Source organism: Pseudarthrobacter raffinosi (assembly GCF_023913735.1).
Lineage (GTDB): Bacteria > Actinomycetota > Actinomycetes > Actinomycetales > Micrococcaceae > Arthrobacter > Arthrobacter raffinosi.
Window position 1 is genome coordinate 1 of the sequence record NZ_JAMXBH010000004.1, and the last position, 54,505, is coordinate 54,505.

The following is a 54,505-nucleotide window of genomic DNA, read 5'->3' on the forward strand; positions in this document are numbered from 1 at the left end:
AGCCCTACAAAACCATCACGGTCGCTGAGGCCAAGGAACTCCTGGCCTCCGGTGCCGCCCTGATCGACGTTCGTACCGTCCAGGAATGGCGCTCCGGACGGGCCCCGCAGGCCAAGCACGTTCCTTTAGACCGCCTCCAGGCCAGCACGGCCGGCATCCAGAAGACCCGGCCCGTGATCGCCATGTGCCAGTCCGGGATCCGATCCGCTTCCGCCGCCCGCCTGCTTGCGGAAAAGGGCTATGAGGCATATTCCCTGCGCGGTGGCATGGGCGCCTGGCGTCAGGCCGGGGAACCCGTCCGCTAAGGACAACAGTCCAACTATCCGAAGGAGAAACTGATGACTGAAATCACCGTCAACGAAGCCGACCAGCGCCGATCCACTGGCCGGATCCTCGATGTCCGCGAGGACTTTGAAGTCGCCGACGGCATGATCGCGGGAGCGCTGCATATCCCCATGGGGCAGCTGCAGGCACGACTGTCCGAGCTGGACCCCACAGTCCCCGTCATCGCCGTCTGCCGCAGCGGCAACCGGTCCGCCGCCGTCGCGGACGCACTCAACGGTGCCGGCTTCACCGCCGACACCATGGCCGGCGGCATGATCGCCTGGACCCGCGCAGGCCTCCCCACCACCTGACCCTCCTGCTTGAAGATCAGCATCCAACCCTCCACGACACCATCCGGAAGGACACGAACCTCCTCATGGCAACCATCGATATCACCGAACAGAACTTCGCCGAAGCCCTGGCGAACAACGAGATCGTCTTCGTTGATTTCTGGGCAGCCTGGTGCGGCCCCTGCCGCATGTTCGCCCCTACCTACGGTGCCGCCGCCGAACGGCACCCGGACATCACCTTCGCCAAGGTAGACACCGAAGCCGAACAGGCCCTCGCCGCCGCGGCCAGCATCACCTCCATCCCCACCCTGATGGCTTTCAAGGACAAAACCCTGGTCTTCTCCCAGCCCGGAGCGCTCAATGCCACCGGCCTGGAAGAAGTCATCCAGGACGTCAAGAACCTGGACATGGACAAGCTCAGGGCCGGCTCAGCGCAGCAACACCCCTAACATCCCAACGAAAGACAGCCGGCACACCCAGCATTGCAACATACCCCCAGGGGTATTAGAATTGATGCAGGAACAGACACCAAACTTCCCCTCATGAAGGAGAGCACCAATGCTTATCGAGCGCATATACGATGAAGACCTCGCCCAGGCCAGCTACCTGATCGGCTGCCAGGCGAACGGGACCGCAGTGGTCGTTGACGGCCGCCGGGACATCGCGGTGTACCAGGATCTGGCCGAGAAGAACGGCATGAAGATCGTGGCGGTCACCGAAACCCACATCCACGCCGATTACCTCTCCGGCACCCGCGAACTCGCGGCCGCCACGGGCGCGAAAATCTATGTCTCCGGCGAAGGCGGCCCGGACTGGCAGTACGGATTCGACGGCGAACGCCTCTATGACGGCGACACCGTCACCATTGGCAACATCAGCATCCAGGCCGTACACACCCCGGGCCACACCCCCGAGCACCTGTCGTTCCTGGTGACAGACGGCGCGTTCAGCGACCAGCCCGGCTACCTGCTCTCCGGCGACTTCGTCTTCTCCGGTGACCTGGGCCGTCCGGACCTGCTCGACGAGGCAGCCGGCGGCGTCGACACCCGCTTCGAGGGCGCCAAACAGCTCTTCGCCAGCCTGCGGGACAAATTCCTGACCCTGCCGGACTACGTCCAGGTCCACCCTGCCCACGGCGCCGGCAGCGCCTGCGGCAAGGCCCTCGGCGCCATCCCCTCCTCCACCGTCGGCTACGAGCGCCTCTACGCCTGGTGGGGCCCGTACCTCGCCGCGAACGACGAGCAGGGCTTCATCGACGAACTCCTCGACGGCCAGCCCGACGCGCACGCCTACTTCGGACGGATGAAGCGCGAAAACCGTGAAGGCCCGGCGGTCATGGGCGAACGCACCCCGCTTCAGGAACTGGACCCGGCCGACGTCGCCAAGGACCTCGCCCAGGACACCGTCACCTTCATCGACACCCGCCCCAACACCGAAGTCCACGAAGGCACCGTCACCCGCTCCTTGAACGTTCCCGCCGGCAAGTCCGTGGCCAGCTACGGCGCCTGGGTCGTGAACCCGGAAACCGACAAGAACCCGCTCGTGCTGCTGGCCGACGGCCAGGAAGCCGCGCAGGAGATGTGGGACCACCTGGTCCGGGTCGGCATCGACAACGTCGCCGGCTACGTCACCACCATCGAGGGACTCCCCGTCAGCACCCCGCCCCTGATCCGGCCCGAAGAACTGGGCAGCTTCGATGCGGCCATGGTGCTGGACGTCCGCAACCGCACCGAGCACACCGCCGGGCACATCCCCGGATCCCACCAGCTCAGCGGCGGCCGCGCCATGTGGCACCTGGACCAGCTTCCGGCCGAAGGAACCATCGTGAGTTACTGCCAGTCCGGGGTCCGGAACTCCGTCGCGGCCAGCGCCCTGCGCCGCGCCGGGTACGACGTCGTCGAACTCGACGGCAGCTACGCCGCCTGGGACGCCTGGCAGAACTCCCGTCAGTCAGCCAGGGCCTAGAACCACCGGCATCAGCGCGTCCCGGATAACCTGCGGTCAGGAACGGCCTGGCCGTGTACGAAAGAGACAAGGAACCCTTCATGATGAACGGCTTTGATATGGGCGGGATGGGGCTTGCTTGGATCTTCTGGCTTCTGCTGATCGCAGGCGGGGTCACGCTCGCCGTGGTGCTGGTCAAAGCCTTCACCCGCAACGCCGGCGGTAACGCGCCCACCGATGGGCAGGGACCACCGCGCACGGGTGCGGGCCCTGCCCGGGCCAAGGAGATCCTTGAGGAGCGTTACGCCCGCGGGGAGATCAGCACCGAGGAATACCAGGAACGGCGACGGATACTGGAGGAGGACGGCCGGTGAGGCCGCTGACACGCCGCCAGCTGCTGGCACTGGGTGCGGTCGGGGCCGGCGCTACGGCTGCCGGCGGCGCAGGGCTGTGGCTGACCACCGGCAACGGACCCGGATACACCGGGGGTGAGGGCCTGACCGAACCCCAGGTGCTGGCCAGCCGCGACCGGGTGCTGGAGCTGGACCTGACCGCCGCGCCGGCACGGGTCCGGGTCGGCGGGCGGGATGCCTCCGTCCAGGCGTTCAACGGCTCACTGCCCGGTCCGACCCTGCGGGTCCGCGCGGGCGACACGATCCGGGTCACACTGCGCAACGGGCTGCGGGCTCCCACGAACCTGCACGTGCACGGACTGCACGTCTCCCCACAGGGCAACAGTGACAACCCGTTCGTAAGCATTGACCCGGGCGGGTCCTTCGACTACGAGTTCACCCTGCCCGAGGACCACCCGCCTGGTACCTACTGGTACCACCCGCACCGCCACGGGCACGCCGCCGACCAGGTCGCTGCCGGCCTCTACGGGGCCATCGTGGTGGAGGACCCCGACCCGGTTCCGGTCACCCGGGAGCGGGTGCTGGTGGTCTCCGACCTGTCCCTCGACGCTGCCGGCAATCTCGCCGAGGTGGACCAGTTGCAGCAGATGATGGGACGTGAGGGAGAGATCGTCCTGGTCAACGGGCAACTCCGCCCGCAACTGCGCGCCGCGCCCGGAGAACGGGAGCGGTGGCGGATCATCAACGCCTGCCCCTCCCGGTACCTGCGCCTGGCACTTGACGGACAGCAGGTCCGGCTGCTCAGCAGGGACCTCGGGCGCCTGCCGATCCCAGAGGACGTCACCGAAGTGGTTCTCGCCCCCGGCAACCGCGTAGAGCTGCTCGTGGAAACCCGCGACGGGTCCGCCGCCCTCACGGCTGGCGCCCTGGACCGCGGCAGCATGAACGCCATGATGGGCGGGGCCATGAGGGGCGACAACAAATCCGGTGGCGGCCCGGTCGAACTGCTCACCCTGGCCGTCTCGGGAAGCGCGGGCACTGACCCCGGGCCCGTGCCCGAGGGCCGGCCCCTGCGCGATCTACGGAACGAACCGGTCACCGCCGCCCGCACCCTGAACTTCGCCATGGGCATGAATGGAAACATGGGCGCGGGAATGGGCAGCGGACAGGGCACCATGATGGCCTTCACCATCAACGGACGGGAGTTCGACCCCGAACGGCTCGACGAGACGGCCGCAGCCGGGACCGTGGAGGAGTGGACCCTGACCAACTCCAGCCCCATGGACCACCCCATCCACCTGCATGTGTGGCCCATGCAGATCGTCCAGGACGGCAACCGCGACGTGACCAGGCCAAAATGGCAGGACGTGGTCAACGTCCCCGCCCGCAGCCAAGTGAAAGTCCGGGTGGCCTTCGACGACTTCGCCGGCCGCACCGTGATCCACTGCCACATTCTGGACCACGAAGACCAAGGCATGATGGCCACCGTCCAAGCCCGCTGACCGGCACCCCTAACACTGACAGGATCCGCCAATGGCCTTAGGCAACACCGCCTCCCGCCAGCAGCCTCGGACAACCGAGGTCATCACGCTGGGACTGCGGCAGAACCTGGCGCAGTTCATGCTCCTCGTCGCGGTCAACGCCCTGGTTGGCGGCACCCTCGGCCAGGAACGCACCGTGCTGCCGCTGCTCGCCGGACAGGTCTTCCACCTCGATGAGTACACCTCCGCCCTGACCTATATCCTGGCGTTCGGTCTGGCCAAAGCCGCGACCAACTACTTCGCCGGGACCCTTTCGGACCGTTACGGCCGCAAGCCGGTCCTGGTCGCCGGCTGGCTCATCGCCCTCCCGGTGCCCCTCCTGCTGATCTTCGGGCCTTCCTGGGGCTGGATCGTGGCAGCCAACGTGGTTCTGGGCATCAGCCAGGGCCTGACCTGGTCCACCACCGTGATGATGAAAATGGACCTCGTGGGTCCCGAACGCCGCGGCCTGGCAATGGGGCTGAATGAAGCGGCCGGCTACCTCGGCGTCGCAGGCACCGCACTGGCCACCGGTTACATCGCTTCCTCCTACGGACTGCGCCCCGGGCCCTTCCTGCTCGGCGCTGCCTTCATCGCCGTCGGCCTTGGCCTGTCCGTGCTGACCATCGGCGAAACACACCACCACGCCAAAGCCGAAGCCGCCGGGCACGTTCCGGTCCACGCCGGCAGCCATGCCGGGCTGAGCAACCGTGAGGTGTTCACTCTGACCAGTTTCCGGGACAAGTCCCTGTCCTCCGTCAGCCAGGCCGGGATGGTGAACAACCTCAACGACGGCCTGGCCTGGGGCCTGTTCCCTGTCCTGTTCGCCGCCGCAGGGCTCAGCATCGAACGCATCGGCATCCTCGCCGCCGTCTACCCGGCAGTCTGGGGCGCCGGTCAACTGATCACCGGCGCCCTCTCGGACCGGATCGGGCGCAAACCGCTGATCGCCGGAGGCATGCTCGTCCAAGCCCTGGCGCTCGGTATGGTCGCCCTCGGAAATGACTTCGGAACCTGGCTTGCCGCCGTCGTCCTGCTCGGTGCCGGCACCGCCATGGTCTACCCCACATTGCTTGCAGCGATCGGCGATGTCGCCCACCCCGAATGGCGGGCCAGATCAGTGGGCATCTACCGGCTGTGGCGCGACGGCGGGTTCGCCGTCGGCGCCCTGCTCTCCGGCATCATCGCCGACGCCTACGGCATCCCGGCAGCCGTCGCCGTCGTCGCCGGCCTGACTGCGCTCTCCGGCATCATCGTGGCCGCACGGATGCGAAGCAGCGACCACCGCGGCCAGGGATGAACGAGTGGAACCACTTCAAGGACGGATGACCGGGATGCCCAGGTCGGTCAGGCTGACCCGGCATGAAGCGGTCCAGCGAATCCGGATCGTGGATGAGGCCGTCTCGCACTGGCGCGAAGACGCACTTGCATGCGGTGTCAGCCCCGACGCGCTGGACTTTATGGCGAAAGCCTTCGAGGGAGAGCGCCGGGCTCGCGCCACGGACCTGTACGACAGCAGCCCAACCACCATCGACCTTGCGGCAGGCGGCCCGGCAGGGCTGCCCGGTGAAGTCTGGGTACATCCGCACACCAGAAGAGGGCGGTTCGTCGAAGAGCATTTCAGGCGCCGGGCGCAGTAGGGAGGCGACGCGGACAAACTTAGTGCAGGTGAACGGGACGCGGAGAACCGCCGTCCCCCCGCCGTCGAACGAGAGGGCAAAGTGACGCCGGAACGCCTCGTCGCATCGGTAGTTGAGAGATCGAGGCGCACACGCCCGATGCCTTTCTTGCGGATGATGGGCCGGAGCCGAACGGTCGTAGCGCGGTCAGTGGGTGACGAGCTGTTGCGCTCGCTGGTGTGAGACGCCAAGTACCGCGCCGATGTCGCGGACGGTGACACCTTGCCGCTTCAGGACCATGGCCGCCTCGTGGCGTTCCTTGGCTGATGCCGCCTTCAGCTCATCGGACCTGGCAGCTAGCTCACGCGCTTGGCGGAGGTGGGCTGCGACTTCAGGCGTGTCGAAGGTGACCTCGACGTCGAAGTCGGATTCGGGGCGTCCCGTGATCATGGCCGCCAAATCGCGGACCATTTCGGGGATCTCGGCGACGGTGCGGGCCTGAGTGGTAAGCCCGTCGATTTGGGTGGATTCCACGTACCAGAACCGGCCGTCCCGGCTGGCCGTTACTTCGAGTTTCATTTGGTGTCCTCTCCCTTGGCCTGCTTCATGATTTGCTTGGCGAGCTTCTCGCCGATTTCATTGTGGCGCGGCACAAACGTCGTATTATCGCCGACGTTCACGCGTGTGTGCCTGCCGCCTTCCTCGGTGGGGTACTCGACGTCGAGGTCCTTTGCGGTCTGCTTGAGCTGGTTCAGGAGTTCCCGGCGCTTCATCACGAGAAAAGTCTATAGCGGACTAGGCGAGGCCGTCTAGTCCGCTATGGACTGTGCCTAGGCGAGCTGTGCACCTCAGCGTCAGACGGCTTCCTCTGCATGCTCAGCGCACTGCACCGTCGCGATCAGCTGGCCACCGCCTTCGGCCTTTACATAGTGGGTCACGTGGTTCGTGATCCTGCCGCAGTGATCACAGAAGCACGCGTGTTGTTTTGTCTGCATAGCGAGATGTTACGCAGTTCGATGGATTTATGGCGAAATCCCGGCTAGGAATGTGGATCTCCACATGCGGCCCGGACCGCGTCCCGCATCCCGGAAACTCCAAGGCCCCGCGGGTAGAATCGGGGCCAAGAACGCAGTCGCTTTCCGGAGGTACGGAGAAACAATGTCAGAATGGCTCGACGTCGGCGCGGACAACTACGTGCTGGTCACCGAAGGATCACTGCTGAACACCGGCCTGATTGTGGGCTCCGAGCGTGCCATGGTGGTCGATACCGGCTGCGGGCCGCGGCAGGGGCGCGAGATCCTGGACGCGGTGCGGGAGAAGACCTCTTTGCCCCTGGTGGTGGTCAATACCCACGCGCACTACGACCACTTCTTCGGCAACGCCGTGTTCGCATCCGACGGCGCCACCGAGTTCTGGGCACACGAAAACTGCGCCCAGGAGATCGACGACCACGGGGACCTGCAGCGCCGGTTCGTGGGAACGCTGGAGCCGGAGATGTCCACGGGCGAGGGCGAGAATGTGGAACTCGTGGTGCCCAACGCCATCGTCAAGGACCAGCCCGTGCTGGTGGACCTGGGCGGAATCACCGTGACCCTCTTCTACCTGGGCCGCGGCCACACCGACGGCGACCTCCTGGTGGGCACGCCCACCACCCTCTTTGTGGGCGACCTCGTGGAGCAGGGCGCGCACCCGTCCTTCGAGGACTCCTACCCGGAGGAATGGGCCGACAGCCTGCGCCACATCTCCGCCCTGCGCCACCGCTACGAGTTCCTGATCCCCGGCCACGGCCAGCCCTGCAGTGACCAGTTCGTCAAGACCATGGCCAACACCATGACCACCGCCGTCCGCCAGGCCCAGCAGTCCATCCGCGAAACCCCCACCGACGCCACCAAGGCCATCCCCGTGCTGCCCTACGGCCCGGAGCAGTCACGCTGGTTCATCAAGCGCCTGCAGGAGACGCGGCCGCTGCACTAGCCCCGAGGCCCTTCATTATTCAGAACACGTTCCGAATAATGAAGGTATGTCCAGCCCCACCATTTCACGCACCGCCCAGTCCTCCGAGCTATCCCGCAATTCGGCGAACGTCTTCAAGGCGGCGAGGAAGGGCCCGTTAGGATCACCCGCCGCGATGGGGAACCCCTCGTTCTTCTGACATCCCCCGAGTTCGACCGGATACACGAAGGGGCAGAGCTGGCGGCTCACCTCGTGACCGCGTCTTTGGGAGATCCGCAGGTTCCGTTTGTGGAGCGGCTCCGCGGTCCCTTCCCCTGGATTGCATTCCTCAGCGAGGCAGACGAGGCCGCCTTCGCACGCGAAATTGTCGCCATCACCCGCGCATGTGCCTCCGTCGGCAGGTTCGACAAGGCATTGGTTGCACTTCGGGCCTGGCGATCCACCGCGGAGGCCATTAGCGCCGGTTACACCCCCGATGACCAGTTGGACTGGATCGAGCCCACGGCAGTTGCCGACCCGCGCACTACATGAGCGCTATGAGATCCGGCGTACCACGGCCCCTCAAGAAGGCAGAGTTCGAAATTCAGTTCGGCACTTCGGCCGCTGGCAGCACGAACTTCCCGGCGGTGCACGGCTTTGGTTCTACGTCGACGGGCAAACCGTCTGCTCAGTTGATGTGCACACGCATCACCCCAACGCCACCAAGTAGCAACCGGCCTACGCGGGCCGGACAGCGAACACGCTGGTTCATCAAGCGCCTGCAGGAGACACGGCCGCTGCAGTAGGGCGCGCCGTCGTTGTTCGCTTATTCAGGCACGTCCATATGGAAGCCGCAGGAACAACGCAGAACCTGAGCCGTCAGGGACACACCCGACGCGTCCTCCGGCGGCCCGTCCGAAAAGCCCCGGGCGCTAAGGCTCCGCACCTTCGAGCCGATCTTGTGCATCGGCTGCTCGCAGTGGACGTAGTGCCCGCCGAAGACCAGGACGCCCTTGGGGCTGTGGAGCCGGCTAAAAACTGCAGCCACAGCAGCCACATCCGCCCGCCCGACATAGTGGAGGTTGCAGGCGTCGCAGGAATACCCCACCTCCACCAGGACGTCCGACGGCGGGCTGACGGCGGTGATGGAGTGCAGCGTCAGCCCGCCGTCGGCGCCGCAGCGGACGCAGGCAACCGGACCGCCGCCAGCTGGCCCTTCGGGCCGGCTATTTCCGGGCCCATGGGGATGGATGGGCGCCGTCATGCGGCTGCGGGGCGGCTGGACAGACTGGTGGCTTGATCAAGGAACTGGCTGAAATGCGAGGCGGCCATGGCTGGCTCTCTTTCGCTCCGTGCATTCCGGCCGCCGCGTGGCTACAGCGGCAACTCCAGACGTCCCTGCACCGGGCGAACGGGGATTCATCAACTGAAGTGATGTATGCCACTTCGAACTTAGCATTGCTTCCCGCGCTGTCCGGCATGATTGTTGGGTGATCACAGAACATGCACTGCTCTCCGTCCGGCCCGGCATGGAGGCAGAATTCGAGAATGCTTTCAGCAAAGCGAAGTCGATCATTGGCTCCATGCCCGGATTCCAGGGCCTCACGCTTTCACGCTGCATCGAGAATTCATCCACGTACCTGCTGCTGGTGGAATGGGCGCGGCTGGAGGACCATACCGAGGGTTTCCGGGGATCGGCTGAATATCAGGAATGGCGCGCGCTCCTGCATCATTTCTATTCGCCGTTTCCCACCGTGGAGCACTACGAGCCTGTTGTTGTTCTGTAGGCCTGACGGCCTTCACAGGGCTACGCCTTGGACGGCTCCGACATACGAATGGCCATAACGATCAGGCCAGCGATCGGGATGAGCAGCCAGAAGAGCTCCTCCCACCGGCGGCCGGCATCACGGAGGCGGCGGACGCCGACGGCGAGCGTGGGGATCATCGTGCCGATCACCCAGAGCGAGGCAAGGCTGGAACCGACACCGATCACCCCGTTGGGGGTGGCCACGTTCAGGGCGCCAAGGCCGCTGGTTACCAGTGTCACGAAGAGGATGAACCACCAGAACTCGGCCACGCCGGCGCGGCCCCCAAACTCGGCATACTGCCGGAAGCCCGCGAGGATCGCGTCGCCGAACGACATGGTGGGGTGCCCTGCAGCCTGGGCCATGACCGGATTCTACCGCCGCGCGTGGTCTGTGGCGATGGCGTTCCGGGCGCCGCGGCACACATCAGAAGGCCCAGCCCGCCCGTGAATGTGGTGGTGTGGAACCGTGGCCCGCGGGCCATCTCGGTGAAGTTCCAGCGGCGGTGCAGCTCGATGGACACGAGGTTGTCCGCATTGACCACGTACCAGGCCTCCGACGCCCGGGCCCAGACCCACCGCAACCGAGCCTCCGTCAGCGCCGCGCCCACCCCGCGCCTGCGCCACGCCGGCAGGACCGTCACCCCGGCGAGGTAATGCCCGGAAGGTGCAGGCCCGTCGTCGTCGTCCCAGTACCGGCGGGACGCACAGCGGCGACCGTCCCGGCGTCGGGCGTTACGTCCTTTTTGGTGAGATCGGCAAACCCGTGGGAGTCCATCTGGACAGTCAACCGCATCGCGCCTCCGGCGGCCATGGAGGTCACATTTGGAGCGACTTGAGCAAACCTTGAGCCTGTGTTCATAGCCTTGCGGCATGGGTAAGTATGGGGGTCCACAGTACGCGCGCGACACACGGAGCGAGCTCCGCCGTCGCCGACTTCAGGCGGTTTCCTACGTTGCGCTGGCCGCCCTGGCAGTGGCCACGGCAGCGGTGGTGGTGTTCGCGCTCAACCGGTGAGCGGCTGCTGCCCTAGGGCGCCTTCTCCATTCCTTGGTTCTGTCGGGACGCCGAGAGAAGCAAGGAAGTGAAATGGCCGAATTCTAGGCGCCGCGTTGTGTATGAGGAGCGCGCGGGCAGGGGCGCGAGGGAACAGGCAACCTGAATTCGCACTGAGGGTCGCTCTCAGGCTGTTTGCGGTGGGATCTGTTCGTGGCGGTGGTGGGATCTGAGTTGGATGATCCGCCCGGCGCCTGCCACGGCGACCAGGACCCCGCCGCTGACGGCGGCGATAAACAGGGCCATGCCCAGGGAAATTGTCCCGTCCAGGCCAAAGAACCTGACCCTGACGTTGTCCTGGTTCTGCACGATGAAGGCGATGAGCAGGATCAGCAGCATCAGGGTGGCCACGGTGGCCACCCAGATCATGCCTGAGCGGGTTACTGCCGGCCGATTCGCAACGGCCGGAGCGGGCCCGGGGCCGTGCACCGGCTCCGACGGCGGAAGCGGTTCAGCATTCATGAGGTGGTCCCTTCTTTGGTTCCCCCGGACGTGCCGGGCGGGGCCCGGGGCCAGGCCGGGAAGGCTCCGGGCCCCGGGTTTCGGGTCAGTGTTTCTTGAAGGCGTCTTTGATTTTTTCCCCGGCCTGCTTCAGGCCGGCCTTCGTCTGGTCGGTCTTGCCTTCGGCTTTGAGGCTTTCGTTGCCGGTGGCCTTTCCTGCGGCTTCCTTGCCCTTGCCGCCGGCTTTCTCGGCGGCGTGCCTGATCTTGTCACCTAAACCCATGATGGCTCTCCTATCCATGGCCGGTCCGCCGGCCCATGCCGGCGGGACACTTTCATCCTATCGCCGGGCGAACAAGGCGAACCGGCGAGGGCGATAACATTCACTCGGCACCGTGGTCAGGGCCGCCACCGCCGCCTTGCTCAGCGATGACTACTGCATCATCCTGGCCGGGTCATGAGGGCTGAGCTTTTCATGCACTGCCCCGTCGTTCCTGTCGGGGATTCGTTTCGATGGGAGTTCTATGTCTGCTGTTCAGGTCCATCCGGATGTCGCCATGGTGATGAGGGTTCTCGGCGGCCTCGCCCTCGTCTGTTCGCCCGCCATAGTCGAGGCCGACAACGCTGAGTACGGTGCCGCGATCTCGGAAATCGGTCGGTCTCCGGTTCGGTTCCGGGTCGGCAAGCTGACCCCGACGAAGGTGGGATTGTTCGTGACGGTGTGGCGGCGCTCTCTCCGTGGGTCGACCGAACCTCTGGCTGCTGAGGAGGACCCCGACATGCTAGTGGTCTGCGTGCGGGAGGATTCCCGAGTCGGAGCATTCGCGTTTCCGAAGGCGGCGCTCGTCAAGCATGGCGTCGTGTCCGTGGGCGGCGCCGGAGGCAAGCGAGGATTCCGCGTCTATCCGCCATGGTCAGCAACGACGAATCGGCAGGCGAAAAAATCCCAGCAATGGCAGTGTAATTACTTCTTCGAGATGGCTGACGGATCCGCCATCGATGCGCAGCGAGCCATTCGACTCTTCGTTGCGGCCTAGCTAGGAGGAGCGCTGGGGAATAGCTCCAGACGCATCCCGTGCAGAAAGCCGGAGATCAGCTCGCGATGATGATCTCCGGCTTTCTGATGCCCGGAACCATATAGCCCTTACAACGCCAGCACTTCGTCGGAATTTTCTGGCTGCTGATCTTCATTCTGGTGGCCGTCTCGTCCGCGCGCCGGCCGTTAGGAACAGCTGCGAGACGGAAATCAATCTTGTCCGGAGGGATCCATCTGGTGACCGGAAGCATGCCCAGCGCGCCGCGTCAATGACGCGATTTGTCAATCCCGTGACGGACCGATAGCGTGACCTCTGATCGCATGGGGGATCACTCTAACGTTCGGAGACGGTTGTGGCTCTCATTGACTATGTCCTGGCGCTGTGCGCACTGTTGGGCACACTGCTGATTCCCTTCTCTGCGATGTACCACGTGCTGCGCCGGAAGCGACGCGCAGTGCGGGTGACCGCCACGAGAAGTATCCGCAGCTAGCCATGCCCTATATCGATATCAACCCGCATAAGGGCCGCCCCAAATGGCAGGCCTACGCCATCCTGGCCGTGCTTCTGGTCCTCACCGGCGCCGTGGTGATTGCCGCGCTCACCCGCGGCTAACCTCGCAATTCCGCCCCAGCGCCTAGACTTACTGATTGAATCAGTCCGTAAAGTGCCGCAGAACCTTGTGCCGAAAGTCCTGGGGAGACAGACATGCCCGATCCGGCGGATCAGAACGCACGCCCCATCGCAGAAGATGCAGGGCTACCGCAACCGCCCCGGCGACGCCGTGACCTCCGTCGCGCCGACGGTGCGCTTTCGGATGCCCAGACAGGAACCATGCCAGCCGTAACGCCAGACCTTTCGAGCACCCCCGACGCCGGCACCCCAGTTCCGCGCCGCAGTTCCTGGGCGGAGGCGGCGGCCGCCGCCGACCAAGCCAGTCCCGCACCCTCTGCCCCCATCACCTCTGCCCCCATCACCTCTGCCCCCATCAGCTCTGTCCCGGCGCCCACCCGCCGGCCCGCCAGGCCGCCGGTGACCCCGCTGCCGCAGTCGACGCCGCAGGACGGGCAGCCGGCCGAGCCGGACTATGGCACCCCCGCATTGGCGTACGACGGCGACGAAGCCGCGCCGCCGTCGTCGTACCTTCCTGAGGAAGCACCGGAGCCGGCACCGGCGTTCCGGCGCATCCGCCCCACCACCGCGGACATCATCGCCGACAGCCCCATGCCCGACTTCATCAGCTCCCCGGGCCTGTTCGTCAAGGAGCAGAAGCCCCGGCCGGTGGGCGGCGTCCGCGGCGCCCTCTACTCGCTCACGGGCGGGGCCTGGAACATGGGCCCCAGCGCCAAGCAGCGCGAGGAGGACGAACTGGGCCGCCGCATCTCCCGCCAGCTGCAGGGCAGCTACAACACGGCGGTGCTGAGCCTCAAGGGCGGCATCGGCAAAACCTCCACCACGGTGGGCGTGGGCCTCACGCTGGCCGAATTCCGCGGCGACCCGCCCTGCGCCATCGACGCCAACCCGGACTCCGGCGACCTCGTGGAGCGCGCCCTCGGCGAGGGCATCTACCAGCAGGCCAGCCCGCGCACCATCACGGACCTGCTGGCGAACATCGAGGGCGTTGACTCGCTCACCGCCCTGGCCCGGTACATGCACCACGCCGGCCGGCTGCACCTGATCGCGGGGGAGCAGGACCCGGAGGTCTCCGACTCGCTGACGGCCGCCGAATACCTGCGGATCCGCAAGCTCATCTCCAACTACTACTCCGTGGCCCTGACCGACTGCGGCACCGGCGTGACGCACAACGCCATGAGCGGGATCCTGCAGTCGGCGGACAACATCATCATCGCCGCGGGGTATGCGGTGAGCGGGGCCAAGCGTGCCCGCAGCACCCTGCACTGGCTGGCGAGCCACGGGTACGAGGACCTGGCCCGGAACGCCGTCGTTGTCATCACGGACAAGGATGAGGTCTCCTCCCGCGTGGACAAGGACGCCATCGAGGAACACCTCGCCGGGATCTGCCGCCAGCTGATCGCCGTCCCGCATGACCGCGGTGTGGCCGACGGCGACCTGGTCACCCTGGACGTGCTGAAGCCCGAGACACGGCGGGCGTACAAGGAAATCGCGGCGTCGATCGTGGACGGGTACCGGTAGCTTTCCCCTTCCCCCGCCTCCTTCCCAACTAGGTAGCGCTAAGTGTCGTTTTGAGCCCTCAAAACGACACTTAGCGCTACCTACTTTTGGGTGAGCAGATCCGGGCTGAGTTCGGTGTGCCCAGGCACCGGGGCTGAGCCCCGGTGGCATATGAGGTCATTTTCTCGCCCACCGCACGCCGGGACCTGCAGTCCGTGCCTCCCCGGATACTGCCGGCCATCATCGCATTCGCCTACGGCGACCTCTCCAGAAACCCTCAGCGGGTAGGCAGGGCCTTGGAGCGGGACCTGGCCGGCTTCCACTCGGCCAGGCGTGGCCCCTACCGCGTCCTGCACTCCATTGATGAGGAACACAACAGCATCAGCATCCTGCGGGTCGACCACCGAGCCGACGTGTACCGGCCCAGGTAGTCCCGAGTGCGCGCTTGGGGTGCGCGACATATCTGAGCTCAAATGTTGCGCAGATCACATTCGTTGCCTACGCTGAATGAGGCTGCAGAGGCGCGGCCATTGGCCGCAGCGTAGCGGCCTCCCCGGCTGCAGCGTCGCAGCCACGCAAGGAAGGCATGATTATCTTGTCCGAAAAGCTCAGCATTCTTGTCCGTGTAGATCTCGACCACGCGAAGGCCCAGGTTCTCGCCAAGGGCCACGTCACCATCCACAGCATCCAGGCCCTCTACGTTGTGGTGAAACGCGCCAACGCCTTGAAGCACAACCTGGACCTGGAATTGGACGTGCGGAACGCCCGCGTCGATCCCGAAGCCCTGCGGCAGCTGCAGGCCTGCTCCGAGACCCATCACCTGCCCGCCAGGATCGACCCGCAGCAAACTCACTGCACGCTGAGCATCCTCGCGCCCCGCCGTGTCACCGCCAAGGCCACCGAGTTCAGCCACGCCGCAGCCTGACCCACGCCCTTAGCGCGAACTCCCTTTAGCACGCCCTCTTCTTAGCGCGAACGGGCGCCACAACGCGCTTGAAGGAGGGCCGCCGTCGGGGGTTATCCGACGGCGGGAATCCCGCCGGCCAATTCCGCCGCCGCGGCGAGGGCCCAGCGGTCGTTCTCCGGATCGAAGAAGACCACCATGGATGAATCGGCTTCGCGGGCCTCGTCGAGGGCGAACAGCAGGGCATCCTCCAGATGCTGCGCGTGTTCCAGCCGTTCGGGAAGCGTGCCCGGAAGACCGCCGTCGTCAATGACGACGTGGGCCTTGCCGTCCACGATGACCTTCAGCGCAAAACCCTGGTCCTCATGAAGGGACCCCCGGGTGGATGCGATTTCCGTGACTTTGTCGGCCCGGACCAAACCGTTGTTGATGGTGCGGATCCACACTTCACCCATGAGACCTCCTTGGCTGAGAGGGGCAGGCGGAAGCGCCCCACAAGGCAAACGTTAGTCCTCGCGGGGCCGCTTGTGACCCCCTAAAAGCTGGCGAATTTCCCGCGGCATAAGATAAATCTGATGACTTCGCCAGGAACCCCACAGCCGTTCAACTTCCGAAGCATCGCCATACCCGCGTTCGGGCCGGCGCTGCTGTTCTGCATCGGCGAAGGCGCGGTCCTCCCGGTGGTGGTCCTCTCCGCCCGTGACCTCGGCGCCTCGGTGGCGGTCTCCGCGCTGATCGTCACCCTGATCGGGCTCGGCTCGTGGTTTTTCAACCTGCCGGCCTCCCTCATCACGCTCAAGTTCGGCGAACGCTGGTCCATCGTCGGCGCCGCGGCTGTGGGTGCCTTGGCGCTCGCGGCCGCCGCCATGTCATCCATGATTCCCAATGGACTGTGGCTGCTCGCGGTGGCGATGGCCGTCGTCGGGATGGCCGCCAGTGTCTTCAGCCTGGCGCGGCAGAAGTACCTCACCGAGGCGGTGCCCGTCCAGTTCCGGGCGCGGGCGCTGTCGACGCTGGGCGGGGTCAGCCGGATCGGCGTCTTCATCGGGCCGTTCATTGGTGCCGGGGTGATGCAGTTCGCCGGGATCGCCGGAGCGTACTGGGTGGGGGTGGTGGGCATGGCGGCCGCCGCCGTTCTGGCGGTAACCATCCCGGACCTGGTGGTCCCGCCAGCGCCCGACGGCGGCCACAAGGGTCCGGAGCCGACGCTGCGGAATGTGGCGGTTTCGCATGCCCGCGTGTTCCTGACGCTGGGTGTGGGGGTCCTGCTGCTCAGCGCGCTGCGCGCGTCCCGCCAGGTGGTCATCCCGCTGTGGGCGGACCATCTGGGCATGGATCCGGCCCAGGCTTCCGTGATTTACGGAGTGTCCGGGGCGATCGACATGCTGGTGTTTTACCCGGCCGGCAAGGTGATGGACCGCCGCGGCAGGCTGTTCGTGGCCATCCCGTCCACCATCATCATGGGCATCGCGATGCTGCTCATCCCTTTGTCTGCGTCCTTTGGCGGGCTGCTGCTGGCGTCGCTGCTTATCGGCTTCGGGAACGGCATCAGCTCCGGCCTGATCATGACCCTCGGTGCCGACTTCTCGCCCGACCGCGGCCGCGGCCAGTTCCTGGGGCTGTGGCGGTTCATCGCCGACGCAGGATCAACCGGCGGGCCCGTTTTGCTCTCCGGGGTGACGGCGCTGACCACCCTCGGTGCGGGAGTCTCGGCCACCGGTCTGCTGGGGTTTGCTGCAGCTGGTGTGTTTGCCGTTGTGCTTCCGCGGTTGCGGCACCGGCGGAACTACTGAACCGACATCCCGTCCACGGGGTGACCTTGCTGCAGCGCATCAGGGGCGAATCCGGGACGGTCCGGATGATCGCAGAGCAACTCGGCTGCTAATTGCAGATCAATGTCCGGGCGAGTGGCTGGCCGCTCCAGACATTGGTGGTTGAGGGGACTTTATACTTGGCGCGGATCTCGTAGATCCAGTTGCCCTTGCCGGCGCCGACGCTGACCTGGGTGGTGTAGGTTCGCTCCAGCGAGTTGCTCAGGTTGCCCGTGAACTGGACGGCACCGGCCGGGTTGCGGACCACCATCTCGTAGTAGTTCGCGTACTGCACGTTGCCCGTGCCCGTAATCGAGATGCTGACATGGTACATGCCACTGACCTTTGAGCAGCTGGCGGATGCCGGAAAGGACGCGGCGCTTGGCATCGGTATGGATGCCGTTGAGTAGCTCGTGGCCGCACCACCATTGCCGGTGAAGGCCGCGTCGGCGGCGGGGGCCAGGGTCAGGCCCAGAAGCAGGCACAGCGTCAGACCGGTGGCCGCCGCCGAACCTGCGCCAGGCCTACTCACTGGCGGCGGGTTCCGGATCCCTGCGCCAGATGGAGGCCAGCAGCCCGATCACCAGGACGGCCGGCGCCCCGTACATCATGGTGTTCAGGACAACCGGCTGGCGCAGGGTGCGGATGGCTTGGCCCACAGAGGGGACGGTCAGGACGTGCCGGTCAACAGTGGCGGCGTTGAAGGTGGCGGTCCAGGGATCCACGCCGGTGTTGGCGTCCCCCTTGGTGCGGACCGCAATCGTACCGGCCGCGTTGGCGAAGAGCTCCGTGACCCGGTGGGTCTCCACCCGGTGGTCTTCCACAGGGATGCTGTAGGTAATGACGTCGCCCACCCTGATCCCGTTGACCGGTGTGGGGACGGTGACGACCACATCGCCCGGGTTGATCAGCGGGGCCATGGACCCCGTGAGCATGGTGGACGTCTGGTAGCCAAAGACCCGCGGACCGACGGCCAGGAGCAGGAACGCTGCCACTGTCGCGACGAAAATCGCGGAGGTGAGGACGCTGACCGTCCTTCGCAGTGCTGCCTTAAGGCGCGGTCGCTTGCCCGTCCGGACCCCAGCCCGGGGGCGCGCGGCGATGGTGGTCCCGGCGCCGCGCGGCGCCGCCGTCGGAATTTCAGTTACTGCGCTCATCACTACCAGCCCTAAGGGGAGTCCGGACGGGGGTCAGGAGGTACTGCTTGGCGGCGCTGGCTTTCATGACACCGCCAAGTCTTGGGTTACCTGACCGCGGCGGTGCGCTGCGTGGCGTCGAAAGTGAAGCCGATGGTGCTGGTCAGGCCCTGAAAGGTGTTATCCGCGCTGGTGGGCAGCGAGGTGGTGATCTTCAGTCGGTCGGACGAGCCCGCAGTCACTGATGCGAGGTTGGCCAGTGCCTTGCCGGTGCCGATGATGGAGCCGTTGGCGAGGACGGCGGTCTGCGTGCCGGAGCAGGTGTCCGGAGCGGCCGCAACCACGGTCCAGGCAACGTTGCACGCGTCGATGGTCACCTGCAGGCCGTTGGTTGCATCCGTTGTCAGCAGCGAGGAGACAGCGGCGTTGGTGGTCAGGGTTACCGTGTTCAGGGTCGAGTTGCCCGTGTTTTTCAGCGTGGCAAACTTTTCCACGGAATCGCCCGGCAGCAGGCCGGCTACGGCAACGTTAAGAGTGCCCGGATCCGTCAGGTCGATGTCGACGGTTCCTGCGGTCACCTGCTGGTCTACGGTGGTGGTGGTCCCCGTGAAGGCACCGTAGGTGCCCATGCCTGCAACGGCCGCGGCGGTGCCGACCAGAGCGACGGAAGCCAGAATCTTGCCTGAAGTGGTTTTCATGCTGATGCCCATGAGAATAAGTCCCTTTGTGACGGTTGCCCACCCCCAGGCGGGCCAGCCGCCCCCCAGCGGGCCGGCTGCCAATGCCAGGCTCACGTGGGCTGGCAAGAACTACTTTCCCCGATCCGACGCAACTTATGCCCGGGTATTTCCTCAAGAAATTGTCAAGGTTTCTTAACGTTTTCGCAGGTCAAGGGCAGAAAGTAATCCATTTGATGGACTAAAGCGTGGTCCGCCCGGCGTCAACGCACACCATGCTGCTCGCACTAAGGGTTGGCGGAACATCGAGCTCCACGGCCAGGGCAAGGAGCGTGCGGCTGAGGAAGTTTCGCGCGGTGGCCCCCAGGGTGATGTCCATGATCTCGCGGTCCGCGAAGCCGTGGTTGCGCACTTCCAGTGTGTCGGCGTCGGTCATTGCAGGATTGATCGCCATGGCCTTCGTATGGGAGGTGACGTAACCGAGTGAGCGAGTGTCGTCGTCGTAAATTTCCACAGTCAGCCCCTTTGCCTCGGATTCCGACGTGGTTTTCAGGATCATGGCTACCCCTGTCAGGCTCGCAAGGCGGTTATCTGCCCATTCTGGCCCCGTGCCAAAACCCCCGAAACAGGTATGCCGATGACCCGGGCCCGGCCCGTTGCCAAAGGAACGCGAAAGGATCACAGTGAAGTCACATCGATGTATTGAGTGTGGAGGTCAGGCGATGAGCACCACTTCAGATGATCTGTTTCCGGCAACTCCGGAGGCGGAGCCACACGAGCTGAAGCGGGTCCTGGGCCCCAAGCTCCTCCTGCTGTTCATCGTCGGCGACATCCTCGGCGCCGGCGTGTACGCGGTCACCGGAACCATGGCCGGGACAGTGGGTGGCATCGTGTGGCTGCCGTTCCTGCTCGCGTTCGTCGTCGCGACGCTGACCGCGTTTTCCTACCTTGAGCTCGTTACGCAGTACCCGCAGGCGGCAGGGGCGGCTCTCTATACGCACAAGGCGTTCGGCATCCACTTCGTCACGTTCCTGGTGGCATTCGCCGTGGTCTGCTCCGGCATCACCAGCGCCTCCACGTCCGCGAACGTCCTCGCCCAGAATTTCTTCGGCGGCCTGAGGATCAACGGCTGGATGGAGATGCCGGCGCAGGGCGTGATCACCGCCGTGGCCATGGGCTTCATGGTCTTGCTGGCCGCGATCAACCTGCGGGGGGTGGGGGAGAGCGTGAAGTTTAACGTGGTCCTCACACTGGTGGAGGTAATCGCGCTGTCCATCGTGATCGGCGTCGGCTTCTACGTGATGACGCAGGGCACCGGGAACGTGGGCGAAATCTTCGTCTTCAACGATTACCAGGACAAGGGCCTGTTCCTGGCAGTCACAGCAGCGACCTCCATCGCCTTCTTTGCCATGGTGGGCTTTGAAGACTCGGTGAACATGGTGGAGGAGACCAAGCACCCCGAGAAGATTTTCCCGCGGTCCATGCTGACCGGCCTGGGCATCGCAGTGCTCCTCTACATGCTGGTGGCCGTCTCCGTGGTCAGCGTGCTGTCGCCCACCGAGCTGGAGAACATCCGCGAGGCTGAAGGCGCCGCGCTGCTCGAAGTGGTGCACAAGGGCTCGCCGGACTTCCCCATCGACAGGGTCTTCCCGTTCCTCGCGGTGTTCGCCGTTGCCAACACGGCGCTGATCAACATGCTGATGGCGAGCCGGCTGATCTACGGCATGGCACGCCAGAACGTCCTGCCGCCTGCCCTGGGGAAGGTCCTGCCTGGCCGCCGCACCCCGTGGGCCGGCATCCTGTTCTCCACCGTCCTCGCGCTCGGGCTGATCTGGTACGTCACCAGCGACCCCAAGAGCAACATCGTGGCAAACCTTTCCGGCACCACGGCGTTCCTGCTGCTGTGCGTCTTCACCGTAGTGAACGTGGCCTGCCTGGTGCTCCGCCACAAGCGCGACCTCACCCGCAAGGTGTTCTTCACCTCGCCCGGGCAACTGCCGCTGCTCGCGGCTCTGCTGTGTGCCTTCCTCGCCGGGCCGTGGGTGGGCCGCAACGTCATCCAGTACCAGATCGCCGGGGGACTGATGGCGATCGGGGTGGTGCTCTGGTTTATCACCTGGCTGATCAATAGGCGGACGAACAGGGCGGAAAGCGAGCCGGTAGGGACCCAGAACATCGGCAAGGATGACGCTTAGGCGCCTATAACGGTGCCCGACGGCGGCTGGGCGCGGTCAGCGCCTTGGCGAGTCCCGCCGTCGTACTTTCCAGAGCGTCCGACGACGGCGGTGCTAGCCGATGATGGGGCGTTCCTCCGGCAGGCTGTAAAGGCGGGGCCGGGAGGACAAAGCCAGAGCGGACGCGACCGTCACTGTGCCGATTCTGCCGAGGAACATGAGGGCCATAAGCACCCATTCTGCCGACAGCGGGAGGTTATAGGTGATGCCGGTGCTCATCCCGACGGTGGCGAACGCGGAGATGGATTCGAACAGTACCTTCTCCAGGCTGTAGTCGGTCACCATCAGCAGCGCCAGCGTGCCGGCCACCACCGCGGCCACCCCGAGCAGCGCCACGGACAGGGCCTGGCGCTGGGACGAGGCGCTGATGGAACGGTGGGCAATGGTCACCTCGTCCCGGCCGCGGACCTCGTTCCAGATGGAGAAGCCGAGGACCAGGAACGTGGTGATCTTGATGCCGCCAGCGGTGCCGGCGCTGCCGCCGCCGATGAACATCAGGATGTTGGTGACCATGAGCGTTTCCGGTGACGCTAGGCCGTAGTCGATGCTGTTGAATCCGGCAGTGCGGGGGAAGACTCCGCCGGCCAGGGAACCCAGCAGCTTCCCGGTCAGGGACAGGCCGCCGAGTGTTTCGTCCCTGTTCCATTCGAACGCGGCGAAAAGCGTGACGCCAAGCACCAGGAGCAGCAGCGTGCCGTAGATGGTCAGTCGGAGGTGGACGCTCCAGTTCCGGGCCTTGACGTTTCCCCGGAGCAGCTGGATGATCACCGGGAAACCGAGGCCGCCTGCGATGATCGACAGGCAGATGGGGACGATGATCCAGGGATCCTCCGCGAAGCCGATGAGGTTGTCGCTGTAGAGCGCGAACCCGGCGTTGTTGAACGACGAGACGGCGTGGAACACACCGTGCCACAGCGCCGTGCCGGGGTTCTGGTCGTAGGCCAGCCAGAAGCGTCCGGTCAGCACCACGGCGGTGGCTGCTTCGATGCCCACCATGAGCCGGGCCACGCGGAGCAGCACGGCGCTGACGTCGCCCAGGTTGAGCGTGTGCGTTTCGGACTGCGCCACGAGCTGGCCGCGGAGGCCGATGCTTTTCCGGACCAGCAGGGCCAGGAGCGTCGCCAGTGTCATGATGCCGAACCCGCCCACCTGGATCAGTCCCAGAATCACGGTCTGCCCGAAAGGGGTCCAGTACGTGGCCGTGTCCACGGTGATCAGCCCGGTAACGCAGACAGCCGACACGGACGTGAACAGGGCGGCCATCAGGGGGTCGGCTCCGGGGTCGCTGCCGGTCCGGGCAACGGGCAGCATCAGCAGGGCTGCTCCCAGGATGATGACGGCCAGGAATGCCAGGGGCACCGACCGGACCGGGTGTGAGAGGGCCCGCCGGATGGCGCTCTCCTTGCGGGCCCTGGCCGATTTGGCTGTTTTGGCTGCCTTGCCTTTCCACCGCCCCGGGACGGGTCCCTTCACCCCGGCGGTGTCGCCACGTGCGGTCATCGGACTGCCCGTCAGCCTACGTGGATGCCGGGGCGGCGGGCGGGATCTGGCTCGTTTTCCCTGATGATCTCGCGGACCACGGGGGCGGTGTCTCCGCGTCCCAGCAACAGGTAGCGCATGAGGTGCGCCAGGGGATTGCCTTCTGCCCACTCGAAGTACGCGTGCGGCCGGACACCGGTGGCGTCGCGGAGGGCCAGCAGGATGGCGGCGATGGCGTTGGGTGCGGCCGGGCTTTCGGCGCGGAGAACGCGGTGTCCGTCCACTTCGATTCCGCGTACCTCAAGGACGTCGCTGAATCCCGAGGGGTCGGTGACGTCGATTTCCAGGAAGATCACGTCGGCGGTGCCGGGCACGGGGTTGTTCTCCCGCTGCTCGGCTTCCTTCTCACGGTATTCTGCGGCGTCGCGGGCCTGCGGGCGGTTCGCGATCAAGTTTATCCGCCCGTCAAAGTCCAGGGTGTCGGTGATGAAGCGGCGGGCTTCGTCGTCGAATTCGATGTTGTGGACCCGGAGTTCGGTGGTGCGGCTGACCCGGGAAACGAGTGAGACCACAATGATGCCCAGGATGAAGAAGCCGGATATTGCGAGGCCGTCCGGCTTGGCGATGACGTTGGCCCCCAGCGCATAGAGCAGGATCAGGGTCAGGATGGTGAAGCCGACGGCGGCGCGCCGCCTCTTGCTGCGGGCGGCGGAGATGCTGACCGCAACGGCGCCGGAAACCATCATGGCCAGGATGCCGGTGGCGTACGCGCCGGCCTGGGCGTTGACGTCGGCATTGAAACCGATGGTGATCAGGATGCTGATGGCGGTGTACACCAGCACCACCGGGCGCACGGCCCGGGACCAGTCCGGGGCCATGCCGTAGGACGGCAGGTAGCGGGGAACGATGTTGATCAGTCCGGCCATGGCCGAAGCGCCGGCGAACCACAGGATCAGGATGCTGCTGACGTCGTAGACGGAGCCGAAGCCGTTGCCCAGCAGTTCGTGGGCCAGGTAGGCCAGGGCGCGGCCGTTGGCCTCGCCGCCTGCCTGGAACGCTTCGGCGGGGATCAGCACGGTCGTCACGAAACTGCTGCCCAGGAGGTACACGCTCATGATCAGGGCGGCCGAGGTGAGGAGCTTGCGGGTGTTCCGGACGCGGGCGGCCAGGCGTTCCTCGGCGGTGGCGCCCTTCGCCGCGACCAGTGGCATCATGCTGACGCCGGTCTCGAAGCCGGACAACCCCAGGACCAGCAGGGGGAAGGCGAGCAGGGCGGGTCCTGCGATGTCGCCAAAACCGGTTCCTGAGGAGGTGAGCGCAGCGGTCCAGTCAGCCATGGCACCCGGCTGGGTGACGGCGTCGTAAATTCCGGCTCCGATGATCACCGTGTTGAGCACCAGGAAGATGGCCACCAGGGGGATGGCGACGGCCACCGCTTCGGAGAAGCCGAGCAGGAACACCCCGCCCAGAATGAGCAGGAGCACCACGGTGATGACAACCGCCTGGCCTTCGAGGAAGTGCGGCAGGTAGGGGTTCTCCAGCATGTGGACGGTGGCGTCGGCGGCGGAGAGGGTGATGGTGATGATCCAGGACGTGGCGACGAAGCCGAGCAGGATCAGCACAAAGATCTTGCCGCGCCAGAACGGCAGGAGCTTTTCCAGCATGGCCACCGATCCCTGTCCGTGCGGGCTTTCGTGCGCCACCCGTCGGTACATCGGCAGCATACCCAGCAGGGTCAGGCCGACGATCAGCAGGGTGGCCAGCGGGGAGAGCGCCCCGGCGGCGAGGGCGGCGATGCCGGGCAGGTAGGAGAGGGTGGAAAAGTAGTCCACCCCGGTGAGGCACATGACCTTCCACCAGCTCTGGGTGGGGGCTTGGTTCTCAGCAGTTTCCGGGCCCACCGGCTGGTGGACCGTGTGTTCGAGCAGCCACCGGGTGAGCCGGTTTCCGGGTCCGCCGTCGCGTTCGGGGTTGGGAACGCTGGCGGGAATGGAGAAGCGGGTGGGTGCAGTCAACGGGTTACTTTCTGTATCCCGCGCAGGCGGGATTGGGGTGAATAACCAACGGAGCGTAGCACCGCGCCGAGGGCCCTCAGCGGGGAAACCCGGGATCTTAACGCATCCTTAACGCCGCCGGCGCTGGTGTATGAGGGGCTTGCGCTTCCGCTACTTAGCGGCACTATGTACTGGTAGCTAGTAACACTGAGTAGTGGAGGAGGTGTCCGATGGGCAAGCAGATGACGGAGATGCTCAAAGGGACACTGGAGGGCATCGTTCTTGCCGTCCTGACCGGGAACCCGGCGTACGGGTACGAAATCACCACTCTGCTCCGGGCGCAGGGGTTCCCCGACATCGCTGAGGGCACCGTGTACGCGCTGCTCGTCAGGATCGAGCAGAAAGGCCTGGTGGACGTCGAGAAGCGGCCGTCCGAGAAGGGCCCGCCCCGCAAGGTGTACACGCTCAACGCTCAGGGCAAGAAGGAACTGGACGAATTCTGGAACACATGGAGCTTCCTGTCCGAACGGCTTGAAGAGCTCCGCAAGGGAGGAAAGTGATATGGCAGCGAAATGGATCGAGCTGGTAACCGGCTCGCTCGAGCAGAAGAAGCAGTACAAGCAGGCCAAGGCGCGGCTGGATGCCCTGCCTGAGCCCTACCTCACTGTGGCGAAGGCCTTCAACCGGTACTTCATGTACTACGGCGGGGTCACCGAGGGGGACACCATGGTGCAGATGTTCTCGGACCTCGCGGACCTGTGGGAACGCGCCGCCATCGACGGCACGCCTGTGGGCGAGATCGTCGGCGAAGATCCCATCGAGTTCGCCGAGAGCTTCGCTCAGGCATACGGCGGAAAGCGGTGGATCGACAAGGAACGGGCCCGGCTCAACGAGGCGGTCGACAAAGCGAAGGGGGCGGAGTCATGACCAGGACCGGCGAACCGGCGATCCGTGTGCAGAACATGGAGAAGTCCTACAAGGACCTGCACGTCCTGCGCGGCGTCGACTTCGAGGTGGCGGCTGGCAGCATCTTCGCGCTCCTCGGCTCCAACGGGGCGGGCAAGACCACCATGGTCAAAATCCTGTCGACGCTCCTCAAAGCAGATGCCGGCACGGCTACCGTGTATGGATTCGACGTCGCGACGGACGCCCTTCAGGTTCGGGAGTCCATCAGTCTGACCGGGCAGTTCGCCGCCGTCGACGAAATCCTCTCAGGCCGGGAGAACCTGGTGCTGGTTGCCAGGTTGCGGCATCTGAAAGCCCCCGGCCAGGTGGCCGATGAGCTTTTGGCGCGCTTCAACCTCACCGATGCAGGCTCGCGGAAGGTGGCCACCTATTCCGGCGGCATGCGCCGTCGCCTGGACATCGCCATGAGCCTGATCGGGGAGCCGAAGGTGATCTTCCTCGATGAACCGACCACGGGGCTCGACCCCGAAGGGCGCAACGACGTGTGGCAGGTCGTCAAGGATCTCGCCAACCGGGGCACCACTGTCCTGCTCACCACGCAGTATCTCGAGGAGGCTGAGCAACTCGCAGATCGGATCGCCATTCTCCATGAAGGGCGCATCATCGCGAACGGCACGCTCGCCGAGCTGAAGCAACTCCTTCCACCGGCGAAGGTGGAATACGTCGAAAAGCAACCGAGCCTGGAGGATGTCTTCCTCGCACTTGTGGGGAACGACGGCAGGGTCGAGGCAAGTAAGGACAAGTCATGAGCACAAATTTCCTTGCAGACACCTCCGTGCTGCTGGGCCGCTCCATGCGTCACATCTTCCGCAGCGTTGACACCATCATCACCACCGCGATCACGCCGATCGCCCTCATGCTGCTGTTCGTGTACGTCTTCGGCGGTGCTATCAGCACGGGCACGGACAGCTACGTCAATTACCTGCTGCCGGGAATCATGCTGATCGCGATTGCGTCTGGCATTGCCTACACCGCCGTTCGGTTGTTCACCGATATGCAGAGCGGCATCTTCGAGCGATTCCAGTCCATGCCGATCGCACGATCATCCGTGCTGTGGGCCCATGTCCTGACGTCGCTGGTCGCCAACGGGCTCTCGCTCGTGATCATTGTGCTGGTGGCCCTCCTGATGGGGTTCCGCACCTCGGCAAGCCTCCTGGCCTGGCTCGCTGTGGCCGGAATCCTGGCGCTGTTCACCCTGGCACTCACCTGGCTGGCAATCATCGCCGGCCTGACAGCGAAGTCCGTGGACGGCGCCGGCGGATTCTCCTACCCGCTGATCTTCCTGCCGTTCATCAGCTCGGCCTTCGTCCCGACGGAAACCATGCCGGGTCCGGTCCGATGGTTCGCCGAGAACCAGCCCGTCACCTCGATCGTCAACACCATCCAGGACCTGTTTGCCCAGCAACCGGTGGGCAACGACATCTGGATCGCACTGGCCTGGTGCGTCGGTATCCTCGTACTCGCCTACGTGTTCGCCATGGCCGCCTACCGGCGCAGGATCATCTAAGGCGCCACCCCGCCGTCGTCCGCCGACCGCGGCTGGTGCGCTCAGCGCCTTGGCGCGTCCCGCCGTCGTGCGGCATATGCGAACAGCGACGTGGTGGCCACGGTGGCCAGGTACCCGGCGATCACGATGAGCGAGATTCCGGCCCAGAAGTAGTTGGTGGTGCTGTCATCCTGGAGCGGCCCCGGGGCGATCTTGGCCAGCGAATACACCGCCACCCCCGCGGAAGCCAGCCCGATCACCACCGGCAGCGTGAGCCAGATTTTCGCCGAGCCCACGTGCCTGCCGAAGCCGTCCCACGCGTTCCACCCGGCGCCAGTCCGCATGATCAGCCAGCCGGCGGGGATCATAAACGCGCCCACCAGGAGGAAGGCGGCGACGACGTCGGCCGGGCGGTGCCACTGGTTGATCAGGGTGGAGACTCCCGAGGCGATGGCGAACGTGCCGCCCACAAACCCGGCCATCGGACGCCACCGCGGCGAGGCCATCAGGAACACCGCCGCCGCAGCTGACGCGGCCAGCGTGGTGTGACCGGACGGCAGCGAGTTCAGCTCCAGCGTCACCACACCCTTGTCCGGGCGGGCGGGCAGCACTTCTTTCAGGACCTGCGTGGCGATATTCGCGCCGATGCACGCGGTGACTGCAATCCCGGCAGCTGACCACCGCCGTCGGATCACCGTGACAAACAGAACCACGACGGCGGCCACCACCAGCGAGATGGTGGGCAGCCAGTCCAGGAACTCGGTGGCTGCCTTGCCCGCCGGCCCGTGGATGTCCACGGCTTCAACCAGCGCGGATTCATCGATGACCTGGCCCGTGGTGGTCTGGACGAAGTAGTAATACGTGGAGATCAAACCGATGACGCAGGCGAGCCAGGCGAACGCGAACATAAAGCCGGAGCCCGGGGAGGGTCGGGCCGGGGTCCGCGGTGGTGCCTGGCGTGGAATGGTCATCGGCTAAGGGTGTCACAGAAAACTGGGAGGACCCGCAGGGCTGCCTCGCGGCCGGCACCCAAGTAGGTAGCGCCATCTGTCGTTTTGCGGGGTCTAAACGACAGATAGCGCTACCTAGTTGGGCGGGGTCGCGGCAACCCGAATGTGACACTTGACACGTGTTAGGTCGGCGCCATAAGCTACCTCACACGTGTTAGGAAGGAAATTGATATGACCGGTGCCACAACTGGCCGCCTGCGTGAACTCTCACGCCGGACCGCCCTGGGTGCCTTGGGAGCAGGAATTGTGGGAGCAACGGTGGCATCGTGGCCCCGGCTCTCCGGATCCGATATTCCCGGGCGGGGCGACAACAGCCTCAGCATTGCCATTATGGGAACCGCCGCCGATGCCGCAGCGCGCCAGCGCGCCATCGACGCGTTCACCCGACTCCACCCGGACATCCGGGTCAAGGTCCAGGCCATCCAGGCCGTGGACTGGAAAGACTTCTTCACCAAGATCCTCACCATGGTGGCCGCCGGCACCCCGCCCGACGTCGTCTACGTCGCCACTGAAGGCGCGCAGCTCTTCGCGGACAAGCTGGCCCATCCGCTGGACGAATACCTGCGCCGCGATGCCGCGGACATGGCCGAGTTCTTCGCCGACGTCCACCCCAGCCTGGTGGAGGCCTTTATGTACAAGGGCAGCCTGTTCCAACTCCCCATGGACTGGAACGCCGCCAACATGTACTACAACACCACCGCCTTCGCGCAGGCGGGGCTGGACCGTCCTGCGGACGACTGGACCCACGTGGACTTCCGCAACAGCCTCGCCGCGATGCGCAAGGCCCGGCCGTCGGACTTCACCCCGTACTACTGGACCAACCGGCTCTTCGGCGGCGTGGTGCCCTGGCTCTACGCCAACGACACCAGCTTCCTGAAGGAGACCCGGTCCACCGGCGGGGACTGGCTCTGGGACTCCTTCTACGCCAACGATCCCTCCCGCAACCTGCGCTCCGGCGGCTACCAGTGGCTGGAACCCAACGCCGATGACCCGCGCGTCTTCGAGACCTTCGACTACCTCCGCGGCCTGGTCAAGGACGGCCTCGGCGTCCGGCCCGAGGAAGGCGGCGGCAGTTCCCTGGTGGGGCTCTTCGCCTCCAACCGGATCGGCACCACGCCGGCCGGCGGCTACTGGGTCCAGGGCCTCCACGAGGCCGGCATGAAGGAGAACGACTACGACGTCCAGTTCTTCCCCAAGTGGCGGAGCCAGCGGCACCAGTTCGGCACGGCCGGCTACGCCATCATGAAAACCGCCAAGGACAAGGACGCCGCCTGGGAGTGGATCAAGTTCAGTGCCAGCCGCGAGGCCATGGAGCTGATTTTCCCCAACCCGATAACCACCCCGGCCCGCCGCTCCATGGTCAACGAGGCGCTGTACGCGGGTAAGGGCCCGGCGCATTGGAAGGTCTTCTACGACACGCTGGACAAGTACCCCACGACAGGCCCCATCCCGGCGCCGCCCCAGCAGGCCGCCGTCGAAACGGCCCTGATGAAAAACGTTTCGCTGGCCGTCAGCGGCGACGAGCGCCAGCTCAAGCAGGCCCTCGAGTCCATGCAGCGCGATCTTGAACTGGCCCTGAGGAGGCAGTCATGAGCACCACCACCCCTCGCCGGGAGCGGCCAAAGCAGGCCGCCAAGCCGGCTCCGCCCGGGGGCGCGCCCGCCGCTTCCCAGACCGCGTCCGGACGGCACAGCCAGCGCTGGCTGGCCTGGATCTTCCTGGCCCCCACCATCCTGGGCATGGGCCTGTTCACGCTGGTGCCCATCGCGGCGTCGGTGGTCCTGGCGTTCTTCCGCTGGGACATCATCTCCGCCCCGACGTTCGTGGGCTTCGACAACTTCGCCGAAGTGGTCCAGGATCCCACGGTCCGGGTGTCCTTCCTGAACACCATTGTGTTTGTGATTGTGGCGGTGGCATTCCAGCTCGGCCTGGCCTTGGCGCTGGCCGTGATGGTGCAGGAGAAGATGCCGTCCTGGCTGCGGACCTTCTTCCGCTCGGCGTTCTTCTTCCCGCTGATCCTCTCCGCCGCCTCCGTGTCCATCTTTATGCGGTACCTCTTCAACGAGCAGTTCGGCGTGGTCAACTGGTTCCTGTCCCTCGCCGGCATCCCCGCGGTGCCGTGGCTGACCACCCCCGGCGGGTCCGCCGCCGTCGTCATCCTGGTCTACGTGTGGCAGAACTTCGGGTTCTCCTTCCTGCTGTTCATCGGCGGGCTGGCGTCGATCCCCGTGGAAACCTATGAGGCGGCCGCGCTGGACGGCGCCACCGGCTGGCGCAAGCACGTCTACGTCACCCTGCCGCTGCTCAGCCCCACCACCCTGCTGGCGTCCGTGATGGCCATCATCAGCGCCCTCCAGGTGTTCGACCAGCCGTACGTCCTGACCCGCGGCGGGCCCGGGGACTCCACCCGCACCGCCGTGATGGTGATCTTCGAATCCGCGTTCCAGCGCCTGGAATTCGGCGAGGCCTCGGCCATCGGCGTGATCCTGACCCTCATCATCATGGCCATCACCGCCGCGCAGTTCCGGCTCAGCAAACGATTCGTCTTCTACCAGTAAGGCCAGCCATGACTACCACTACAGAGCGTGTATCCACCCGCACCCCTGCCGTGCCTGCCCGGTCCCGGCGGAAGCCGAACTGGAACCTGGTCCTCCGCATTGTCCTGCTGATGATCGCGGCCGTCCTGACCCTGGGCCCGGTGATGTGGACCCTGTCCACCTCGCTGCGGTCGCCGTCGGAATCGTTCAAGCTGCCGCCGTCGTTCTTCCCCTGGAATCCGGACTTCACGTCCTACGCGCAGGTCTTCCAGCAGCTGGACATCGTCCTCCTGGTGCTGAACAGCGCCCTGGTCACCGGACTCATCGCCGTGGGGCAGATGGTCACCGCCGCGATGGCCGGCTACGCCTTCGCCAACCTGAAGTTCCGCGGCCGCGGGGCCCTGTTCTCCATCGTGCTGGCCACAATGATGGTGCCGGTGCAGGTGACCATCGTGCCGGTGTTTATGCTGATCCGAGGCATGGGGCTCTCGGACACCCTCCTGGCGCTGATCCTGCCGGCCATCCCGACGGCGTTCGGCACCTTCCTGATGCGGCAGTACTTCATGGGGCTGCCCACCGACCTCGCGGAAGCGGCGTCGATCGACGGCGCATCGCCATGGCGGACCTTCCGCTCGGTCTACGCCCCGCTGGCCATTCCGGGGATGGCGATCGTGGGCATCCTGGCCTTCAATTTCCACTGGAACGAGTTCTTCCGGCCGCTCATCATGACCATCTCAGAACAGAACTTCACCCTGCCGCTGGGCCTCGTGTCCCTGCAGGGCAACCTGGGCACCGGGAGCATCTCCGTAGTGCTGGCCGGCGTGGTCCTGTCCATGATCCCCGCCCTGGTGGTCTTCATCTTCGGCCAGCGCGCGCTGCAGGACGGCCTCACCGCCGGCAGCGGCAAATAATCCCAACTTCTGAGAGGCTTACTTCCATGTCATCCCCGGACCTCGCCGCCGCCGACTTCGCCCGCCTGGCCGCCGCCCACCCCGACCCAGCGTTCCCGCACTTCCACCCCCGCCCCGCCCAGGGCTGGATCAACGACCCCAACGGCATCAGCCACCTCAACGGCCGGTACCACGTCTTCTTCCAGTACAACCCCGCGTCCGCCCGGCACCACAAGATCGCGTGGGGCCACATCAGCTCCGCGGACCTGGTCCGCTGGGAGGAACACCCCGTGGCGCTGCGCCCGCAGGACGGCGGGCCGGACGAGTACGGCTGCTGGACCGGTGTGGTGACGGACGACGGCGGTGTCCCCACCGCCGCGTACTCCGGTGTCCGCGGCGACGGCGGCCACTCGCAGGTGGTCATCTCCCGCGGTTCGGCGGACCTTGTTTCCTGGACCCAGGATGGGCACGTCGCGGCGTCCATGCCGGCCGACCCCATGGTCACGGCCGTCCGCGACCCCTTCATCTTCCGATTCAACGGCAAGCGCTACGCCATGCAGGGCGCGGGTCTGGCCTCCGGCCACGCGGCGCTCCTGCTCTACACGGTGGAGGACCTGGCTGACTGGAAGTACCAGGGCATCTGGCTCACGTCGGAAAACCCGGTCGCAGCTGCCCGGACGCCGGCCGAGATCTGGGAGTGCCCGCAGCTGGTGCGCGTGCCGTCCGTGTCCTCCGCTGAATCCCTTGAATCCGGGTCCGGCAGCGACGCTTCTTCCGACGACGCGTGGGTCATGATGTTCTCCCTGTGGCTGTCCGGCGATGACCACGAGCACGCCAACGGCGTTGGCCACCTCATCGGCTCCCTGGCCGAGGACCCCGCCACCGGGCTGCCGGTATTTTCCCCGGAGACCGGCGGAAAGTCCGACCTGGGCCGCGACTTCTACGCGCCGCAGATCGTGCAGCTGCAGGACGGTGCCGGCGCCGGCGCTCCCGGTGATCCTGTTTCTTCCTCTGCCCTTGCTGCCCTCGCGGAGCCCAAGGGCCTGCTGTGGGGCTGGGCCAATGAAGGACCGGGACGGGACGGCCGCCGGGGCCGCAGCCAGGCCGAGATCGACGCCGCGGGCTGGGCCGGTGTGCTCACGCACCCGCGCCTGCTGTCCGTGGTGGACGGTTCCCTGGCCGTGGCACCGGCGCCGGAGGTGGATGCCTACCGCGGAGCGCAGCTGGCTGCGCAGGCTGCCGGGAGCGTTGAGCTGCCGGCGTATGCCGAGGCTGTGGTGACCGCCCGCTCCGGTGGGCCGGGCGCGCTGGCCGCGGACGACGTCGTCGAACTTTCCCTGGTGGCCGATGGTTCAACCGAGGCGGGGCAAGTGGTCTTCAGCGGGCCTCTGGCTGCGGGGGAGGAGCTGCGGGTGTTTGTGGACGCGTCGCTGGTGGAGGTGTACCGGAGCGGTTCGGTGGCCACCACGCTGCGCGCCTATCCGGCGCCCGGCGAGCGGTGGGTGCTGCGGCTTCCCGAGGCCGCGGCTGCGGACGTCTGGCAGCTGGCACAGCCTAAGTAGCCTGAATAGCGCCGGGTTCCTAAAGGACTCCGGCACTGTTCGCCGGGCCGGGGTCGGTGCCGGGGGTCAGACCTGGCCGGCGGGGACCGTGCCGGTTGACTCGCGCACCACGAGCCGGCACGGGACCAGCGTCTGGGCTGGCACGTCGTGTCCGGCCGGGGCGCCGCCGTCATTGTCGTTGTCCTCCGGTTCCTCCGACAGTTCCCGGAGGAGCCCGGTCATGGCAGCGGCCCCCATCTCCCGCAGCGGGAGGGCCATGGTGGTGAGCGCCGGGACCATGGTGGAGGCGATGCGGAATTCGTCGTCGTACCCCATGATCGAGAGGTCCTGCGGGATGGCCAGGCCCAGCCGGTTGGCCGCGAGCACCACGCCGATGGCCAGGCGGTCGTTCGCGCACACGATCGCGGTGGGCCGGTCCGGCGCAGCCACGCCGTCCAGGAGCTTCATGGCGCCATGGAACCCGGCATCGATGTCCCAGCCAGCTTCGAGGATCCGGGCCGGCCGCACCGGCAACCCGGCGGCCTCAAAGGCATCCCGATGGCCCTGGATCCGGCGCGGCGCGGCGGGTGTGAGGCCGTCACCGGCGAGGAACGCGATGTCCCGGTGGCCAAGCTCCAGCAGATGCGTTGCCGCCTCCCGGCCGCCGCGGACCTCATCCGGAATGACGGCCGGAACGCCTGCCTCGGGACGGTCATCGAAGCAGTTGGCCAGCACCGACGGCACGCGCAGCATGTTGAGCGGGACGTGCAGGGGGCGCAGGCCCACGGTGACGTACATCAGCCCGTCCACCTGGCGGTCCAGCAGCGTTGCCACCGCACTTTCGTCACGGGTCTCGTCCAGCTCCGTATCCATCACCACGGTGACAAAACCCTGGGACCTGGCCACGGCGTCCGCGCCGGCGATGATATTGCCGTCGAACGGGCTGGTGACCACCTGGTCCGAGACGATCCCGATGATCCGCGACCGGCGGTTCCGAAGGCTCACGGCAATGGCGTTGGGCGTGTAGTTCAGCGTGGCCGCCGCTTCCCGGATCCGGACCTGGCTCTCCTTGGCCACATTCCCGTCGCCGCGCCCGTTCAGGACCAGCGACACCGCGCTGCGGGAAACTCCGGCGAGCTTGGCGACGTCGAGCGCTGTGGCTTTGCGGTTCATACTGGGTTTCCTCCCGCGTACGGTATTTCCTGCAGTCTACCTAACGCGTGTGAGGTGTGCCCGGACGCGGGGGGCGCTTTCCCCCAACTGAGTAGCGCTATCTGTCGTTTTGAGGGGTCAAAACGACAGATAGCGCTACCTACTTGGGCCGGGGCGGGTTCGGGAGGTGCGCTTCAGGCAGGCGCGGCAGGCTGGCCGCCGCGACCAGCAATGCCAGGGCCCCGAGGCCAAATGGCAGGGCGGTGAGGGTGGCGATGCCGCCCACCAGCAGCGGCCCGCCAGCGTCACCGAGTTCCCGGCCAAGTTCTGCCGAACCCATGGTCCGGCCCATCCGCTCCGGCGGCGTGGTGTCGGCCAGATGCGCGAAGCCGAGCGGCGTGGCCAGGCCGACGCCCGCGCCAATGGCTGCCGCGGCAATGAACAGCGTGACCGGACCCGGGGTGAGGGCGATGAGTGCGACGCCCGCGGCGGTAAGGAGGAGTCCCGCCGTCGTCCCTTTGTTATCGCTGATGCGGTGCGCGTCCCGCAGCCTGCCGATCCAGGGCTGGGTGAGCACCGACGTGATGGCCAGGACACTGACCGCGGCCGTGCCGGCAACCGGGCCAAGGCCGTGTCGCGTGGCGAGAGCGGGAATGAATCCGATCGCCGCGCCGAGCGCCCCGGTCGAGGCCGCCAGCACCAGCGTGGGCACCAGGAAGCGCCGCTCGGTGACCTGGCGGGCGAGATCGAGCACGGTGTAACGCTGCCGGGGGAGCGGCGCCAGGTGCGGAACAGACACCAGCACCCACACGGCGGTGGCCGCCGCCAGCACCGAGAGCGCGCCGAACAGCAGGGCAAACCCGCCCGCCAGGATCAGTCCCGCCCCCAGCAGCGGACCGATGACGTACCCCAGGCTTTTCCACGAACCATACCGGCCGAAGTAGGTCCCGGCCTTCGTCCCCGCCGCCAGCCGCGCAACCATCGCGGACGACGCCGGCGAGAACGCCGAAGCCGCCGCGCCCTGCCCCAGCCGCGCGAGTCCAAGCATCAGCGGATCCGCCGCCCAGAGGCCGATCAGCGACAGCACCTCGAAGGCCAGGAGGCCGCCGACGATGACAGGCTTGGTTCCGATCCGGTCGCTCAGGGCGCCGAAGACCGGCTTGAGGAAGACCTCGGAAACGTCATAGAGGGCCAGCAGGATGCCCAGGTTGAGCAGCGTCAGGCCGATGTTCTCGCTCTGCGCGCCCATGCCAGCGGCGATGCTGTGGGCGCCGAACGCGGTGACGAAGCCGGCCGCGTACAGGGGAACGGTGGACGCCCGGGCGTTGACCACCTGTGCCGCGGCGCTAACGCGCGCACTTCGAGACAGGGCGCCTGCTTTAGGGAAATCACACCGCAAAGCGTAACAACAGCCGAACTGAGTAGCGCCAAGTGTCGTAATGGACTCTGAAAACGACAGTTGGAGCTACTCAGTTGGGCCGGAGGAAGCTCAGGTGAGGGACGCCGCCAGCTCCTCGATGATCTCGAACTGCTCGCGCACGCCGCTTTCCATGCCGGACTGCGCAATCATGTCCCGGACTTCCTCGCTCCCCGCATCGGTGCGGATCCGCACGGTGGTGGCGCCGCCGTCGGCCCCGTCAAGGGTGACCGTATTAAGCACGGCGCCTTCCTCGCTGTCCGGCGCGGTGCCCGGCATCTCCATGACCTCCGTGTGGACGATCCGCTCGTTGGGCACAATCTCGCGGTATATGCCGTGGAAGGCCACCTCGAATTCGCCGTGCGCCACCATGACGTATCGCCACGCGCCGCCGACCCGGAAGTCCATGGCCGCCACAGTCATCTCGCCACGCCGTCCGGGCCACCATTTCTTGACGAGTTCCGGCGTGGTCCAGGCCCGGTAGACGAGGTGCGGGGGTACGTTGAGGGTCCGCGTGATCAGGATTTCCGTGTCGCTGGGGAACGTCACATCCATGGTGCTGCCGCTTGCCTGTGCCATTGTCCTGCTCCTTTCAGTGCTCTTCCTTGAGATCCTCCAGCACGTCCTCGAGAAGATCGAAGCGCTCCTCCCAGAGGTGCTGGTAGCTGGCCACCCAGTCGTAGATGGGCTTGAGGGCTTGCGGATTGAGCCGGTAGAGCCGCTGCCGGCCTTCGTCACGCACGACGACGGCGCCCACCTCGCGCAGCACCCGCAAGTGCCGTGACACGTGCGGCTGCGCCAGGCCCAAAAGGGTCACCAGCTCGTTGACCGGGCGCTCGCCTTGAGTGAGGGCGTCCAGGATTTCCCGACGGCGGGGCTCAGCCACCGCGTTGAACGTATCTGCCGTTGTTGCTGCCCGTGCCATACGGCGATTGTATACCCATATGGATATGCATTGGAAGGGTCGTCCGCCCGAGTGTCGTTAAATCGAAAAAACGAGTACACACTACGCATGCTTTCTTTCTCGCTGCCGCATAGCGTCAGGTGAGGGTCCTGGGGGACGGTTTAGCACTTCGACTCTGGGGGGCAGGGGGCAGGCCATGAGCCGAGAGCTACGCGCACACCAGCAGCTTCGGGCCGGTGAGGGAAGTCTGTTGGATTTCCGCGCAGACAGGGAGGAAGATTCCCTCCGCCTACTCGCACTGGCTGCAGTTTCAGCTCTCGCCGAGGGTACCGGACATGCTCTGGACGGCGCCGTGACTCTGGCCCGGCGCGGCCAGACACCGCTCACATTCGGTAACAGTGAGCGTGCCATCGGCCTGGCCAGGTGGGATCAGGGCAATGGTGACGGTCCGGTGTCGCAGGCGTTGTCTGGGCGGGTGGCCATCATCGTCAACGACTTTTGCCGGGATCCTCGATGGCCCGGGTTCTGGCGTCCGCTCCGGGATGCCAGCTACCGGTCGCTGGTGTCTGTGCCACTTCCGCTGGAACCAGGATGCTCCGCGGCGTTGACGCTTCTGACAGACAAAACCAACGCCTTCACTCCTGCTGTAGTTGCCGACGTCGTGGCCTTCAGCAAAGTTGCAGCCAGCAGCTACCTCATGGCATCACAAATCAGGGAAGCCCTGGCCGCCGCCTGTCATCTGCGCACGGCAATGCAGGGCCGGACGTCAATCGATGTCGCGTGCGGGGTGATCATGGGGCAGAACCGGTGCTCTTATGAGGAAGCCTTCAAAATTCTCGCCAACGCCTCAAGCCACCGGAATGTCAAGGTTCGGGTGCTCGCGGAATCCCTCCTTGAGGATCTGCCCGGGGGAACCCCAGCCACGCATTTCAAGGAATGAAGCGGTGACCACGTCTAACGGAAGGACACTCATGGTGCAGGACGACGCCGACGCCGTGCCCCTCCTGGATCCGGCTGTCCTGGACAGGCTGCGGACAGAGCTCGAGGACGATGACGGCGTGTGGAAAGTCTTCGTGCAGAACTTCATCGAACACCTGCCCCACAGGACTGAAAAGCTGCGTCTGACCCTGACCACCGGCGACCTGGCCGGTGCGATGGACGCGGTCCTCAGCCTCAAGACCTCCAGCCAGATGGTGGGCGCGGAGCGCCTGGCCGGACTTGCTATGGAGCTGGAACGGGCCCTGCGCCACGAGGGCATCGACAATGAGCCCGCCCGGGTCCTGCCCCGGCTGGCAGCGGACCGCCTGCGCCAGATCATTCGCTGCGCCCGGCAGACCACGAACATCCTGCAGAAATACCTGCACTCCGGGTGAGGCTGTAAAACATGGCCCGGGGTTCGGGAGCGAGAGGTCAGGGTTTCGGCAGGGCCCGTACTGTGTTGTTCCGTTTCTCGTGCGTGAGTTCGGCCAGGCCCAGGGCTTCCAGGAGCGGCGGGAGATACATGCCAAACCGGCCGCGATAACCCTTCCGCAATCCGTACCAGCCGCCCACGGGGTTGGCGGGGTCGCGGCCCCAGGCCTCGACGCTGTCCTCCGGCGCGGGCTTGCTTTCATCGGCAGCCCCCAGCGGAACCCAGTCAGCTTGCTCCAGCAGCCACGAGTGGAGATCGTCTATGGCCTGAAGATGGTACTTCAACGTGGTCGAGCCGACCTGGCAGACCAACGCCGGAGGGTCCGCGTCCGGGTCCCGGTACATGGTGTACTCAGATGATCCCGGAGCCGTCACCAGCTCCCAAGGATCAGCCTTCGTTCCTTCAGCCACGACCATTCCCACCTTCCTGGATGCCACCCGGAGCTCCAGCCTATGGGCGGCCACACCAGGCGTAAACAGCGGGCCAACGCTGCCAGGGGCCAACGCGGGCCTTAGCCCTGCTTGTACAGTGAACCCATGCCCGCCGCCTTGCCTTCCCTGGACGAACTGCTCGCCACCGCGCATGTGGTGAGCCTGCCCATGCGGGTGAAGTTCCGCGGCATCATGGAACGCGAAATGCTGCTGCTGCGCGGGCCGCACGGCTGGGGCGAGTTTTGCCCGTTCCCCGAATACGCCGACGCCGAGGCCTCCCGCTGGCTCGCCGCCACCATCGAAGCCGGCTGGCACGGTTTCCCTTCGCCCGTCCGTTCGGTGATCCCCGTCAACGCCACCGTTCCCGCCGTTTCCGCGGACCGTGTGCCGGAGGTCCTGGCCCGGTTCGGCCGGGTGGACGCCGTCAAGGTCAAGGTGGCCGAGCACGGGCAGACGCTCGACGACGACGCCGCCCGTGTCGCCGCCGTCCGCGCAGCCCTGCCCGACGCCGCCATCCGCGTCGACGCCAACGGCGGCTGGGACGTGCCCTTTGCAGTGTCGGCACTCACCCGGCTCGCCGCCGTCGGACTTGAATATGCCGAGCAGCCGGTGCCCACAATTGAGGGGCTCGCCGAGGTACGGCGGCAGCTGCGCGCCGCCGGGACGCCGGTGCTGATCGCCGCCGACGAAAGCGTGCGCAAGGAATCCGATCCCCTTAAGGTGGCGCGGGCCGGCGCGGCGGATCTGCTGGTTGTCAAGGTCGCGCCGCTCGGGGGAGTGCGGCGCGCGCTGGACATCGTGGCGCAGGCCGGGCTCCCCGCCGTCGTCAGTTCCGCGCTGGACACGTCCGTGGGCATCCGCGCCGGGCTGGCTCTGGCCGCTGCCCTGCCCGAGCTGCCGTATGCGTGCGGGCTGGGGACGGTGTCGCTGTTCACCTCGGACATCACGCGGGATCCGTTAGTGGCCGACGACGGCGCCATCCGCCTCCGCGATGTCGCCGCCGACGCCGGGCTGCTGGAGCAGTTTGCGGCTTCCGCGGAACGCCGCGACTGGTGGCTGGCCCGGCTCGCCAGGGTCCACGCCCTCCTCGCCCTCGGACGCTCTCTCACTTAACGCGGGATTCTTACGGACGCTCTCTCACTTAACGCGGGTTTTTGGGCAACGCTCTCTCACATCCCTGCAGGTCACCGCCGGTTAACCTGAACTTCACCTTGCCGACGGCTTGGCGTCGACCTGCGCTGAAAGGGTGGCCGGGACCCGATCGTCATATTGGAGGCACCCCTTGTCTGAATCGACAGCCCGTAAGTTCACCCTGCTGCCCATGCTCGGCCACACCAAAGGCAAGCGCAGTGCAGTCACCTGCGCCCTGAAATGCGACAACGCCTGCTCCGGCGACGTCTGCAACACCAGCTCCAACAGCTACTTCCGCGATATCGCGTCCGCCACCATGTCCCGCCGCGCCGCCCTGGGCTTCGGCGCCGCCGGTGCGCTCGCCGTCGTACTTGGCAGCGCCGTCACCTCCGCGGAACCGGCTGTTGCCGGCGGCCCCGGCCTGGCACCCGCCGCGAAGGAAGGCTTCACCAAGTCGAAGCTGAAGTTCACGCCCATCCCTTCAATTGACGCAGCGGTGGACGCTGTCACGGTTCCGGAAGGCTTCACCTGGCAGCCCGTGATCCGCTGGGGCGACCCCATTTTCAACGGCACCCCGGACTTCGACCTGAACAACCAGACGGCAGCCGCACAGGAAAAGCAGTTTGGCTACAACAACGACTACACCGACATCCTGGAGATTCCGGGCTCAAAGGGCCGCCGCGCGGTGCTGTTCGCCAACCACGAATACACCAACGAGAACATCATGTTCCCGGCCACCATGCCGGCAGAGCAGATGCGCGCTGTGGGACAGGCTGCACACGGCCTGTCCGTCGTCGAGCTCGAGCGCAAGAACAAGAACAAGCCGTGGACCTATGTCAAGGGCGCGCCGCTGAACCGCCGTTACCTGAACAACACCGTGTACGAGCTCACCGGCCCGGCAGCGGGCTCGGCACTGGTCACGACCGCTGAGGACTCCAAAGGCCGCTTCATCAAGGGCACGCTGGGCAACTGCGCCGGCGGCACCACCCCGTGGGGCACCATCCTCTCCGGCGAGGAGAACTTCCAGGGCTACTTCGTGGGGAACGGCACGTCCGCCGGGGACAAGCGCTACGGCATCACTTCCAAGCCGACGGCCCGCAAGTGGGAGCTCGACGACCCGCGCTTCGACACCCGCACAGCCGGCTACGAAAACGAGGCCAACCGCTTCGGTTACATCGTGGAAGTTGACCCGTTCGATCCCACCTCCATGCCGAAGAAGCACTCCTCACTGGGCCGCTTCAAGCACGAGGGCGCCAACGTGATCATCGCCGAATCCGGCCACGTGGTGGCTTACTCCGGCGACGACGAGCGCTTCGACTACCTGTACAAGTTCGTCTCCAAGGACAAGTACATCGAGGGCGACCGCAAGCACAACATGACGCTGCTCTCCGCCGGCAACCTCTACGTTGCCAAGTTCACCGGCAACTCGCCTGTCGCTGAAATCGACGGCAAGGGCACAGTCCCGGCCGACGGCTCGTTCGACGGTACCGGCGAATGGCTTCCGTTGGTGGTGGACGGCGCTTCGGCTGTGAAGGGCATGTCCGTCGAGGAGGTCCTGGTGTACACCCGCCTGGCCGCCGACAAGGTTGGCCCCACCAAGATGGACCGGGCCGAGGACGTTGAGCCCAGCCTGCACACCGGCAAGGTCTACGTTGCCTGCACCAACAACTCGGACCGTGGCAAAGCCGGCAAGGAAGGCGCCACGGAGGTCAACCCGCGCAACCTGAACCGCGACGGCCACATCGTGGAAATCACTGAAACCGGCGACCAGACCTCCACGAAGTTCCAGTGGAACCTGCTGATGGTCTGCGGCGATCCGGCCCAGGGTGACGTTACCTACTTCTCCGGCTTCCCGGTGGACAAGGTTTCGCCCATCTCCTGCCCCGACAACCTCGCGTTCGACTCCGTAGGCAACCTGTGGATCTCCACCGACGGCGCCCCCTCCGGCATCGGCAAGGCCGACGGCCTGTTCAAGGTCACCCTCGAAGGCGCCGAGCGCGGCAAGGTGGAGCAGTTCCTGGCCGTGCCGCGGGACGGCGAGACCTGCGGACCCATCATCCACGACGAGGAGCGCACCGTGTTCGTCTCCGTGCAGCACCCGGGTGAGGACGGCTCGTTCGATGACCAGCACTCCTTCTTCCCGGACTACGTCGCGGAAGGCACGACGCCGGCCCGCGGCCAGGCGCGCGCGCCCCGTCCGTCAGTGGTCCAGGTGTTCCGAGGCTAGGTCCGTTCCCTCCCACCAGGACGCTCTCTCACCTTTGGCGGGTTTTCGGCCAACGCTCTCTCACTTTCTTCAGGAAAGTGAGAGAGCGTTCGGTCGTATGGCGCATCAAGTGAGAGAGCGTTTGGCTTTTGGAGGCCAAAGGTGAGAGAGCGTCCTAGTCGATCAGGCCGGCGCCGGTTATTGGAGGTGGCCGTTGCCGGCTCTGGCAGGCTCAGGCCGTGCCCGAACGGGAAAAGGGGATCGGCGGTATCGCCGGGGACGTCGGATCGGGATGCACGCACGGCATCCATCGACCGCGGGATCTCGAACGGCAGGCGCCCTTCGGGCCCGGTCCGTCCGAACAGGGCGTCCAGGAGCGCCGTGTCCGACACGCCGAACGTGCCGACCAGGGCTGAGGTGAAGCCGGTTAGGGGTGTGAGGATCGCCGGGCGGTCCAGCCGCACGTCAATGACCAGAGGTACTTTTTCGGCCAGGGTGCGGAGCCGGGAGATCAGCCCAGGAGGGAAATCCAGGCTCCCAGCATGGAAATGTTCCTCCAGGAACAGGTCGTTGCGGTGGTCCCACGGCGAGTGAAGCCGGATAACGGCAACATCCGCCTGCTCCGGGTCCTGCACCACAGTGCCGAAACCGTCGAGGCTCAGCGGGTCCACGCCCTCCACATAGACGGCAGGTGAGCCGGAAAGCGGAAGGGAGGTCCCGACGTCGGACGTTCCGTTGGTGAGCACCGTGACGGACCGGGACTGCGCACGGTGTCCTTCGCGCCGGAATTCGGCGTTCCCCACGATGGTGGCCGCGGCGTCCTCGTCCACGAACGGGTTGTCGAACAGGCCCAGCTGGAACTTCACCAGTAGCAGCCGGCGGGCGGATTCGTCCAAACGCGACTCGCTGACCAGCCCGTCCCGGACAAGGCCGATGAGCAGGTCGGTGCATTCCTCGCCGCCGAACTGGTCCACGCCGGCGTTGAGGATCTTCAGCATGCGTTCGGGCGCGGTGAGCTGTTCAACGCCCCAGGCCCGGGCCGGCAGGACTTGGTCGCCCACGATGTTGTCGTTGACCAGTTCCCAGTCGCTGAGGACCACGCCGTCGTAGCCGAGCTTGTCGCGGAGCAGGTTGGTGATGATCTGCCGGTTGTAGCCGAAGCCGACTTCCTCAACCGGTTCGCCGTCGAGTTCCACGCCCACCGGCATGCCGTAATAGGGCATGATGGCGCTGGTCTTTTCGGAGATCGCGGCCCGGAAAGGGGCCAGATGTTCGGCGAAGCGGCCGCCGGGGTAGACCTGTTCGCGGCCGTACGGGAAGTGCGCATCCTCGCCGTCGCGCTGCGGACCGCCGCCGGGGAAGTGCTTGGTGGTGCAGGCAACGCTGTCCGACCCCAGCTCATCGCCCTGGAACCCCTGGAGGTACTCGACGACGTACTTCGAGCTGAGCTCCGAGTCCTGCCCGAAGGTTCCCGCTTGCCGGCACCACCGCGGTTCGGTGGCCAGGTCAACGGTGGGGTGCAGCGCCGCGCGGATCCCGACGGCGGTGTATTCCTGCCGCGCGATCCCGGCGAAGCGGCGGATCAGTTCGGCACTGCCCACCGCGGCCAGGCCGATCGGCTCCGGCCACTGCGAAAAGTGGGCGGCCGTGAACGAGACGCCGGAGTTTTCGATGAACGCATGCCGCGGGTCCGTGGAGATGGTCACCGGAATCCCGTGCGGGGTCTGCGCGGCAAGCTCCTGCAGGGCGTTGCTCCAGCGGGCGGCTTCCCGGGCGGTGCCGAGCGCATGGACGTTGAAGTGGTTCATGAACTTGGTGAGGATTACCGTGCTGGTGGGCGATTTGCTGATGTTGCCTGGCTGCTCAAGGAGGGTGCCGTCCGGGCCGGTTTCGATGACCGTGTGGAACATCAGCCCGGCCTTTTCCTCGAGGCTGAGGCGGGTCACCAGATCGGCGGCGCGTTCACGCGGGCTGAGGCCGGGGTTTTCGAAGGGATCCATGATCCCGTTTCCGTTGAGGTCCCGGAACTCTTTTCCGTCGGCGTTTCCGTCGGCGACGGACGTCCCGGGGCGTGCGTGATTCTGGGCTTGTGCAGTCATGGGGCTCTCTCGGGGAGGTTGGGCGGGGGAGCGGCTACTTGATGCCGGTGGCCGCGACGCCCTGGATGAAGTACTTCTGGAGGGCAACGAAGAGCAGGATGATGGGCGTGATCACTAGCACCGAGCCGGCCAGGAGCAGGCCGTAGTCCGTGGCGTTCTGGCCCGTGGAGTAGAGGGAAAGGGCCACCGGGAGGGTGTACATTTCCTCGCTCTGCGCAACAACCAGCGGCCACAGGAAGTTGTTCCAGGAACCAAGGAAGGTCAGGATGCCGAGCGTGGCCAGCGGCGGTCCGCACAGGGGCATCACAATCCGCAGGAACGTGCGCAGCTCGCCGGCGCCGTCGATCCGGGCGGCCTCGATGAGCGAATCCGGGATCCCGGCGATGAACTGCCGCATCAGGAAAACACCCATGGGCGCGGCGAGGAACGGCAGGATCAGGGCCGGGTACGTGCTGACCATTCCCAGTTTGCTGACCAGGACGAACAGCGGCACAAACGTCACCACGCCCGGGACCATCAGCATGACCATCACCAGCAGGAACAGGAAACGCTTGCCGGGGAAGTCCATCTTCGCCAGGGCATAGCCCACCATCGAGCAGAACAGCAGGTTGCCGAGCACCGTGAACACGGCCACCACAACGCTGTTCAGGAAGAACGTGCCGATCTGCAGCTCGGTGAACCAGACCACGAAGTTCTCCAGCGTGGGCTGCTCCGGCCACCACGTGATGGGCCGGCGGAGGAGCTCGCCCTGGGTTTTGAACGCGCCGAGCAGCATCCAGGCAAACGGCAGCAGCGTGGCGGTGACAGCGACCAGGAGGGCCGCGTAGATCAGCGCCCGGCGCGCGGACAGCCGGGGGCCAGTACGACGGCGGCGGGCCGGGACGGGCGGCGACGCCGGCACCTGGGTGCCTCCCGCCGTCGTCCGTTCCGCTTGGGCGCGGGGGATGGTTGGTGCAGTTTCCGGGATGGTCATGTCCTCAGTCCTTGGATCGCAGGGCGCGGAATTGGATGAGGCTCAACAGCGCGATGGCCACGAAGAGCACATAGCTGGCGGCCGAGGCGAGCCCGTATTTGCCGAACCCGAACTGGTTGAACGTGAAGTAGCTGACCGAAAGGGTGGAGTCCAGCGGGCCGCCCTTGGTCATCACGAACGGCTCCTCGAAGAACTGGAGGAAGCCCACCGACAGCAGGACGGTGCCCAGGAGCAGGGTGGGGCGGAGCATGGGCAGCGTGATCTTCATGAACCGCTGCCAGGCGCTGGCACCGTCCACTTCGGCGGCCTCCAGGATGTCCGCGGGGACCGTCTGGAGTCCGGCCAGGAAGATGATCATCAGCGTGCCAAGGTTGCGCCAGACGGCGAGCAGGATCAGTGCCGGCATGGACCAGGTGGTGCTGTTGAGCCAGTCCGGGCCCGCGATGCCCACCCAGCTGAGGATGAGGTTCAGCAGGCCGTCCGGCTGAAGGATGAAGCGCCACACCACGGCTACGGCCACAATGCTGGTGACCACGGGAGTGTAGAAGCCCACGCGGAAGGCCGTGCGGAAGCGGGTGATGCCGTTGTTCAGGGCGACCGCGAGGGCCAGGGCCAGGACGGTGGTGAGGGGGATACCGGCCAGCACGAAGTAGGCCGTGTTCAGGATCGAGTGCAGGAACTGTGGATTCCGGAACAGTGCCGCGTACTGGTCAAGCCCTACGAATCCAACAGCCAGCGGGTTGTCGATGTCGCGGCTGGTGAAATCCGTGAAGGACATCAGGAACGACGACACCAGCGGACCCAGCATAAAGATGCCGAAGATCAGGACGAACGGCGCAGCGAACAGCCACGCGGTGATGGCGTTGCGGCGCCGGCGCGAGCCGCCTGCCCTGGCCTTTGCGCGGGCCGGAGGCCTGCCGGCACCCCTTGAGGTGCCGGCAGGCATCGTGTTGGTGGTGGCAGCCACTGTTACTTCCCGGTGCCGATCGAATCTGCGGCCTGCTGCAGCGACTTCAGGGCTTCGGCGGGGTCCTTGCCGGCCTTGACGATCTGTTCGATTTCGCTGTCCGCGGCTGCCGCGACCTGGGTCCAGGTGGGGACGGACGGCGGGTTGTTGGCGGACTTGAGCTGGTCTCCGAAGACGGAGAGCTTGCTGTCCGACGCAAGGGACGGGTCCTTCCAGGCGCTCTGCTGCGAGGGCAGGTCACCGGTGGCCTTGTACCACTTGAGCTGAACCTCGGGCTTGGACAGCCACTGGAGGAGCTTCCAGGACGCATCGCGGTTCTCGGACTTCTTGAAGACCACCATGTTGGAACCGCCCACGAAGGACGTTGAGGTCTTTTCCTTGGGCATCGGGGCAACCTTGTACTTGTCCTCAAAGCCTGGGCCGCCGGCCTTGTTGAGCAGGCCGACGTGCCATGGGCCGCTCATCATCATGGGGGCGGAACCGTCCACGAAGGATGCTTCGGCGGTGGTTCCGGTGGACACGGCCTTGGATGCGAGCCCGTCAGCGAAGAAGCTGGCGTAGTACTTCAGCGCCTCAGCCGCTTCCGGGGTGTCGAGGGTCCACTTGGTGCCGTCGTCGTTCATCAGCTTGGCGCCGTTGGACCACTGGAAAGGGAGGGTGTCCAGGTAGGAGCCGGCGACGCCGGCGGGCAGCTGGACTCCGTATTTTGCCCCGGACTTCTCCTTGAGTGCCGTGGCGAGGGTTTTGAAGTCATCCCAGGTTTCGGGCGCCTTGGTGATGCCCGCCTTTTCCGCGAGGTCGCTGCGGTAGTAGACCACGCGGGTGTCAACGTACCAGGGCACGCCGTAGGTGGTCCCTTCGACTTCGGTTGACTTCACCGAGCCGGGGAAGAAGTCGCTGGTGTCGATCTCCTGGGGTGTGGCGTCGAAGGAGTCGGCGAAGTCACCCATCCAGGTGGTGCCCATCTGGGCGACGTCCGGGGTGGTGCCGCCTGCGATGGCGGTCTGGTACTTGCTGAGGGCGGCGTCCCAGGGGATGGCCGTGACGTTGACCTTGACGCCGGGGTTCTCGGCCTCGAATTCCTTCAGCAGGGCGGGCAGTGCCTCGCCTTCGCTGCCCTGCGCCCACAAGGTGATGGTGCCCGACGGCGGCCCGGAGGCAATGGCTTCGGCCGGAGACGATGCGGCGGGGCCGGCAGAGTCCCTGCCGCAGGCGGTTAGGAGCAGGGCGGCGGCGATGCCGACGGCTGCTGCCTTCTTAGCATTCGGATGGATCATCATTGTTCCTTTCGTGGTTCCGCGGGCCGGCAGGTGGCACGGCGCGGAGGGAGCAGGAGAGGTGGAGCCATCCCGCCAGAAACTATCTAAGCGCTTTGATTCGATTCGTAAGGTCAATCTAAGCGCATTGAATGTGATGTTGGCAACAGCTGGCGTTAAGTTTTTTGAACGACACGGCGCGAAGGGACACTTGAGGCCCGGCGTCGTGCGGTGGCCGTAAGCCTGACCCGTGTGCCTAGACCGGCTGGCAGCCGCAGCTTTCGCGCAGCACCACGCGCACGGGCAGTTTCAGATCCGCCGGGGGCTTCTCCGGGTGGTCCAGCCTGTCCAGGAGCAGCTCCACCATGGTCCGGCCCATCCGTTCCATGGGCTGCCGCACTGTGGTGAGCGAAGGCCGGATGACCCGCCCTGCGGCGATGCCGTCGAAGCCGGTCACGGCCACGTGTTTCGGCACGTTAACGCCGCACGCGGCCAGCATATCCATAACAACCAGCGCATCCTGGTCGGTGGCGCAGACAAAGGCCTGCGGCAGGGAGCCCTGCTGGCAGATGGTCCGGACAGTTTCCGCGACGGCGAACTCGCCGCCGGCGGGATACCGGGGCTCGTGCCGCATCTTCACGCCCGCATCGGCGAGGGCGCTCCGGAATGCCTCGAGCCGTTCGTCGTTGTCGGAGGACGGCATGGCGCCGATGAACATCAGCTCGGTCAGTCCATGCACATTGATCAAGTGCTCGGTGATTGCACGCGCTCCGGAAGCGTTGTCCACGGTCACATGGTCCATACCCCGGTTACGCAGGCTCTCCGAGACCTCCACCACGGGGATGCGGCGGGCTATGCGGGCCAGGGCCTCGACAGGAACCGAGCGCGGGAACACGGCCAGCCCGTCAACCCTGCCGGCGATGTCAGACAGCACCGCTTCGTTGTTCGCGGGATTGCCGCCGCCAACCAGCAGCGCCTGCCCCCGGCGCCAGCACTCCAGTTCGACACCGCGCTGCACCTCATCCACGTATAGGGGGAATAGGCGGAGGTTCCCCTCCTCACTGTCTCCGTCCAAAGGGTCGCCGTCCTCAGGGTCCGCGCCCGCGGCCGGCTCCTGCGGGATCCCGCCTGACAGCCCACCCTGCGCGCCGGCCAGTCCGCCCGGCCCGCCCGGCAGCCCACCCTGCATACCGGGCCCACCCTGCACGCCGGGGCCTCCCGACGGATCCAACAGGTAGTCGTAGGCGAACAGGCCCAGGGCGCCGGTCCTGCCGCGTGCGAGTCCGCGGGCGCTGGCACTGGGCACGTAGCCCAGTTCGTCGGCGGCAGCGAGCACCAGTTCGCGGGTAGACGCCTTGACCTTCTCCGGCTGCCGGAAGGTAAACGAGACGGTTGCAATGGAGACGCCCGCGCGTTCGGCGACGTGGTAAACAGTGGGGCCCTTTGCCATGTGATTCTCCTTCTGGTCCGAGTCTATGCGCTTAGTACCTGCGCGCGGGAGTCCCGGGACAGGCAGGCGTCCTCAGGATGGCAAACTGGTTCGGTGACTTCCCTGAACTCCCTCGCCGCCGCGCGGATCGCCGTCGACGCCCTGATCGACGGTGGTGTCCAGTACGTGGTGGTCTCGCCGGGATCGCGTTCCGCCCCCATGGCCTACGCCCTGGCCGAGGCCGAAGCGGCCGGCCGCGTGGACCTGCTGGTCCGCATCGACGAACGTTCCGCCGGCTTCACGGCCCTTGGCCTGGCCCTGTCCACCGGCTCCCCGGCGGCCGTCCTCACCACCTCAGGCACCGCCGTCGGGAATCTCATGCCCGCCGTGATGGAGGCCAACCACGCCGCCGTTCCGCTGGTGGTGGTGTCAGCGGACCGGCCCGAAGAGCTGCAAGGGACCGGTGCCAACCAGACCACCATCCAGCTGGACCTGTTCGGCGAGCACGTGCGCTTCGCCGCCGACGTCCCGGCCGGCAGCAACCCGCTGCGCGCGGTGGAAACGGCGCTGGCCGCGGCCACCGGAGCGTTTTCCGACCTCGCACCCGGGCCCGTCCAGCTGAACCTGGCGTTCCGCGACCCGCTGGTTCCCGCACCGGGGGAGGGGCTTCCGACGGCGGCCGGGCATCCCCGGTTCCGGATCGGCACCGACCCGCTCACCATGAATCTGCCGCCCGCCGCTGCCTCCCTGGAGGAAAGGCGCACCGTGGTGCTGGCAGGGCACGACGCCGGGCCGGTCGCCGAAGCGTTCGCCCGCGCACACGGCCTGCCGCTGCTGGCCGAGCCCTCCTCCAACGCCAGGTTCGGACCCAACGCCGTGGGCCCGTACCGGCTGCTGCTGGAGCACTTCGGACCGTCCGCGGCGCTGCCCATCGAACGGGTGGTGATGTTCGGCCGGCCAACGTTGTCCCGCCCGGTTGCTGCGTTGCTGGAGCGGGCCGACGTGCCATCCGCGCTGTACCAGCCGGTTCCCGTGGCCTGGTACCAGCCGGGCCGGCGCACGGAACTTCCGCTGGAGAACCTGGCCGACCTCTCCGATTTCGCCGGCCGCGGCCCGTCCGACTGGCTGGATACCTGGCTGCTAGCCGGGGCCGCCGCGCAGCACTCGCTCGACGGCGTCCTGGCCGCCGAGCCCGCCGCTTCCGGACCCTCCGTGGGCGCCCAGGTCTGGCAGCACGCCCGAGGCCAGTTGGTGCTGGGATCCTCCAACGGCATCCGCGACGTTGACCTGGCCGGCCTGCCCGCCGCCGAGCCCTTGGCCACGGTGTACGCCAACCGCGGCCTCGCCGGGATCGACGGCACCATCTCCACCGCCACCGGGATTGCCATCGGCGGCCGCCAGGACACCACGCTGCTGCTGGGTGACGTCACCTTCCTGCACGATGCCGGCGGCCTGCTCCTGGGGTCCGGCGAACCTGGGCCGGACCTGCGGATCGTGGTGCTGAACGACGCCGGCGGGGCCATCTTTGATCTGCTGGAGCACGGGGCGGTCCGTGAATCCGGACACTACACGGACGCCGTCGAGCGTCTCTTCGGCACCCCCCACAGCGTGGACATCGCGGCACTCGCGGCGGCGTACGGCGTCGGGCATTGCTCGGTAAGTACGACGGCGGGACTCGCCGAGGCGCTCGCCGCACCGCTGACGGGGCGCAGCATCATCGAAGTCCGCACGGACCGTGTTGGCCTCCGCGCCCTCCACGCCCGCATCAAGGCCGCCGTTTCCGCCGTCGTTTCCGCCGCCGGAGCGTAGGATCCCGCTCGCGGCTGGCTGACGCGCGGAAGACCCTATGACGCGCAAATGCCCTGCCGCTACCGGTATTTCGGTGGCGACAGGGCATATGCGCGTCGACAGGCAGGCAGCGCGTCGAAAGCGGCTAGTCTTCGATCTCGATGTGCGTCGGGTCCAGGACTCGGCGCAGGAACTCCTTGGTGCGGGCCTGGGTGGGTGCGGAAATGACCTGCTCGGCCACGCCTTCCTCCACCACCACGCCGCCATCCATAAACACCACGCGGTCGGCAACTTCGCGGGCGAAGCCCATCTCGTGGGTCACCACCAGCATGGTCATGCCCTCCTTGGCGAGGTTCCGCATCACCGAGAGGACATCGCCCACGGTCTCGGGGTCCAGCGCGGAAGTGGGCTCGTCAAAGAGCATCAGCTCGGGGTTCATGCTGAGCGCCCGGGCAATCGCAACGCGCTGCTGCTGGCCGCCGGAAAGCTGGTCCGGGAAACGGTCGGACAGGTGCCCCAGGCCCACACGGTCCAGGTTGTGCTGGGCCACCTGATCGGCCTCTTCCTGGGACCGCTTCAGGACCTTCGTCTGCGCGATGGTGCAGTTCCGCTTGGCATCCAGGTGCGGGAACAGGTTGAACTGCTGGAACACCATGCCCACCTTGCGGCGCATCTTATCGATGTCCACGTCGGGGTCGGTAGCTTCGAAGCCGCCCACGTGGATGGCGCCCTCGTTGGGCTGCTCCAGGAGGTTGACGCAGCGCAGGAGGGTGGATTTGCCGGAGCCGGACGGGCCGATCAGGCACACGACTTCGCCGGGGGCAACGTCCAGGCTGATGCCCTTGAGGACCTCGTTGCTGCCGTAGGACTTGCGGAGGTCCTTGATGGACACGCCGGCCGCGTTGATGGTGCCGGTGTTGCCGGCGGAGGAATTTACGACGTCGTTCATGGCTTCCCTGCCTATCGCTTGGTCCGCGCGGAGCGGCTTTCGAACTTCCGGGCCAGGAGGCTCAGCGGGATGGTGATGACCAGGTAGAAGGCGCCGGCTACGAGGAGCGGCGTCAGGCCTGCGCCCAGGCTGGAGATGCCGTCGCGGCCGAACTTGGTGAGCTCGTACTGCGAGGCGGTCAGGCCGAGCACGTAGATCAGCGAGGAATCCTTGGTCAGCAGGATGACCTCGTTGGTCAGCGGCGGCAGGACGATCTTGAATGCCTGCGGGATCACGATGGACACCATGGCCCGCCACTGCGGCATGCCCAGCGAGCGGGCTGCTTCCAACTGGCCCTTGGGCACAGCCTGCAGGCCGGCGCGGAGGGTTTCGGCGATATATGCCGAGGCCACCATACCCAGCGAGATCATGACCACGAGGGTGACGTTCCACTGGACGCCAAACGCGAGAGGGACACCGTAGCCGAACGCGATAAACACCAGCAGCGCCGGGATGCCGCGGAAGAACTCGATGTAGCCGGTGGCGATCCAGCGGTACAGCGGGAAGCTGGACAGCTTCATCAGGGCCAGCAGCAGGCCGCCGGAGAGGCCCACGACGAAGCCGAGGAACGTGTAGACCAGGGTGTTCTTAAGGCCCACCAGGATGATGTTCGGGAACATCGGGCCGATCTTGCCGAAGTTGAAGACACTGGTGCCGACGGTCTTCCAGTCGGTGGCCAGGACCAGCGCGGCCACGGCCACAACGAAGATGCCGATCTGGACATACAGGCTCACTTTGGCCCGTTGACGTGCGGTCATTGCCATGGGGTGCTCACATTCATTTGCGTGGCTGAGGCCCCGGACGGGCTGCAGCGCAGTCCGTGCGGGGCCCCAGCGGCGTGGTTCTCAGGGCTGTGAAGGTCAGTCCGGGGTGCCGGCTACTTGGCGGTCTCGCCGAACCAGGTGGTTTCGAACTTCTTCAGGCTGCCGTCGTCGGTCAGGCGCTTAAGGGTTCCGGTGACCTTCTCGGCCATGGCGGTGTTGCCCTTCTTGATGGAGATGCCCAGCTTCTCGCCCGTAGCGTAGTCATCCACACGTTCGAACTTGGGGTCATCCTTGATGGCGTAGGCCAGGATTGACTGGTTGCCCAGGGCCGCGTCGATGGTGCCGGCCTGGAGAGCCTGGACCAGGAGGCCGCTGTCCTCGAACTGCTGGGCGTCGATGCCGTTCTCCGCCGCGTACTTTGCGCCGGTGGTGGCCTGCTGGACACCCACCTTCTTGCCCTTGGCGCTGTTGATGTCCGTGATCCCGGACGCCGTGGTGGCCACGAGGGTGAGGTCATCGTCCATGTACGGGTTGGAGAAGTCCATGACCGACTTGCGGACATCCGTGATGGAAATCGAGGAGATGGAGACGTCGCAGCCGGTGAGGGCTGTTCCGGTCTCGATGGCCTCGAAGGAGCTGTCCACGATGCTGAGGTCCGCGTTGAGGTCCTTGGCTACTTCATTGGCGATGTCGATGTCGAAGCCAACGATCTTGCCGTCCTTCTGGAATTCGAAGGGCTCGTAGGGGACGTCTGAGCAGACCGTGAGCTTGCCGGCGTTGATGAGCTGGATGCCGCCCTCGGACGCTGCCGGGGTGGTGCTGCCGCCGCAGGCAGTGAGGGTGAGTGCGCCGGCGGCCAGGATTGCTGCTGCCTTGGCAGCGAACTTGGCCTGGGCCAGGGACTTGAGCTGCATGTTCTTTACCTTTTGTTGCAGGGGTAGGCGGTACTAAATCGGTTCATAGTGTAGCGCCGAATGAGAGATGTGCATCACATGAAACTTAGTTTTACTATTGGATAACTAAATCACAGCCTAAATCAAGACCCGGGAGGCCGCCCGTGACTGGAATTCCGGACACGCCGCCCATGTAAGTAGCGCTAACTGTCGTTTTGGACGCTCAAAACGACAGTTAGCGCTACCTAGTTGGAAATCCCCAGTGACTCCAGCATCGGCCGGAACTTCGCCCACGTCTCCGCCAGCTCGGCCTCCGGTTGGGAGCCATCCACTATGCCGCAACCGGCATATAACCGTACGGTATGCGGATCCTCAATCACGGCGCCCCGCAGGGCGATGCCCCATTCGCCATTGCCGGCAGCGTCGAGCCAGCCCACCGGCCCCGCGTACGGGCCACGGTCCAGGTGCTCAAGCTTGCGGATCAGGGCGCCGGCCACCAGCGTGGGCGTGCCACAGACCGCGGCCGTGGGATGCAGCGCATTGATCAGCGCGAGGCACGTGGGCACGTGGCCCTCCACTTCGGCGAGCTCCGCTTTTACGTCCGACGCCAGGTGCCATACGTTCGGCAGCTCCAGGATGAACGGCTCGTCGTGCGCGTTCATGGCCTCGGAAAACGGTGCCAGCTGCGACGTCAGCGACTGGATCGCGATCTCGTGCTCATGCCGCTGCTTCTCCGACCCGGCAAGCACCCGCTCGGCGTAATCCATGGGAATCCCGGACTCGCCGTGCGCATCGCGGCGGTCCAGCGTCCCGGCCAGCACGCGCGCCTGGGCAGTGCGGCCCTCCACCTGGATCAGCATCTCCGGGGTGGCGCCCACGAGCCCGTCCACGCCATACGTCCAGCATTCGCGGTACCGCACGGCGAGCTCGCGCAACACCTGCGCGGCGTTCACGCCCGACGGCACCGTGGCCACAATGTCCCGCGCCAGCACCAGTTTCTCCAGCGCACCGGTCCGGATCTCCGCCACGCCGGCGGCGACGGCGGCCATCCAGTCTTCCTCGCTGAGCGAACCGGTGTGCAGTGTGGCCCCGTCGGCGGAAGGCAAAGGACGCACGACGGCGCCGGCCGGCTCGGCGGGGACATCACCGGCGGTGCTGCCACCGCTCAGCCAGCCGGCCAGGGCGGCGAGGGCGCCCGCCTCGGTGAGTTCGCCGTCGTCGACCGTCAACTGGGTGAGCCAGTACCGGCCGTCGCGGACGCCCACCACGATCTCCGGCACAATCAGCCGCGATACATGGGTGGACTTCTTGGAAAACGCGAACGATCCGAAAGCCACCGGGCCGGTGCCGGGCAGCTCCACCGAGTCGGTGATGTCCGCTTCGAGGACCAGGTGGCGCCACCAGATATCCGCTTCGAGAAAACGCTCCGGGCCGGTGGCGGTGAAGCGGGCGATCTCGCCGAAGCCCACCAGGCCGGCTTCGCGGCGGGTCCAGCAGAGGACGTCGTCCCGGACCAGAAACTGCGGCAGTCCGCCGGCGGACGCGGTGCCATCCAGGGGGACTGTGAGGGTGCGGAACGTG

Annotated in this window: 62 protein-coding genes (1 of these 62 cut by a window edge); 33 read left to right on the forward strand and 29 right to left on the reverse strand. The window is 66.2% G+C overall.

The features are described from left to right. The 8 genes from NG698_RS04425 to NG698_RS04460 all read left to right on the forward strand — a co-directional run. The coding region (locus NG698_RS04425) for a rhodanese-like domain-containing protein (protein WP_252608309.1) at window positions 1-305 on the forward strand (305 nt) is incomplete at its 5' end. Window positions 306-338: 33 nt separating this feature from the next. Beyond that, entirely contained in the window at window positions 339-635 is a 297-nt protein-coding gene (locus NG698_RS04430; RefSeq protein WP_252608311.1) for a rhodanese-like domain-containing protein, read from the forward strand. 65 nt (window positions 636-700) lie between these two features. Further along, window positions 701-1,063, forward strand: coding sequence for a thioredoxin (gene trxA, locus NG698_RS04435; protein ID WP_252608313.1), 363 nt, complete (start codon window positions 701-703; stop codon window positions 1,061-1,063). A gap of 109 nt (window positions 1,064-1,172) precedes the next feature. Then, window positions 1,173-2,579: an MBL fold metallo-hydrolase gene (locus NG698_RS04440; protein WP_252608315.1), complete on the forward strand. Its 1,407-nt coding sequence runs from the start codon at window positions 1,173-1,175 to the stop codon at window positions 2,577-2,579. An 80-nt stretch (window positions 2,580-2,659) separates the two neighbouring features. Then, the gene (locus NG698_RS04445; RefSeq protein WP_104063814.1) at window positions 2,660-2,932 is read left to right on the forward strand and encodes an SHOCT domain-containing protein; all 273 of its coding nucleotides are present in this window, start codon (window positions 2,660-2,662) and stop codon (window positions 2,930-2,932) included. Beyond that, window positions 2,929-4,413, forward strand: coding sequence for a multicopper oxidase family protein (locus tag NG698_RS04450; protein WP_252608317.1), 1,485 nt, complete (start codon window positions 2,929-2,931; stop codon window positions 4,411-4,413). Before NG698_RS04445 ends, NG698_RS04450 begins: the two co-directional genes overlap by 4 nt. Window positions 4,414-4,444: 31 nt before the next feature. Then, complete coding sequence (locus tag NG698_RS04455) at window positions 4,445-5,731, forward strand: MFS transporter (RefSeq protein WP_252608319.1); 1,287 nt, start codon at window positions 4,445-4,447, stop codon at window positions 5,729-5,731. A 25-nt stretch (window positions 5,732-5,756) separates the two neighbouring features. Further along, window positions 5,757-6,071 (forward strand): hypothetical protein, encoded by a 315-nt coding sequence (locus NG698_RS04460; protein ID WP_252598585.1) that lies wholly within the window; start codon window positions 5,757-5,759, stop codon window positions 6,069-6,071. Between the two features lie 186 nt (window positions 6,072-6,257). Here the strand turns inward: NG698_RS04460 and NG698_RS04465 are convergent, their stop codons facing one another. Further along, on the reverse strand, window positions 6,258-6,629 hold the full coding sequence (locus NG698_RS04465; RefSeq protein ID WP_252598584.1) for a hypothetical protein: 372 nt from the start codon (window positions 6,627-6,629) through the stop codon (window positions 6,258-6,260). Beyond that, window positions 6,626-6,826, reverse strand: coding sequence for a type II toxin-antitoxin system HicA family toxin (locus NG698_RS04470; protein WP_252608321.1), 201 nt, complete (start codon window positions 6,824-6,826; stop codon window positions 6,626-6,628). Before NG698_RS04470 ends, NG698_RS04465 begins: the two co-directional genes overlap by 4 nt. Window positions 6,827-7,208: 382 nt before the next feature. On the opposite strand from NG698_RS04470, the gene NG698_RS04475 reads away from it, so the two are divergent. Together NG698_RS04475 and NG698_RS04480 are read left to right on the forward strand one after the other, a co-directional pair. Then, window positions 7,209-8,024, forward strand: a complete 816-nt coding sequence (locus NG698_RS04475) for an MBL fold metallo-hydrolase (protein ID WP_058931525.1) — start codon at window positions 7,209-7,211, stop codon at window positions 8,022-8,024. A 231-nt stretch (window positions 8,025-8,255) separates the two neighbouring features. Beyond that, window positions 8,256-8,534, forward strand: coding sequence for a hypothetical protein (locus NG698_RS04480; protein WP_252608323.1), 279 nt, complete (start codon window positions 8,256-8,258; stop codon window positions 8,532-8,534). Window positions 8,535-8,808: 274 nt separating this feature from the next. On the opposite strand, the gene NG698_RS04485 is transcribed toward NG698_RS04480, so the two are convergent. Next, window positions 8,809-9,246: a hypothetical protein gene (locus NG698_RS04485; protein ID WP_252598580.1), complete on the reverse strand. Its 438-nt coding sequence runs from the start codon at window positions 9,244-9,246 to the stop codon at window positions 8,809-8,811. Window positions 9,247-9,278: 32 nt separating this feature from the next. Here NG698_RS04485 and NG698_RS04490 point away from each other — a divergent pair, with 32 nt between their 5' ends. Next, the gene (locus tag NG698_RS04490; RefSeq protein ID WP_252598579.1) at window positions 9,279-9,476 is read left to right on the forward strand and encodes a hypothetical protein; all 198 of its coding nucleotides are present in this window, start codon (window positions 9,279-9,281) and stop codon (window positions 9,474-9,476) included. Further along, window positions 9,473-9,769 carry an antibiotic biosynthesis monooxygenase family protein gene (locus NG698_RS04495; protein WP_252598578.1) on the forward strand — a complete coding sequence of 99 codons (297 nt, stop codon included), beginning with the start codon at window positions 9,473-9,475 and terminating at the stop codon, window positions 9,767-9,769. The genes NG698_RS04490 and NG698_RS04495 overlap by 4 nt, the downstream gene beginning before the upstream one ends. A 20-nt stretch (window positions 9,770-9,789) precedes the next feature. On the opposite strand, the gene NG698_RS04500 is transcribed toward NG698_RS04495, so the two are convergent. Beyond that, window positions 9,790-10,125, reverse strand: a complete 336-nt coding sequence (locus NG698_RS04500; protein WP_252598577.1) for a DUF805 domain-containing protein — start codon at window positions 10,123-10,125, stop codon at window positions 9,790-9,792. Continuing rightward, window positions 10,026-10,661, reverse strand: coding sequence for a GNAT family N-acetyltransferase (locus NG698_RS04505; RefSeq protein ID WP_252598576.1), 636 nt, complete (start codon window positions 10,659-10,661; stop codon window positions 10,026-10,028). The genes NG698_RS04500 and NG698_RS04505 overlap by 100 nt, the downstream gene beginning before the upstream one ends. Between NG698_RS04505 and NG698_RS04510 the strand changes: the two genes are divergently transcribed. Beyond that, the gene (locus NG698_RS04510) at window positions 10,660-10,803 is read left to right on the forward strand and encodes a hypothetical protein (RefSeq protein WP_252598575.1); all 144 of its coding nucleotides are present in this window, start codon (window positions 10,660-10,662) and stop codon (window positions 10,801-10,803) included. The genes NG698_RS04505 and NG698_RS04510 overlap by 2 nt on opposite strands. Before the next feature lie 165 nt (window positions 10,804-10,968). Here NG698_RS04510 and NG698_RS04515 read toward each other — a convergent pair whose 3' ends face one another. Beyond that, window positions 10,969-11,304: a LapA family protein gene (locus tag NG698_RS04515; protein WP_252608325.1), complete on the reverse strand. Its 336-nt coding sequence runs from the start codon at window positions 11,302-11,304 to the stop codon at window positions 10,969-10,971. Between the two features lie 85 nt (window positions 11,305-11,389). Continuing rightward, the gene (locus NG698_RS04520; protein ID WP_104061730.1) at window positions 11,390-11,566 is read right to left on the reverse strand and encodes a CsbD family protein; all 177 of its coding nucleotides are present in this window, start codon (window positions 11,564-11,566) and stop codon (window positions 11,390-11,392) included. Window positions 11,567-11,807: 241 nt separating this feature from the next. Here NG698_RS04520 and NG698_RS04525 point away from each other — a divergent pair, with 241 nt between their 5' ends. The 5 genes from NG698_RS04525 (at window position 11,808) to NG698_RS04545 (ending at window position 15,375) form a co-directional block, all read left to right on the forward strand. Next, complete coding sequence (locus NG698_RS04525; protein WP_252608333.1) at window positions 11,808-12,320, forward strand: MepB family protein; 513 nt, start codon at window positions 11,808-11,810, stop codon at window positions 12,318-12,320. Window positions 12,321-12,672: 352 nt separating this feature from the next. Continuing rightward, window positions 12,673-12,810 carry a hypothetical protein gene (locus NG698_RS04530; RefSeq protein ID WP_157769002.1) on the forward strand — a complete coding sequence of 46 codons (138 nt, stop codon included), beginning with the start codon at window positions 12,673-12,675 and terminating at the stop codon, window positions 12,808-12,810. A 341-nt stretch (window positions 12,811-13,151) separates the two neighbouring features. Next, on the forward strand, window positions 13,152-14,471 hold the full coding sequence (locus tag NG698_RS04535) for a MinD/ParA family ATP-binding protein (RefSeq protein WP_252608336.1): 1,320 nt from the start codon (window positions 13,152-13,154) through the stop codon (window positions 14,469-14,471). A gap of 143 nt (window positions 14,472-14,614) precedes the next feature. Further along, window positions 14,615-14,881 carry a type II toxin-antitoxin system RelE family toxin gene (locus NG698_RS04540; protein WP_252598571.1) on the forward strand — a complete coding sequence of 89 codons (267 nt, stop codon included), beginning with the start codon at window positions 14,615-14,617 and terminating at the stop codon, window positions 14,879-14,881. Between the two features lie 155 nt (window positions 14,882-15,036). Continuing rightward, window positions 15,037-15,375, forward strand: a complete 339-nt coding sequence (locus tag NG698_RS04545) for a hypothetical protein (RefSeq protein ID WP_308216150.1) — start codon at window positions 15,037-15,039, stop codon at window positions 15,373-15,375. 92 nt (window positions 15,376-15,467) lie between these two features. On the opposite strand, the gene NG698_RS04550 is transcribed toward NG698_RS04545, so the two are convergent. After that, window positions 15,468-15,809 carry a hypothetical protein gene (locus tag NG698_RS04550; protein ID WP_252573588.1) on the reverse strand — a complete coding sequence of 114 codons (342 nt, stop codon included), beginning with the start codon at window positions 15,807-15,809 and terminating at the stop codon, window positions 15,468-15,470. Between the two features lie 120 nt (window positions 15,810-15,929). Between NG698_RS04550 and NG698_RS04555 the strand changes: the two genes are divergently transcribed. Further along, complete coding sequence (locus tag NG698_RS04555; RefSeq protein ID WP_252598570.1) at window positions 15,930-17,147, forward strand: MFS transporter; 1,218 nt, start codon at window positions 15,930-15,932, stop codon at window positions 17,145-17,147. An 88-nt stretch (window positions 17,148-17,235) separates the two neighbouring features. Here the strand turns inward: NG698_RS04555 and NG698_RS04560 are convergent, their stop codons facing one another. The 4 genes from NG698_RS04560 to NG698_RS04575 all read right to left on the reverse strand — a co-directional run bounded on the left by NG698_RS04560 (window position 17,236) and on the right by NG698_RS04575 (window position 19,537). Next, window positions 17,236-17,697 carry a hypothetical protein gene (locus tag NG698_RS04560; protein ID WP_252598569.1) on the reverse strand — a complete coding sequence of 154 codons (462 nt, stop codon included), beginning with the start codon at window positions 17,695-17,697 and terminating at the stop codon, window positions 17,236-17,238. Further along, on the reverse strand, window positions 17,690-18,322 hold the full coding sequence (locus NG698_RS04565; RefSeq protein WP_252598568.1) for a signal peptidase I: 633 nt from the start codon (window positions 18,320-18,322) through the stop codon (window positions 17,690-17,692). Before NG698_RS04565 ends, NG698_RS04560 begins: the two co-directional genes overlap by 8 nt. Window positions 18,323-18,408: 86 nt before the next feature. Further along, window positions 18,409-18,999 (reverse strand): TasA family protein, encoded by a 591-nt coding sequence (locus NG698_RS04570; protein WP_252598567.1) that lies wholly within the window; start codon window positions 18,997-18,999, stop codon window positions 18,409-18,411. 220 nt (window positions 19,000-19,219) lie between these two features. Next, the gene (locus NG698_RS04575) at window positions 19,220-19,537 is read right to left on the reverse strand and encodes a carboxymuconolactone decarboxylase family protein (RefSeq protein WP_252598566.1); all 318 of its coding nucleotides are present in this window, start codon (window positions 19,535-19,537) and stop codon (window positions 19,220-19,222) included. Between the two features lie 163 nt (window positions 19,538-19,700). Here NG698_RS04575 and NG698_RS04580 point away from each other — a divergent pair, with 163 nt between their 5' ends. After that, on the forward strand, window positions 19,701-21,173 hold the full coding sequence (locus tag NG698_RS04580; RefSeq protein ID WP_252608338.1) for an APC family permease: 1,473 nt from the start codon (window positions 19,701-19,703) through the stop codon (window positions 21,171-21,173). A 93-nt stretch (window positions 21,174-21,266) separates the two neighbouring features. Here the strand turns inward: NG698_RS04580 and NG698_RS04585 are convergent, their stop codons facing one another. Together NG698_RS04585 and NG698_RS04590 are read right to left on the reverse strand one after the other, a co-directional pair. Next, the gene (locus tag NG698_RS04585) at window positions 21,267-22,712 is read right to left on the reverse strand and encodes a TrkH family potassium uptake protein (protein WP_252608339.1); all 1,446 of its coding nucleotides are present in this window, start codon (window positions 22,710-22,712) and stop codon (window positions 21,267-21,269) included. Window positions 22,713-22,723: 11 nt separating this feature from the next. After that, entirely contained in the window at window positions 22,724-24,706 is a 1,983-nt protein-coding gene (locus NG698_RS04590; protein ID WP_252608341.1) for an APC family permease, read from the reverse strand. Between the two features lie 209 nt (window positions 24,707-24,915). Here NG698_RS04590 and NG698_RS04595 point away from each other — a divergent pair, with 209 nt between their 5' ends. The 4 genes from NG698_RS04595 to NG698_RS04610 are packed head-to-tail and all read left to right on the forward strand — an operon-like array spanning window position 24,916 to window position 27,158. Next, window positions 24,916-25,245 (forward strand): PadR family transcriptional regulator, encoded by a 330-nt coding sequence (locus NG698_RS04595; RefSeq protein WP_252608342.1) that lies wholly within the window; start codon window positions 24,916-24,918, stop codon window positions 25,243-25,245. 1 nt (window position 25,246) lies between these two features. Beyond that, window positions 25,247-25,612, forward strand: coding sequence for a DUF1048 domain-containing protein (locus tag NG698_RS04600; RefSeq protein WP_252608344.1), 366 nt, complete (start codon window positions 25,247-25,249; stop codon window positions 25,610-25,612). Next, a complete protein-coding gene (locus NG698_RS04605; RefSeq protein ID WP_252608346.1) occupies window positions 25,609-26,400 on the forward strand; it encodes an ABC transporter ATP-binding protein in 792 nt (263 codons plus the stop codon). Before NG698_RS04600 ends, NG698_RS04605 begins: the two co-directional genes overlap by 4 nt. Continuing rightward, window positions 26,397-27,158: an ABC transporter permease gene (locus NG698_RS04610; RefSeq protein WP_252598561.1), complete on the forward strand. Its 762-nt coding sequence runs from the start codon at window positions 26,397-26,399 to the stop codon at window positions 27,156-27,158. Before NG698_RS04605 ends, NG698_RS04610 begins: the two co-directional genes overlap by 4 nt. Before the next feature lie 41 nt (window positions 27,159-27,199). On the opposite strand, the gene NG698_RS04615 is transcribed toward NG698_RS04610, so the two are convergent. Continuing rightward, window positions 27,200-28,108, reverse strand: coding sequence for a phosphatase PAP2 family protein (locus NG698_RS04615; protein WP_252608349.1), 909 nt, complete (start codon window positions 28,106-28,108; stop codon window positions 27,200-27,202). 210 nt (window positions 28,109-28,318) lie between these two features. Here NG698_RS04615 and NG698_RS04620 point away from each other — a divergent pair, with 210 nt between their 5' ends. The 4 genes from NG698_RS04620 to NG698_RS04635 are packed head-to-tail and all read left to right on the forward strand — an operon-like array spanning window position 28,319 to window position 33,136. Beyond that, window positions 28,319-29,740 (forward strand): extracellular solute-binding protein, encoded by a 1,422-nt coding sequence (locus NG698_RS04620; RefSeq protein ID WP_252608351.1) that lies wholly within the window; start codon window positions 28,319-28,321, stop codon window positions 29,738-29,740. After that, complete coding sequence (locus NG698_RS04625) at window positions 29,737-30,705, forward strand: carbohydrate ABC transporter permease (RefSeq protein WP_252608353.1); 969 nt, start codon at window positions 29,737-29,739, stop codon at window positions 30,703-30,705. The genes NG698_RS04620 and NG698_RS04625 overlap by 4 nt, the downstream gene beginning before the upstream one ends. Before the next feature lie 8 nt (window positions 30,706-30,713). Further along, window positions 30,714-31,595 (forward strand): carbohydrate ABC transporter permease, encoded by an 882-nt coding sequence (locus NG698_RS04630; protein WP_252608355.1) that lies wholly within the window; start codon window positions 30,714-30,716, stop codon window positions 31,593-31,595. Window positions 31,596-31,621: 26 nt separating this feature from the next. Beyond that, window positions 31,622-33,136: a glycoside hydrolase family 32 protein gene (locus tag NG698_RS04635; RefSeq protein ID WP_252608357.1), complete on the forward strand. Its 1,515-nt coding sequence runs from the start codon at window positions 31,622-31,624 to the stop codon at window positions 33,134-33,136. A 66-nt stretch (window positions 33,137-33,202) separates the two neighbouring features. On the opposite strand, the gene NG698_RS04640 is transcribed toward NG698_RS04635, so the two are convergent. From NG698_RS04640 to NG698_RS04655, 4 genes are all read right to left on the reverse strand, one after another. Next, window positions 33,203-34,288 (reverse strand): LacI family DNA-binding transcriptional regulator, encoded by a 1,086-nt coding sequence (locus tag NG698_RS04640; protein WP_252608358.1) that lies wholly within the window; start codon window positions 34,286-34,288, stop codon window positions 33,203-33,205. 139 nt (window positions 34,289-34,427) lie between these two features. Next, complete coding sequence (locus tag NG698_RS04645; protein ID WP_252608360.1) at window positions 34,428-35,600, reverse strand: MFS transporter; 1,173 nt, start codon at window positions 35,598-35,600, stop codon at window positions 34,428-34,430. Between the two features lie 156 nt (window positions 35,601-35,756). Then, window positions 35,757-36,263, reverse strand: a complete 507-nt coding sequence (locus NG698_RS04650; RefSeq protein ID WP_252608362.1) for an SRPBCC family protein — start codon at window positions 36,261-36,263, stop codon at window positions 35,757-35,759. Between the two features lie 13 nt (window positions 36,264-36,276). Then, window positions 36,277-36,609: an ArsR/SmtB family transcription factor gene (locus NG698_RS04655; RefSeq protein ID WP_252598552.1), complete on the reverse strand. Its 333-nt coding sequence runs from the start codon at window positions 36,607-36,609 to the stop codon at window positions 36,277-36,279. A gap of 175 nt (window positions 36,610-36,784) precedes the next feature. Here NG698_RS04655 and NG698_RS04660 point away from each other — a divergent pair, with 175 nt between their 5' ends. Together NG698_RS04660 and NG698_RS04665 are read left to right on the forward strand one after the other, a co-directional pair. Continuing rightward, window positions 36,785-37,528, forward strand: coding sequence for a GAF and ANTAR domain-containing protein (locus NG698_RS04660; protein WP_252598551.1), 744 nt, complete (start codon window positions 36,785-36,787; stop codon window positions 37,526-37,528). A gap of 31 nt (window positions 37,529-37,559) precedes the next feature. Continuing rightward, complete coding sequence (locus NG698_RS04665) at window positions 37,560-37,961, forward strand: Hpt domain-containing protein (protein ID WP_252608639.1); 402 nt, start codon at window positions 37,560-37,562, stop codon at window positions 37,959-37,961. 37 nt (window positions 37,962-37,998) lie between these two features. On the opposite strand, the gene NG698_RS04670 is transcribed toward NG698_RS04665, so the two are convergent. Continuing rightward, complete coding sequence (locus NG698_RS04670; protein ID WP_374210077.1) at window positions 37,999-38,409, reverse strand: DUF6855 family protein; 411 nt, start codon at window positions 38,407-38,409, stop codon at window positions 37,999-38,001. A gap of 126 nt (window positions 38,410-38,535) precedes the next feature. On the opposite strand from NG698_RS04670, the gene NG698_RS04675 reads away from it, so the two are divergent. Next, complete coding sequence (locus NG698_RS04675; RefSeq protein WP_252608364.1) at window positions 38,536-39,543, forward strand: o-succinylbenzoate synthase; 1,008 nt, start codon at window positions 38,536-38,538, stop codon at window positions 39,541-39,543. A 169-nt stretch (window positions 39,544-39,712) separates the two neighbouring features. Further along, on the forward strand, window positions 39,713-41,788 hold the full coding sequence (locus tag NG698_RS04680; RefSeq protein ID WP_252598548.1) for a PhoX family protein: 2,076 nt from the start codon (window positions 39,713-39,715) through the stop codon (window positions 41,786-41,788). Here NG698_RS04680 and NG698_RS04685 read toward each other — a convergent pair. The 5 genes from NG698_RS04685 to NG698_RS04705 form a co-directional block, all read right to left on the reverse strand. Further along, window positions 41,785-43,866: a glycoside hydrolase family 3 protein gene (locus NG698_RS04685; RefSeq protein WP_252608366.1), complete on the reverse strand. Its 2,082-nt coding sequence runs from the start codon at window positions 43,864-43,866 to the stop codon at window positions 41,785-41,787. The two genes, NG698_RS04680 and NG698_RS04685, sit on opposite strands and share 4 nt — an antisense overlap. 34 nt (window positions 43,867-43,900) lie before the next feature. Further along, window positions 43,901-44,839: a carbohydrate ABC transporter permease gene (locus tag NG698_RS04690; RefSeq protein WP_252608368.1), complete on the reverse strand. Its 939-nt coding sequence runs from the start codon at window positions 44,837-44,839 to the stop codon at window positions 43,901-43,903. A gap of 4 nt (window positions 44,840-44,843) precedes the next feature. After that, entirely contained in the window at window positions 44,844-45,785 is a 942-nt protein-coding gene (locus tag NG698_RS04695) for a carbohydrate ABC transporter permease (RefSeq protein ID WP_256470811.1), read from the reverse strand. 23 nt (window positions 45,786-45,808) lie between these two features. Continuing rightward, entirely contained in the window at window positions 45,809-47,083 is a 1,275-nt protein-coding gene (locus tag NG698_RS04700; RefSeq protein ID WP_252598544.1) for a sugar ABC transporter substrate-binding protein, read from the reverse strand. A 235-nt stretch (window positions 47,084-47,318) separates the two neighbouring features. Next, a complete protein-coding gene (locus NG698_RS04705) occupies window positions 47,319-48,512 on the reverse strand; it encodes a LacI family DNA-binding transcriptional regulator (protein ID WP_252608370.1) in 1,194 nt (397 codons plus the stop codon). 93 nt (window positions 48,513-48,605) lie between these two features. On the opposite strand from NG698_RS04705, the gene menD reads away from it, so the two are divergent. After that, complete coding sequence (gene menD, locus NG698_RS04710) at window positions 48,606-50,300, forward strand: 2-succinyl-5-enolpyruvyl-6-hydroxy-3-cyclohexene-1-carboxylic-acid synthase (protein ID WP_252608372.1); 1,695 nt, start codon at window positions 48,606-48,608, stop codon at window positions 50,298-50,300. 124 nt (window positions 50,301-50,424) lie between these two features. Here menD and NG698_RS04715 read toward each other — a convergent pair whose 3' ends face one another. The 4 genes from NG698_RS04715 to NG698_RS04730 form a co-directional block, all read right to left on the reverse strand. Then, window positions 50,425-51,228 (reverse strand): amino acid ABC transporter ATP-binding protein, encoded by an 804-nt coding sequence (locus tag NG698_RS04715; protein ID WP_252608374.1) that lies wholly within the window; start codon window positions 51,226-51,228, stop codon window positions 50,425-50,427. Window positions 51,229-51,239: 11 nt separating this feature from the next. After that, the gene (locus NG698_RS04720) at window positions 51,240-52,031 is read right to left on the reverse strand and encodes an amino acid ABC transporter permease (protein WP_252608376.1); all 792 of its coding nucleotides are present in this window, start codon (window positions 52,029-52,031) and stop codon (window positions 51,240-51,242) included. 113 nt (window positions 52,032-52,144) lie between these two features. After that, complete coding sequence (locus tag NG698_RS04725; RefSeq protein ID WP_252608377.1) at window positions 52,145-52,945, reverse strand: ABC transporter substrate-binding protein; 801 nt, start codon at window positions 52,943-52,945, stop codon at window positions 52,145-52,147. Window positions 52,946-53,169: 224 nt separating this feature from the next. After that, window positions 53,170-54,505 carry the 3' portion of an isochorismate synthase gene (locus NG698_RS04730; protein WP_252598538.1) on the reverse strand. 8 nt of this gene lie beyond the right edge of the window, so the window shows 1,336 of its 1,344 coding nt (coding positions 9-1,344); its start codon lies beyond the right edge, outside the window; its stop codon occupies window positions 53,170-53,172.

Bases quoted from the DNA above. Each gene is read 5' to 3' on its own strand.
- NG698_RS04465 (WP_252598584.1), bottom strand. From the start codon at position 6,629: ATGAAACTCGAAGTAACGGCCAGCCGGGACGGCCGGTTCTGGTACGTG.
- NG698_RS04635 (WP_252608357.1), top strand. From the start codon at position 31,622: ATGTCATCCCCGGACCTCGCCGCCGCCGACTTCGCCCGCCTGGCCGCC.
- NG698_RS04605 (WP_252608346.1), top strand. From the start codon at position 25,609: ATGACCAGGACCGGCGAACCGGCGATCCGTGTGCAGAACATGGAGAAG.
- NG698_RS04525 (WP_252608333.1), top strand. From the start codon at position 11,808: ATGTCTGCTGTTCAGGTCCATCCGGATGTCGCCATGGTGATGAGGGTT.
- NG698_RS04460 (WP_252598585.1), top strand. From the start codon at position 5,757: ATGACCGGGATGCCCAGGTCGGTCAGGCTGACCCGGCATGAAGCGGTC.
- NG698_RS04640 (WP_252608358.1), bottom strand. From the start codon at position 34,288: ATGAACCGCAAAGCCACAGCGCTCGACGTCGCCAAGCTCGCCGGAGTT.
- NG698_RS04515 (WP_252608325.1), bottom strand. From the start codon at position 11,304: ATGAATGCTGAACCGCTTCCGCCGTCGGAGCCGGTGCACGGCCCCGGG.
- NG698_RS04675 (WP_252608364.1), top strand. From the start codon at position 38,536: ATGCCCGCCGCCTTGCCTTCCCTGGACGAACTGCTCGCCACCGCGCAT.
- NG698_RS04705 (WP_252608370.1), bottom strand. From the start codon at position 48,512: ATGGCAAAGGGCCCCACTGTTTACCACGTCGCCGAACGCGCGGGCGTC.
- NG698_RS04610 (WP_252598561.1), top strand. From the start codon at position 26,397: ATGAGCACAAATTTCCTTGCAGACACCTCCGTGCTGCTGGGCCGCTCC.
- NG698_RS04575 (WP_252598566.1), bottom strand. From the start codon at position 19,537: ATGATCCTGAAAACCACGTCGGAATCCGAGGCAAAGGGGCTGACTGTG.
- NG698_RS04655 (WP_252598552.1), bottom strand. From the start codon at position 36,609: ATGGCACGGGCAGCAACAACGGCAGATACGTTCAACGCGGTGGCTGAG.
- NG698_RS04535 (WP_252608336.1), top strand. From the start codon at position 13,152: ATGCCAGCCGTAACGCCAGACCTTTCGAGCACCCCCGACGCCGGCACC.
- NG698_RS04445 (WP_104063814.1), top strand. From the start codon at position 2,660: ATGATGAACGGCTTTGATATGGGCGGGATGGGGCTTGCTTGGATCTTC.
- NG698_RS04650 (WP_252608362.1), bottom strand. From the start codon at position 36,263: ATGGCACAGGCAAGCGGCAGCACCATGGATGTGACGTTCCCCAGCGAC.
- NG698_RS04620 (WP_252608351.1), top strand. From the start codon at position 28,319: ATGACCGGTGCCACAACTGGCCGCCTGCGTGAACTCTCACGCCGGACC.
- NG698_RS04510 (WP_252598575.1), top strand. From the start codon at position 10,660: ATGGGTAAGTATGGGGGTCCACAGTACGCGCGCGACACACGGAGCGAG.
- NG698_RS04580 (WP_252608338.1), top strand. From the start codon at position 19,701: ATGAGCACCACTTCAGATGATCTGTTTCCGGCAACTCCGGAGGCGGAG.
- NG698_RS04485 (WP_252598580.1), bottom strand. From the start codon at position 9,246: ATGACGGCGCCCATCCATCCCCATGGGCCCGGAAATAGCCGGCCCGAA.
- NG698_RS04555 (WP_252598570.1), top strand. From the start codon at position 15,930: ATGACTTCGCCAGGAACCCCACAGCCGTTCAACTTCCGAAGCATCGCC.
- NG698_RS04545 (WP_308216150.1), top strand. From the start codon at position 15,037: ATGATTATCTTGTCCGAAAAGCTCAGCATTCTTGTCCGTGTAGATCTC.
- NG698_RS04600 (WP_252608344.1), top strand. From the start codon at position 25,247: ATGGCAGCGAAATGGATCGAGCTGGTAACCGGCTCGCTCGAGCAGAAG.
- NG698_RS04615 (WP_252608349.1), bottom strand. From the start codon at position 28,108: ATGACCATTCCACGCCAGGCACCACCGCGGACCCCGGCCCGACCCTCC.
- NG698_RS04690 (WP_252608368.1), bottom strand. From the start codon at position 44,839: ATGACCATCCCGGAAACTGCACCAACCATCCCCCGCGCCCAAGCGGAA.
- NG698_RS04715 (WP_252608374.1), bottom strand. From the start codon at position 51,228: ATGAACGACGTCGTAAATTCCTCCGCCGGCAACACCGGCACCATCAAC.
- trxA (WP_252608313.1), top strand. From the start codon at position 701: ATGGCAACCATCGATATCACCGAACAGAACTTCGCCGAAGCCCTGGCG.
- NG698_RS04720 (WP_252608376.1), bottom strand. From the start codon at position 52,031: ATGGCAATGACCGCACGTCAACGGGCCAAAGTGAGCCTGTATGTCCAG.
- NG698_RS04625 (WP_252608353.1), top strand. From the start codon at position 29,737: ATGAGCACCACCACCCCTCGCCGGGAGCGGCCAAAGCAGGCCGCCAAG.
- NG698_RS04630 (WP_252608355.1), top strand. From the start codon at position 30,714: ATGACTACCACTACAGAGCGTGTATCCACCCGCACCCCTGCCGTGCCT.
- NG698_RS04665 (WP_252608639.1), top strand. From the start codon at position 37,560: ATGGTGCAGGACGACGCCGACGCCGTGCCCCTCCTGGATCCGGCTGTC.
- NG698_RS04500 (WP_252598577.1), bottom strand. From the start codon at position 10,125: ATGTCGTTCGGCGACGCGATCCTCGCGGGCTTCCGGCAGTATGCCGAG.
- NG698_RS04700 (WP_252598544.1), bottom strand. From the start codon at position 47,083: ATGATCCATCCGAATGCTAAGAAGGCAGCAGCCGTCGGCATCGCCGCC.
- NG698_RS04585 (WP_252608339.1), bottom strand. From the start codon at position 22,712: ATGACCGCACGTGGCGACACCGCCGGGGTGAAGGGACCCGTCCCGGGG.
- NG698_RS04695 (WP_256470811.1), bottom strand. From the start codon at position 45,785: ATGCCTGCCGGCACCTCAAGGGGTGCCGGCAGGCCTCCGGCCCGCGCA.
- NG698_RS04520 (WP_104061730.1), bottom strand. From the start codon at position 11,566: ATGGGTTTAGGTGACAAGATCAGGCACGCCGCCGAGAAAGCCGGCGGC.
- NG698_RS04440 (WP_252608315.1), top strand. From the start codon at position 1,173: ATGCTTATCGAGCGCATATACGATGAAGACCTCGCCCAGGCCAGCTAC.
- NG698_RS04455 (WP_252608319.1), top strand. From the start codon at position 4,445: ATGGCCTTAGGCAACACCGCCTCCCGCCAGCAGCCTCGGACAACCGAG.
- NG698_RS04660 (WP_252598551.1), top strand. From the start codon at position 36,785: ATGAGCCGAGAGCTACGCGCACACCAGCAGCTTCGGGCCGGTGAGGGA.
- NG698_RS04685 (WP_252608366.1), bottom strand. From the start codon at position 43,866: ATGACTGCACAAGCCCAGAATCACGCACGCCCCGGGACGTCCGTCGCC.
- NG698_RS04725 (WP_252608377.1), bottom strand. From the start codon at position 52,945: ATGCAGCTCAAGTCCCTGGCCCAGGCCAAGTTCGCTGCCAAGGCAGCA.
- NG698_RS04565 (WP_252598568.1), bottom strand. From the start codon at position 18,322: ATGAGCGCAGTAACTGAAATTCCGACGGCGGCGCCGCGCGGCGCCGGG.
- NG698_RS04505 (WP_252598576.1), bottom strand. From the start codon at position 10,661: ATGCCGCAAGGCTATGAACACAGGCTCAAGGTTTGCTCAAGTCGCTCC.
- NG698_RS04430 (WP_252608311.1), top strand. From the start codon at position 339: ATGACTGAAATCACCGTCAACGAAGCCGACCAGCGCCGATCCACTGGC.
- NG698_RS04570 (WP_252598567.1), bottom strand. From the start codon at position 18,999: ATGAAAACCACTTCAGGCAAGATTCTGGCTTCCGTCGCTCTGGTCGGC.
- NG698_RS04595 (WP_252608342.1), top strand. From the start codon at position 24,916: ATGGGCAAGCAGATGACGGAGATGCTCAAAGGGACACTGGAGGGCATC.
- NG698_RS04550 (WP_252573588.1), bottom strand. From the start codon at position 15,809: ATGGGTGAAGTGTGGATCCGCACCATCAACAACGGTTTGGTCCGGGCC.
- NG698_RS04475 (WP_058931525.1), top strand. From the start codon at position 7,209: ATGTCAGAATGGCTCGACGTCGGCGCGGACAACTACGTGCTGGTCACC.